This window comes from Streptomyces sp. NPDC015032, from assembly GCF_043080425.1.
Taxonomy (GTDB): Bacteria; Actinomycetota; Actinomycetes; order Streptomycetales; family Streptomycetaceae; genus Streptomyces.
Map to the genome: position 1 here is coordinate 56,799 of NZ_JBIBVN010000024.1, position 57,671 is coordinate 114,469.

49 protein-coding genes (2 of these 49 cut by a window edge) are annotated in these 57,671 nt (G+C 70.7%); 11 read left to right on the plus strand and 38 right to left on the minus strand.

The window, feature by feature from the left end; genetic code table 11:
• On the minus strand, nt 1-809 hold the 5' portion of the coding sequence (locus ACF08M_RS28040) for a proline dehydrogenase family protein (RefSeq protein WP_392188042.1). Its footprint begins 172 nt before the window's first position; 809 of the gene's 981 nt are visible here — the first part of the coding sequence; it begins with the start codon at nt 807-809; the stop codon falls past the left edge of the window.
• Between the two features lie 179 nt (nt 810-988).
• Here ACF08M_RS28040 and ACF08M_RS28045 point away from each other — a divergent pair, with 179 nt between their 5' ends.
• Nucleotides 989-2,137, plus strand: coding sequence for a PucR family transcriptional regulator (locus ACF08M_RS28045; protein WP_392188043.1), 1,149 nt, complete (start codon nt 989-991; stop codon nt 2,135-2,137).
• A 75-nt stretch (nt 2,138-2,212) separates the two neighbouring features.
• Here ACF08M_RS28045 and ACF08M_RS28050 read toward each other — a convergent pair whose 3' ends face one another.
• From ACF08M_RS28050 to ACF08M_RS28095, 10 genes are all read right to left on the minus strand, one after another.
• Nucleotides 2,213-2,731, minus strand: a complete 519-nt coding sequence (locus tag ACF08M_RS28050; RefSeq protein ID WP_392188044.1) for a hypothetical protein — start codon at nt 2,729-2,731, stop codon at nt 2,213-2,215.
• On the minus strand, nt 2,728-3,444 hold the full coding sequence (locus tag ACF08M_RS28055) for a hypothetical protein (RefSeq protein ID WP_392188045.1): 717 nt from the start codon (nt 3,442-3,444) through the stop codon (nt 2,728-2,730). The genes ACF08M_RS28050 and ACF08M_RS28055 overlap by 4 nt, the downstream gene beginning before the upstream one ends.
• Nucleotides 3,445-3,516: 72 nt before the next feature.
• Complete coding sequence (locus ACF08M_RS28060) at nt 3,517-5,982, minus strand: Tox-REase-5 domain-containing protein (protein ID WP_392188046.1); 2,466 nt, start codon at nt 5,980-5,982, stop codon at nt 3,517-3,519.
• A gap of 169 nt (nt 5,983-6,151) precedes the next feature.
• A complete protein-coding gene (locus tag ACF08M_RS28065; protein WP_392188047.1) occupies nt 6,152-6,739 on the minus strand; it encodes a TetR/AcrR family transcriptional regulator in 588 nt (195 codons plus the stop codon).
• Nucleotides 6,740-6,816: 77 nt separating this feature from the next.
• The gene (serA, locus tag ACF08M_RS28070) at nt 6,817-8,409 is read right to left on the minus strand and encodes a phosphoglycerate dehydrogenase (RefSeq protein WP_392188048.1); all 1,593 of its coding nucleotides are present in this window, start codon (nt 8,407-8,409) and stop codon (nt 6,817-6,819) included.
• A gap of 273 nt (nt 8,410-8,682) precedes the next feature.
• The gene (gene ilvC / locus ACF08M_RS28075) at nt 8,683-9,684 is read right to left on the minus strand and encodes a ketol-acid reductoisomerase (RefSeq protein WP_392188049.1); all 1,002 of its coding nucleotides are present in this window, start codon (nt 9,682-9,684) and stop codon (nt 8,683-8,685) included.
• A 100-nt stretch (nt 9,685-9,784) separates the two neighbouring features.
• Nucleotides 9,785-10,312 (minus strand): acetolactate synthase small subunit, encoded by a 528-nt coding sequence (gene ilvN / locus ACF08M_RS28080; RefSeq protein ID WP_072486863.1) that lies wholly within the window; start codon nt 10,310-10,312, stop codon nt 9,785-9,787.
• Nucleotides 10,313-10,334: 22 nt separating this feature from the next.
• A complete protein-coding gene (locus ACF08M_RS28085) occupies nt 10,335-12,191 on the minus strand; it encodes an acetolactate synthase large subunit (RefSeq protein WP_392188050.1) in 1,857 nt (618 codons plus the stop codon).
• Between the two features lie 227 nt (nt 12,192-12,418).
• Nucleotides 12,419-15,256: a putative bifunctional diguanylate cyclase/phosphodiesterase gene (locus ACF08M_RS28090; protein ID WP_392188096.1), complete on the minus strand. Its 2,838-nt coding sequence runs from the start codon at nt 15,254-15,256 to the stop codon at nt 12,419-12,421.
• A 399-nt stretch (nt 15,257-15,655) separates the two neighbouring features.
• Complete coding sequence (locus ACF08M_RS28095) at nt 15,656-16,606, minus strand: 2-hydroxyacid dehydrogenase (RefSeq protein WP_392188051.1); 951 nt, start codon at nt 16,604-16,606, stop codon at nt 15,656-15,658.
• Nucleotides 16,607-16,888: 282 nt separating this feature from the next.
• Here ACF08M_RS28095 and ACF08M_RS28100 point away from each other — a divergent pair, with 282 nt between their 5' ends.
• The 3 genes from ACF08M_RS28100 (at nt 16,889) to ACF08M_RS28110 (ending at nt 19,658) form a co-directional block, all read left to right on the plus strand.
• Nucleotides 16,889-17,881 (plus strand): aldo/keto reductase, encoded by a 993-nt coding sequence (locus ACF08M_RS28100; protein ID WP_392188052.1) that lies wholly within the window; start codon nt 16,889-16,891, stop codon nt 17,879-17,881.
• Nucleotides 17,882-18,001: 120 nt separating this feature from the next.
• Complete coding sequence (locus tag ACF08M_RS28105) at nt 18,002-19,246, plus strand: PQQ-dependent sugar dehydrogenase (protein ID WP_392188097.1); 1,245 nt, start codon at nt 18,002-18,004, stop codon at nt 19,244-19,246.
• A 22-nt stretch (nt 19,247-19,268) separates the two neighbouring features.
• On the plus strand, nt 19,269-19,658 hold the full coding sequence (locus ACF08M_RS28110) for a DUF6191 domain-containing protein (RefSeq protein ID WP_392188053.1): 390 nt from the start codon (nt 19,269-19,271) through the stop codon (nt 19,656-19,658).
• Between the two features lie 76 nt (nt 19,659-19,734).
• Here ACF08M_RS28110 and ACF08M_RS28115 read toward each other — a convergent pair whose 3' ends face one another.
• The 16 genes from ACF08M_RS28115 to ACF08M_RS28190 form a co-directional block, all read right to left on the minus strand.
• Nucleotides 19,735-22,893 carry an AAA family ATPase gene (locus ACF08M_RS28115; RefSeq protein WP_392188054.1) on the minus strand — a complete coding sequence of 1,053 codons (3,159 nt, stop codon included), beginning with the start codon at nt 22,891-22,893 and terminating at the stop codon, nt 19,735-19,737.
• 68 nt (nt 22,894-22,961) lie between these two features.
• Entirely contained in the window at nt 22,962-23,147 is a 186-nt protein-coding gene (locus tag ACF08M_RS28120) for a hypothetical protein (protein WP_392188055.1), read from the minus strand.
• 211 nt (nt 23,148-23,358) lie between these two features.
• Nucleotides 23,359-24,090 carry a hypothetical protein gene (locus ACF08M_RS28125; protein ID WP_392188056.1) on the minus strand — a complete coding sequence of 244 codons (732 nt, stop codon included), beginning with the start codon at nt 24,088-24,090 and terminating at the stop codon, nt 23,359-23,361.
• A gap of 86 nt (nt 24,091-24,176) precedes the next feature.
• A complete protein-coding gene (locus tag ACF08M_RS28130; RefSeq protein ID WP_392188057.1) occupies nt 24,177-24,731 on the minus strand; it encodes a GNAT family N-acetyltransferase in 555 nt (184 codons plus the stop codon).
• Complete coding sequence (locus tag ACF08M_RS28135; RefSeq protein ID WP_392188058.1) at nt 24,731-26,968, minus strand: MMPL family transporter; 2,238 nt, start codon at nt 26,966-26,968, stop codon at nt 24,731-24,733. Before ACF08M_RS28135 ends, ACF08M_RS28130 begins: the two co-directional genes overlap by 1 nt.
• 273 nt (nt 26,969-27,241) lie before the next feature.
• Complete coding sequence (locus tag ACF08M_RS28140) at nt 27,242-29,368, minus strand: phosphocholine-specific phospholipase C (protein WP_392188059.1); 2,127 nt, start codon at nt 29,366-29,368, stop codon at nt 27,242-27,244.
• Nucleotides 29,369-29,403: 35 nt separating this feature from the next.
• Nucleotides 29,404-29,673 (minus strand): hypothetical protein, encoded by a 270-nt coding sequence (locus ACF08M_RS28145; RefSeq protein ID WP_392188060.1) that lies wholly within the window; start codon nt 29,671-29,673, stop codon nt 29,404-29,406.
• Between the two features lie 127 nt (nt 29,674-29,800).
• Nucleotides 29,801-31,309: an Asp-tRNA(Asn)/Glu-tRNA(Gln) amidotransferase subunit GatB gene (gene gatB, locus ACF08M_RS28150; protein WP_392188061.1), complete on the minus strand. Its 1,509-nt coding sequence runs from the start codon at nt 31,307-31,309 to the stop codon at nt 29,801-29,803.
• A gap of 15 nt (nt 31,310-31,324) precedes the next feature.
• Nucleotides 31,325-31,564 (minus strand): hypothetical protein, encoded by a 240-nt coding sequence (locus ACF08M_RS28155; protein WP_392188062.1) that lies wholly within the window; start codon nt 31,562-31,564, stop codon nt 31,325-31,327.
• Nucleotides 31,561-33,072 (minus strand): Asp-tRNA(Asn)/Glu-tRNA(Gln) amidotransferase subunit GatA, encoded by a 1,512-nt coding sequence (gene gatA, locus ACF08M_RS28160; protein WP_392188063.1) that lies wholly within the window; start codon nt 33,070-33,072, stop codon nt 31,561-31,563. The genes ACF08M_RS28155 and gatA overlap by 4 nt, the downstream gene beginning before the upstream one ends.
• Nucleotides 33,073-33,078: 6 nt before the next feature.
• A complete protein-coding gene (gene gatC / locus ACF08M_RS28165) occupies nt 33,079-33,375 on the minus strand; it encodes an Asp-tRNA(Asn)/Glu-tRNA(Gln) amidotransferase subunit GatC (protein WP_015036350.1) in 297 nt (98 codons plus the stop codon).
• 279 nt (nt 33,376-33,654) lie between these two features.
• Nucleotides 33,655-35,817 (minus strand): putative bifunctional diguanylate cyclase/phosphodiesterase, encoded by a 2,163-nt coding sequence (locus ACF08M_RS28170; protein WP_392188064.1) that lies wholly within the window; start codon nt 35,815-35,817, stop codon nt 33,655-33,657.
• A 366-nt stretch (nt 35,818-36,183) separates the two neighbouring features.
• Entirely contained in the window at nt 36,184-38,376 is a 2,193-nt protein-coding gene (gene ligA, locus ACF08M_RS28175) for an NAD-dependent DNA ligase LigA (protein ID WP_392188065.1), read from the minus strand.
• A 30-nt stretch (nt 38,377-38,406) separates the two neighbouring features.
• Nucleotides 38,407-39,432 (minus strand): methionine synthase, encoded by a 1,026-nt coding sequence (locus ACF08M_RS28180; RefSeq protein ID WP_392188066.1) that lies wholly within the window; start codon nt 39,430-39,432, stop codon nt 38,407-38,409.
• 211 nt (nt 39,433-39,643) lie between these two features.
• Nucleotides 39,644-40,333 carry an SDR family oxidoreductase gene (locus ACF08M_RS28185; RefSeq protein WP_392188067.1) on the minus strand — a complete coding sequence of 230 codons (690 nt, stop codon included), beginning with the start codon at nt 40,331-40,333 and terminating at the stop codon, nt 39,644-39,646.
• Between the two features lie 43 nt (nt 40,334-40,376).
• Nucleotides 40,377-40,916 carry a TIGR00730 family Rossman fold protein gene (locus ACF08M_RS28190; protein ID WP_392188068.1) on the minus strand — a complete coding sequence of 180 codons (540 nt, stop codon included), beginning with the start codon at nt 40,914-40,916 and terminating at the stop codon, nt 40,377-40,379.
• Between the two features lie 110 nt (nt 40,917-41,026).
• Between ACF08M_RS28190 and ACF08M_RS28195 the strand changes: the two genes are divergently transcribed.
• The 3 genes from ACF08M_RS28195 to ACF08M_RS28205 all read left to right on the plus strand — a co-directional run bounded on the left by ACF08M_RS28195 (nt 41,027) and on the right by ACF08M_RS28205 (nt 44,136).
• Nucleotides 41,027-41,362, plus strand: coding sequence for a DUF427 domain-containing protein (locus ACF08M_RS28195; RefSeq protein WP_392188069.1), 336 nt, complete (start codon nt 41,027-41,029; stop codon nt 41,360-41,362).
• A 95-nt stretch (nt 41,363-41,457) separates the two neighbouring features.
• Nucleotides 41,458-42,258, plus strand: coding sequence for an alpha/beta fold hydrolase (locus ACF08M_RS28200; protein ID WP_392188070.1), 801 nt, complete (start codon nt 41,458-41,460; stop codon nt 42,256-42,258).
• A 141-nt stretch (nt 42,259-42,399) separates the two neighbouring features.
• Nucleotides 42,400-44,136: an RICIN domain-containing protein gene (locus ACF08M_RS28205; protein WP_392188071.1), complete on the plus strand. Its 1,737-nt coding sequence runs from the start codon at nt 42,400-42,402 to the stop codon at nt 44,134-44,136.
• 51 nt (nt 44,137-44,187) lie between these two features.
• Here the strand turns inward: ACF08M_RS28205 and ACF08M_RS28210 are convergent, their stop codons facing one another.
• Genes ACF08M_RS28210 through ACF08M_RS28220 form a run of 3 tightly spaced genes read right to left on the minus strand, consistent with a single transcriptional unit; the run spans nt 44,188 to nt 46,092 of the window.
• Nucleotides 44,188-44,688 (minus strand): YgjP-like metallopeptidase domain-containing protein, encoded by a 501-nt coding sequence (locus tag ACF08M_RS28210; RefSeq protein ID WP_392188072.1) that lies wholly within the window; start codon nt 44,686-44,688, stop codon nt 44,188-44,190.
• The gene (locus ACF08M_RS28215; protein WP_392188073.1) at nt 44,685-45,668 is read right to left on the minus strand and encodes a hypothetical protein; all 984 of its coding nucleotides are present in this window, start codon (nt 45,666-45,668) and stop codon (nt 44,685-44,687) included. Before ACF08M_RS28215 ends, ACF08M_RS28210 begins: the two co-directional genes overlap by 4 nt.
• Entirely contained in the window at nt 45,628-46,092 is a 465-nt protein-coding gene (locus ACF08M_RS28220; protein WP_392188074.1) for an ATP-binding protein, read from the minus strand. Before ACF08M_RS28220 ends, ACF08M_RS28215 begins: the two co-directional genes overlap by 41 nt.
• 283 nt (nt 46,093-46,375) lie before the next feature.
• On the opposite strand from ACF08M_RS28220, the gene ACF08M_RS28225 reads away from it, so the two are divergent.
• The 3 genes from ACF08M_RS28225 (at nt 46,376) to ACF08M_RS28235 (ending at nt 48,208) form a co-directional block, all read left to right on the plus strand.
• Nucleotides 46,376-47,230: a helix-turn-helix transcriptional regulator gene (locus ACF08M_RS28225; protein WP_392188075.1), complete on the plus strand. Its 855-nt coding sequence runs from the start codon at nt 46,376-46,378 to the stop codon at nt 47,228-47,230.
• A gap of 11 nt (nt 47,231-47,241) precedes the next feature.
• Entirely contained in the window at nt 47,242-47,436 is a 195-nt protein-coding gene (locus ACF08M_RS28230; protein ID WP_392188076.1) for a DUF397 domain-containing protein, read from the plus strand.
• 583 nt (nt 47,437-48,019) lie between these two features.
• Nucleotides 48,020-48,208, plus strand: coding sequence for a hypothetical protein (locus ACF08M_RS28235; protein WP_392188077.1), 189 nt, complete (start codon nt 48,020-48,022; stop codon nt 48,206-48,208).
• Between the two features lie 111 nt (nt 48,209-48,319).
• Here ACF08M_RS28235 and ACF08M_RS28240 read toward each other — a convergent pair whose 3' ends face one another.
• Both ACF08M_RS28240 and mnmA read right to left on the minus strand, forming a co-directional pair.
• A complete protein-coding gene (locus tag ACF08M_RS28240) occupies nt 48,320-49,048 on the minus strand; it encodes a hypothetical protein (protein WP_392188078.1) in 729 nt (242 codons plus the stop codon).
• A 343-nt stretch (nt 49,049-49,391) separates the two neighbouring features.
• Complete coding sequence (gene mnmA / locus ACF08M_RS28245; RefSeq protein ID WP_392188079.1) at nt 49,392-50,522, minus strand: tRNA 2-thiouridine(34) synthase MnmA; 1,131 nt, start codon at nt 50,520-50,522, stop codon at nt 49,392-49,394.
• Between the two features lie 61 nt (nt 50,523-50,583).
• Between mnmA and ACF08M_RS28250 the strand changes: the two genes are divergently transcribed.
• Entirely contained in the window at nt 50,584-51,249 is a 666-nt protein-coding gene (locus ACF08M_RS28250) for an N-acetylmuramoyl-L-alanine amidase (protein ID WP_392188080.1), read from the plus strand.
• Between the two features lie 141 nt (nt 51,250-51,390).
• Here ACF08M_RS28250 and ACF08M_RS28255 read toward each other — a convergent pair whose 3' ends face one another.
• The 6 genes from ACF08M_RS28255 to ACF08M_RS28280 all read right to left on the minus strand — a co-directional run.
• The gene (locus tag ACF08M_RS28255) at nt 51,391-52,560 is read right to left on the minus strand and encodes a cysteine desulfurase family protein (protein ID WP_392188081.1); all 1,170 of its coding nucleotides are present in this window, start codon (nt 52,558-52,560) and stop codon (nt 51,391-51,393) included.
• Between the two features lie 130 nt (nt 52,561-52,690).
• Nucleotides 52,691-53,557: a thioesterase family protein gene (locus tag ACF08M_RS28260; RefSeq protein ID WP_392188082.1), complete on the minus strand. Its 867-nt coding sequence runs from the start codon at nt 53,555-53,557 to the stop codon at nt 52,691-52,693.
• A gap of 109 nt (nt 53,558-53,666) precedes the next feature.
• A complete protein-coding gene (locus ACF08M_RS28265) occupies nt 53,667-54,323 on the minus strand; it encodes a trimeric intracellular cation channel family protein (RefSeq protein ID WP_392188083.1) in 657 nt (218 codons plus the stop codon).
• An 18-nt stretch (nt 54,324-54,341) separates the two neighbouring features.
• Nucleotides 54,342-55,640, minus strand: coding sequence for an ABC transporter ATP-binding protein (locus ACF08M_RS28270; RefSeq protein WP_392188098.1), 1,299 nt, complete (start codon nt 55,638-55,640; stop codon nt 54,342-54,344).
• A 35-nt stretch (nt 55,641-55,675) separates the two neighbouring features.
• A complete protein-coding gene (locus ACF08M_RS28275; protein ID WP_392188084.1) occupies nt 55,676-56,776 on the minus strand; it encodes an ABC transporter ATP-binding protein in 1,101 nt (366 codons plus the stop codon).
• Nucleotides 56,773-57,671, minus strand: partial view of an ABC transporter permease gene (locus ACF08M_RS28280; RefSeq protein ID WP_392188085.1) — the 3' portion only. The gene runs 103 nt beyond the window's last position; only the last 899 of its 1,002 coding nucleotides appear in the window; its start codon lies off the right edge, out of view; the stop codon is at nt 56,773-56,775. Before ACF08M_RS28280 ends, ACF08M_RS28275 begins: the two co-directional genes overlap by 4 nt.

Below are 57,671 nucleotides of genomic sequence, written 5' to 3' on the forward strand. Positions count from 1 at the left end.
TGGAACTCGTACTCGTCCAGTTTGCGCCCGGCCTTGCGGGCCAGCTCCTGGGCGATGGCGATCAGGCGCGGGTCGTGCGACCCGATCATCGGGTAGCCCTCGCCCTCCATCAGGGTCTTCAGGATGCGGACGTACGCCTTGTCGATCTCGGCCTTGTCCTGGTACGCGACGGAGGCGGGCTCCTTGTAGGCGCCCTTCACGATGCGGACGCGGCTGCCGGCGGCGGCCAGGCGGCGGGCGTCCTCCTCGGTGCGGAACAGGTACGCCTGGATCACACAGCCGGTCTGCGGGAAGTCCTTCCGCAGCTCCTCGTGGATGGCGAACATCGAGTCGAGGGTGGTGTGGTCCTCGGCGTCCAGCGTGACCGTGGTGCCGATCGCGGCGGCGGCCTCGACGACCGGGCGGACATTGGCGAGCGCCAGCTCGTGTCCCGCCCGCCACCCGCCACCGCCCTTGGCCGAGAGCCCTTCGGGCTCGCCTCCTTCGATGTCCAGCGACTGGCCGAACATGGAGAGCTTGACGGACATCTCGGCCTTGGTGCCCAGGCCGAGCTCCTTGAGGCGGTCGACCAGTTCCAGGTAGGCGTCGCGGGCGGCGGCGGCCTGCTCGGGGGTGGTGATGTCCTCGCCCACCACGTCGAGGGTGACTTCCAGGCCCTTCCCGGCGGCGTCCTCGATGACCGGGACGACCTGGTCGACGGTCTCACCGGCGATGAACCGGTCGACGACCTGCTTGGTGCCAGGCGCGGCCGATATGAAACGACGCATCCGGTCGCTGCGGGACGCGGCGAGAATCACGGGACCCAGCACGGGGCACCTCCACGGAAAGTACGGACGAGAGCCGTACCGGCAGCGGGGTAACAGAGCGGTACAGCACGGAGAACCACCGTGAAATCTAAGGATCCCTCCGATCGTGTGCCATCGACAGCTGTCACGCATCCGTTCCCGGGATCTCAGACATATGTCTGAAGGGGTGCGAGAATGGCCGGGTGAAGGGCGATTACCAGGAGCTGGTCGACGAGATCTCGGGGCTGCTCGGCGCCCCCGCGACGCTGGAGAACCGGGATTTCGGCCTGGTCGCCTTCGGCGCCCACGACAGCGACGACGACACGGCGATGGACCCGGTCCGCACCCGCTCGATCCTGACGAGGCGCTCCACGCCCGCCGTCCGCGCCTGGTTCGAGGGCTTCGGCATCGCCCGTGCGACCGGCCCGGTCCGCATTCCGGCCGCCCCGGAGGCCGGGGTGTTCCGGGGCCGGATCTGTCTGCCGGTACGCCATCGGGGTGTCGTGCTCGGTTACGTGTGGCTGCTCGACGCGGACCCCGGGCCGACCGGGGAACAGCTGGACGCGGCGATGGAGGTGGCGGCCCGGATCGGCGGGCTGCTCTCCGACGAGGCGCGGGCCGGGACGGATCTGTCCCGGGAGTTCGGTGCGGTCCTCACCGCCGGGCAGGGCTGGCAGCGCGACATGGCGGTGGCCGCGCTGCACGAGGCGCTGGGCCGGGACGCGGAGGGGCTGCACACGCTGGTGTGCGTGACGCCGTGGACCGACGATCCGCCATCGGTCCGTACGGTGTCGTCGGCGGCGGCACTGACCTCGGCCCCGGCACCGGCACCGGGCGCCGCCGGGGCCGCGTCGCTGGCCGCACTGGTCCGGCTGCGCTCCACCGATGTCCTCGACCCGGCGCTGGCCGCCGCGGACCGGCTGCGTTCCGCGGCGGGCCCGGGTGCCACGGCCGGCGTCGCGGCGCCCCGCCGGGGTCTGGCGGACCTGGCCGCGGCCTGGCACGAGGCATCGGCCGCCGCCCGTGCGGCGTCGGCCGAGTCCCGCTTCGGTCCGGTCGCCGAGTGGTCGGCGATCGGCCCGTACCGGCTGCTGACGGCACTTCCCGCGGAAGCGGCCGCGGACCGCGCGGTGCGCGCTCTGCTCACCCCGCCGCACAAGGATCTGGCCCGCACCGCCGAGGTGTTCCTCGACTGCGCGGGCCAGGCGTCCCGGACGGCCGCCGCGCTCGGCATCCACCGCCAGACGCTCTACTACCGGCTCTCCCGGGTCCAGCAGCTCACCGGCCTCGATCTGAACGACGGCGAGGACCGGCTGCTGCTGCACATGGCGCTCAAGGCCGCGCGGCTCTGACCTGGCGCCGCCGCTGTGCCGACGCCGGGGCCGTTCCGGGGCGGGCCGGACGCGGCCACGCCGACGGGGCGGCCTTCAGCGCTCGTCCGGAGCGGTGACCGGCCGGTCGCTGACGAGGGCCGCCAGCACCAGCGGCGCGTCGCCGTCGCTGTGTCCCACACTCACCCCGACCCAGCGTCCGGTGGCGCCCACCGGACCCCAGACGGACAGCTCGCCAGGAAGGTCCTGGTCGAACAGTGCGCCGAACAGCGGCTCGACGGGAGCACCCTCCTGCCGCCGCAGCAGCGGAAGGTGCAGCGGCACCGCACGGTGCGGGCCCCATCTGTGGTCCAGTTCGCCGACGAGGGCGGCAAGATGGGCCCCGGCCGCCTCCTCCGCGTCGTTCCACTCGGGGGCGTACACCCCGGTCAGCGGGTCGCCCTCCCAGAGCGGGATCACGCGGAAGCCCTCGCCGCCGGTCGCGGTCCACTCCCCCGTCTCCGGATCTCCCTCGGCCGCGGTGGGCCCGGTCGCCGGTACGGGCCCCGCCAGCAGTTCCTCGATGTCGGCCAGTGCGCGGGCCGTGGTGAAGGGCTCCCCGGCACGGGAGCTCACAGCACCGCCCGGTCCATCGGGCGGGGCAGCGGATCGAGCGCGCCGGCCTCGCGGAGCCGCTCGTACGCCGTCACCACCTCTTCGCTCGCCCCGGGAGCCGCGACGCGCAGGAGCACCCCGCCGCCGGGCAGTTCCTCACGGGCCGCCTTCAGACTGTCCGGGACGAGGGCCGCACGGCGCGGGGAGAGGTATCCGACCCGGCCCACCACGGGATCCCCGATGGAGAATCCGGCGTCGTCCTCCAGCGCGTCGAGCACGTCGTCGTCGCTCACATCGCCGAAGTCCGGCTCCCACACCCGGGCGAGGACGGCGAGGAGCCCGGCCTCCGGGACCTCGGCCCCGTCCGGCGCGCGAAGCGTGACCACGAGCGACTGGAGCAGGAACTCCGGGGCGCCCCCGGCCAGTCCGCTGATCTCGGTCTGCCAGCCGGGCCCACCCGTGTGGACCAGCCGCAGCGCCGTGCCGGTGAGATCGGACCAGTCCTCGGCCGCCTGCGCCTCCCGCAGGGCGCCGAGCAGCGCCCCCTCGTCCGCCGCCAGGCCGGTCGCCGGGCCGGAGCCGTGGACCTGCTGCCAGGTGGCGGCCGCGCCGCCCGTCGGCGTCGCTCCGGGGAGCAGTTCCGTGAGCCCGTCCAGCATCCGCTTCCAGCGTCCGGCGAGCGCTTCGGCCGACTCCGGCCGGGGCCCCCAGAAGCCCCGCACTACACGTCGCATGCACTTTCCTCCGTCGAGCTTCGTCCGTCGGGCGTGGCGCCCGGGAGCGGGCCGGGCGCCACCGCGTGCAGGCTACTCGTCGACGGCACCCGGTTTCCTGGTGCTGTCGTTCACGTTCGGCTTGCTGTGGACGACCTTGATCGGCAGCTGCTCGTCCCGGAACGCCTGGCGGGCCGCCTTGGCCACCTCGGGGTCGGAGAAGTGCCACTCCACCGCCCGGCCGCCGGACGCCTCCACCTGGGCCCGCGCCTCGGCGACGAACTTGTCCTTGCCGGACTTGGTGAGAGCGCCCTGCTCGGTCTGGGATAGATAGCTGCGGTAGCCGTTCTTGGCCTCCAGGAAGGTCTGCCTGCCCGAGTCCCAGCCGTCGTACTCCACGGCCGGCTTGCCCTCCTTGGGGTGCGGTACGACGTACTCCTGCCCCCGGTTGGTGCCGGTGATCTGCTCCTGGTACCGCAGCCAGGACTCGTTCTTCCAGTTGGGTGCGGGGTTGCGGTCGCGGCTCGCCCAGTAGCCGTCGCCCAGGTCCGCGTCGCCGAGGGTGCGGTCCTTGAGGTCCTCGGCCCAGGACGGCGGGTTGTAGTTGCGCGGGTCGGAGGTGTCGTTGCGCGTCGGCTCCGGGTACTTCTTCTTCTCCAGTTCGGCCTTGCGGGCGCGCTCCGGCTCCTCCAGGCGCTTCTGCTCCAGGTGGGCCGCCCGTTCCTGAGCGCGTGCCTCCGCGGCCTTGGCCTTGGCCGCCTCATCGCACCCGCCGTCCGCGAGGACCACCCGGCCGACCGAGCCCAAGGCCAGTACTCCGGTGCCGGAGCCGCCGACTCCCGCGACGGTTCCGCCGCCGGTCCGCACCAGGAGCGGCCCGGCGGCGATGACGCAGCCGGTCCGGCGCGCCGCGTCCTCCGCCGCGTCCGCGGCGTCGTCGGCCTCCTTGGCGGCCTTGCGGACTCCGTCGAGGTCGCCGAGTTCGGCGGCCTTGCGGGCGCGGCGGGCCGCGGCACCGGCGTCCCCGGCGGCCTCCGCCACCTTCTCGGCGACCTTGCCCAGCTTGCCGAGTCTGCCGACCTTGCCGACGACCTTCGCCACGTCGTAGCCGGGGATGAGGAAGGAACCGATGTTCCAGACGACATCGGTGACGGCACGGGTCTTCTCGCCGTTGTTCCAGCGCTCGCGGACGTCGTCGCCGACGAAGACGGTGTCGCCGACCTCCACCACGGTGTTGAACGACGCCTTGCTCCAGTCCCAGACCGCGCCGAGGTAGTCGCCGTCGTTCCACTTGTCACCGGCGCCCTTGGAGTCCTGCATCCACTGCTCGCCGAGCTGCTTGCCGTAGTCCGCGAGGCCGGACCACGTCTCGGGCTTGACCAGGTCGATGATCCCGGTGATGTCGCCCCAGAGACCGTCGACGACGAGCCCCTTGCCGACCTGGGCCGTGCGGTCCCAGGCACAGCCGAAGAAACCCCAGCCGCTGCAGTCCTCTTCCTCGGTCCCGTTGCCGCCGTCGCCGTTCCCGGCGTCGTCCTTGTCGGACCCGGGGACGTCATAGTCGGCCTCGGGCTCCTCGCCGTTCTCGGGATAGGTGTCCACCCCGCTGCCCGGACGGCCGTCGTCGGGGCCTCCGGTGCCGCCGCTCGCGCCCGCACCGCCGGAGGGACCCCCGGCCGCATCGCCACCGCTCGCGTTCCCGCCGGCCGCGTTCCCGTTCCCGCCGCTCGCGTTCCCGCCGCTCGCGTCGCCGCCGGCCGGGCCGCCGTTCGTACCGTCCTTCGAGCCGGTACCGCCCGTGACCGTCGCGCCGCCGTCCGCACCCGCGGCGCTGCCCGCGGCCGCTCCGCCGTCGGCTCCCCCGCTCGTGGCGCCGCCGTCCTGGCCGTGGCCCGCCTCGACCCGGCCCGGACCGTCGCCGGACGCGGGGCACGAATAGCCGCTCAGCGAGCAGATCGCCGACTGGAGCTCCGCGGTGATCCGGCCGCCGGCACCGCTCAGCGCCATGGCCGCGATCAGCGCGACCACGATCAGCACCAGGCCCAGGTACTCCAGCGCCGTCTGCCCCCGGTCCCGGCGCCAGGTGATCATGTGCGGAAGCGAGAATTTCGGCCGCTCGCCCCGTTCCCCCGGCGGCAGCAGGAACCACGCCCGGCTCTGCGACCGGGTGAGGAACACCAGGATCAGGACCGGCAGCAGCAGCTGCGTGAAGCCATGTGCCGACCCGTCCCCGATGTTGGCGACCCCGCCGAGGACCAGCCACACCTGGACGGCGACCAGTCCCCACCAGACCCGCTTGCCGCCGGTCCGTACGTGCCGCGCCAGCCACAGGCCGAGGACTCCCGGCGCGGAGGCGTACAGCAGGATGCCGATGACTTCGGCACCCATGGCGTCCACCGAGAGTGCCGAGCCGAAGAGGCCGAGCGCACCCAGGACCGTCGCGCCGAACAGCACGAGGAGCAGCACCCGCACCGTGTTGAGCGGACGCGGCAGCTCCCGCCGCCGCGCGCCCGCCGGCGCCGGACCCCCCGGAACCGGTATGCCACCGATAGCAGACATACGTGCCCCGACCCCCGGTGTCAGTGAGTGACATGACAGTCACTCACCCTAGGGTCGGGGCTTGTCCGCGTCATGGGTCTCCGGGCCCAACATCAACCCCGTGTGGGCCCCATGATGTGCCGTCATCGGGGCCGGCCCACGGAGTCCGCCAGGCCGCGGTCGCCGCCTGCTATCCCACCCGCCCCTCCAGCACCACCTTCAGACCATCCGTCAGATCCTGTGCGGACGGAGCCGATTCGCTGTCCATCAGCCACTGCACCATCACGCCCGCGAGCAGCGCCTGGCAGAACAGCCCGGCCACCCGCGCCTTCTCCGGGTCCGTCTCCGGATCGATGCCGAGCATGTTCTCGGCGAGCCCGTCACGGCCCTCGCGCTGCGGGCCCGCGAGAGCCTTCCGCAGCTCCGGGTCCTGGTCGATCCGGGAGATGATCTCCATCTGGAGCTGCCAGACGGGCCGGGTCCGCTCATAGCTGCCGATCACCCGCTCCCAGGTGTCGTGGAACTGCTCCAGCGGCGGCCGGGGACCGTCGCCGCCGGCCGCGGTCTCCTCCGGCTGCTCGGTGAGCACATCGCCCCACTCCTCCGTCACCTTGAGGAAGGCGAGGTTGAGCAGGGCCTCCTTGGAGCCGTAGTGGTAGCCGATGGAGGCGAGGTTCGTACCGGAGGCGGCGACGATGTCGCGTGCCGTCGTCCGGGCGTACCCCTTCTCCAGGAGGCAGCGCTTGGCGCCTTCGAGCAGATCCTCACGATGTCCCATGAAAGCAGCGTACCCGGCATGCAGACGTTCGTGTAAGACGCACGTCTAGACACCGGGTACACGGGGCCGTCGGGCCGTCAGTCGGTCAGGTTCACCGTACGGGCCGAAGTGGCGCCGATCTCCACGGACATCTCGCTGAGCACCGACGCCGGGACGTCGTCGTCGACGGTGAGGACGACCAGCGCCTCGCCGCCCGCGCCCGAGCGCGAGACCTGCATGCCCGCGATGTTCAGTCCGGCCTCGCCGAGGATCCGGCCGACCGTGCCGACGACACCGGGACGGTCCTCGTACCGCAGCACCACCATGTGGTCGGCCAGCGCCAGGTCCACGTCGTACTCACCGACGGCCACGATCTTCTGGAGGTTCTTGGGCCCGGCCAGCGTGCCGGAGACCGAGATCTCCTCGCCGCCCGAGAGCGTGCCGCGGACGGTGACCACATTGCGGTGGTCCGGCGACTCGGAGCTGGTGGTGAGGCGGACCTCGACGCCACGCTCCTGCGCGAAGAGCGGGGCGTTCACATACGACACGGTCTCGTCGACGACGTCCTCGAAGACGCCCTTGAGCGCGGAGAGTTCGAGCACCTTGACGTCGTGCTGGGTGATCTCGCCGTAGACCTCGACATCGAGGCGGACCGCGACCTCGCCCGCGAGCGCGGTGAAGATCCGGCCGAGCTTCTCGGCGAGCGGCAGGCCCGGACGCACGTCCTCGGCGATCACGCCGCCCTGGACGTTGACCGCATCCGGCACGAGCTCACCGGCGAGGGCCAGCCGGACGGACCTGGCGACCGCGATGCCGGCCTTCTCCTGGGCCTCGTCGGTGGAGGCGCCGAGGTGCGGGGTGCAGACGACCTGGTCGAACTCGAACAGCGGGGAGTCCGTGCAGGGCTCCTTCGCGTACACGTCGAGACCGGCACCGGCGACCCGGCCCTCCTTGAGGGCGGAGGCGAGCGCCACCTCGTCGACGATGCCACCGCGCGCGGCGTTGACGATGCGCACGGAGGGCTTCACCTTGTGCAGCGCCTCGTCGCCGATCAGACCGAGCGTCTCGGGGGTCTTGGGCAGGTGCACGGTGATGAAGTCGGCGACCTCCAGCAGCTCGTCCAGCGTGAGGAGCTTGACGCCCATCTGGGCCGCGCGCGCGGGCTGCACATAGGGGTCGTACGCGACGATCTTCATGCCGAAGGCCGACATGCGCTGCGCGACCAGGACGCCGATCCGGCCGAGGCCGACGACGCCGAGAATCTTCTCGCTCAGCTCGACGCCGGTGTACTTCGAGCGCTTCCACTCGCCGTTCTTGAGGGCGGTGTTGGCCTGCGGGATGTTGCGCGCGGTGGCGATCAGCAGACCGCAGGCCAGCTCGGCGGCGGTCACGATGTTGGAGGTCGGCGCGTTGACGACCATCACGCCGGCCTTGGTGGCGACGGAGACGTCGACGTTGTCCAGGCCGACGCCCGCGCGGGCGACGACCTTCAGCTTCTTCGCGGCGGCGACGGCCTCGGCGTCGATCTTGGTGGCGGAGCGCACCAGGATGGCGTCGACATCGGCGATCGCGGGGAGGAGCTCGGCGCGGTCCGCGCCGTTGCAGTGCCGGATGTCGAAATCCGGGCCCAGCGCGTCAACCGTGGCGGGCGACAGCTCTTCAGCGATGAGTACGACAGGTTTCGAGCTCACGTGAGTCCTCACAGGTCCAGTGCGGACGGCCGTCCCGACGGCCGCAGGCGGTGGAGGGGCTTGCCGCGTGGAAGACGCACGACACTGTGGGCCTGACGCGTGTATGTGTGGAGAAGTGTAGTCATGCGCCAGGAGGCTTTCTGCGCCCCGATGGAAGGATCACTCACACGGGGGTGGACGACTTGTACACACGTACGACGCCGCCTCTTCCGGCGGTGAAGCAGGGAAACGCCCCGGGTGCGGGTCCGTGGACCCGCCCCCGGGGCGCCGGTGTTACGCGTCCTCGTCGTTGACCCAGCTCATGAGCTTGCGCAGCTCACGGCCGGTGGTCTCCAGGAGGTGGTCGCTGTCCGCCTTCTTGTACTCGTTGTACTTGGGCAGACCGTTGTGGTACTCGGCCATCCAGGTCTTGGCGAAGGTGCCGTCCTGGATCTCCGCGAGGATCTTCTTCATCTCGGCCTTGGTGGCGTCCGTGATGATCCGCGGGCCGGTGACGTAGTCGCCCCACTCGGCGGTCTCCGAGATGGACCAGCGCATCTTCTCCAGGCCGCCCTCGTACATGAGGTCCACGATGAGCTTCAGCTCGTGCAGGCACTCGAAGTACGCGATCTCCGGCTGGTAGCCGGCCTCGGTGAGGGTCTCGAAACCGGCCTTGACCAGGGCGGCGGTGCCACCGCAGAGAACGGCCTGCTCACCGAACAGGTCGGTCTCGGTCTCCTCGGTGAAGGTCGTCTTGATGACGCCGGCCCGGGTGCCGCCGATGCCCTTCGCGTACGACAGGGCGAGCGCCAGGCCGTTGCCCGAGGCGTCCTGCTCGACGGCCACGATGCACGGAACGCCGCGGCCCTCCTCGTACTGACGGCGGACCAGGTGGCCCGGGCCCTTCGGGGCGACCATGCAGACGTCGACGCCGGCCGGCGGCTTGATGAAGCCGAAGCGGATGTTCAGGCCGTGACCGAAGAACAGTGCGTCGCCGTCCTTGAGGTTGTCCTTGATGGACTCCTCGTAGACCTGGGCCTGGATCGGGTCCGGAACCAGGATCATGATGACGTCGGCCTCGGCGGCGGCCTCGGACGGGGTCACCACGCGCAGGCCCTGCTCCTCGGCCTTGGCCTTGGACTTGGAGCCCTCGTGCAGACCGACCCGGACGTCGACACCCGAGTCACGCAGCGACAGCGCGTGGGCGTGGCCCTGGCTGCCGTAGCCGATGACCGCGACCTTGCGGCCCTGGATGATGGACAGGTCGGCATCGTCGTCGTAGAACAGCTCGGCCACTGGGTCTCTCCTTGGTGTGCAGGTGTTGCGTCCCACCGTACGGCGGGGTGCGTCAGATACGTTTTCGGGTCTCGCCATGCGAGCGGCGAGGCGACGGTGCCTAGGCGGTACGGTCGAGGGCGCGCAGCGAACGGTCGGTGATCGAGCGCGCGCCGCGCCCTATGGCGATCGTGCCGGACTGGACCAGTTCCTTGATGCCGTACTGCTCCAGCATCTTGAGCATGGCCTCCAGCTTGTCGGCGCCACCGGTCGCCTCGATCGTGACGGCCTCCGGGGAGACGTCCACGGTCTTGGCGCGGAACAGCTGGACGATCTCGACGATCTGGGAGCGGGTCTCGTTGTCGGCGCGGACCTTCACCAGGACGAGCTCGCGCTGGATCGCAGCGGACGGCTCGAGTTCGACGATCTTCAGGACGTTGACCAGTTTATTGAGCTGCTTGGTCACCTGCTCCAGGGGCAGGTCCTCGACACTCACGACGATGGTGATGCGGGAGATGTCGGGGTGTTCGGTGGTACCGACCGCGAGCGAGTCGATATTGAAGCCGCGGCGGGAGAACAGCGCGGTGATCCGGGCGAGGACACCGGGCTTGTTCTCGACCAGGACGGAGAGCGTGTGCTTGGTGGACATGGAGTCGGTCTCTCTCTGTCTCTCAGTCGTCTTCGTTGTCGCCGAAATCGGGGCGGACCCCGCGGGCGGCCATGACCTCGTCGTTGGAGGTGCCGGCGGCGACCATGGGCCACACCATGGCGTCCTCGTGGACGATGAAGTCGATCACGACGGGGCGGTCGTTGATGGAGTTGGCCTCTTCGATGACCTTGTCCAGATCGGCCGGGTCCTCGCAGCGGATCGCGTAGCAGCCCATGGCCTCGGACAGCTTGACGAAGTCCGGGACGCGGGTGCCCTTCGCCGGGACGCCCTCGGTGTCGGCACCGGAGTGCAGCACGGTGTTGGAGTACCGCTGGTTGTAGAACAGGGTCTGCCACTGGCGGACCATCCCGAGCGCGCCGTTATTGATGATGGCGACCTTGATCGGGATGTTGTTGAGCGCGCAGGTGGTGAGTTCCTGATTCGTCATCTGGAAGCAGCCGTCGCCGTCGATCGCCCAGACCGTACGGTCCGGCATACCGGCCTTGGCACCCATCGCGGCCGGGACCGCGTATCCCATCGTTCCGGCGCCGCCGGAGTTCAGCCAGGTGGCGGGCTGCTCGTACTGGATGAAGTGCGAGGCCCACATCTGGTGCTGGCCGACGCCCGCCGCGAAGATCGTGCCCTCGGGGGCGAGCTCGCCGATGCGCTGGATGACCTGCTGCGGCGAGAGGCTGCCGTCCTCGGGCAGGTCGTAGCCGAGCGGATAGGTCTCGCGCCAGCGGTCGAGGTCCTTCCACCAGGCGGCATAGTCACCGACGTGACCGTCGTTGTGCTCGGCCTGGACGGCCTGGACCAGATCGGCCAGGACCTCGCGGGCGTCGCCCACGATCGGCACGTCGGCTTCACGGTTCTTGCCGATCTCGGCCGGGTCGATGTCGGCGTGGACGATCTTGGCGTACGGGGCGAAGCTGTCCAGCCTGCCGGTGACGCGGTCGTCGAAACGGGCTCCGAGGGCGACGATCAGGTCGGCCTTCTGCAGCGCGGTGACAGCGGTGACCGCACCGTGCATGCCCGGCATCCCGACGTGCTGCGGGTGGCTGTCGGGGAATGCGCCGAGCGCCATCAGCGTGGTGGTGACGGGCGCTCCGGTGAGCTCTGCGAGGACCTTCAGTTCGGCGGTGGCCCCCGCCTTGATGACGCCGCCGCCGACGTACAGCACCGGGCGGCTGGCCTGGGTGATCAGCCTGGCGGCTTCGCGGATCTGCTTGGCGTGCGGCTTGGTGACCGGGCGGTAGCCGGGCAGGTCCAGGGCGGGCGGCCAGCTGAACGTGGTCTGCGCCTGGAGGGCGTCCTTGGCGATGTCGACGAGGACGGGACCCGGACGGCCGGTGGAGGCGATGTGGAAGGCCTCGGCGATCGTGTGCGGGATGTCCTCGGCCTTGGTGACCAGGAAGTTGTGCTTGGTGACCGGCATGGTGATACCGCAGATGTCGGCTTCCTGGAAGGCGTCCGTCCCGATCGCCTTGGAGGCGACCTGCCCGGTGATCGCGACCAGCGGGACCGAGTCCATGTGGGCGTCGGCGATCGGCGTCACCAGGTTGGTGGCGCCGGGGCCCGAGGTGGCCATGCAGACGCCGACCTTGCCGGTCGCCTGTGCGTACCCGGTGGCGGCGTGTCCGGCGCCCTGCTCGTGGCGGACCAGCACATGGCGGACCCGGGTGGAGTCCATCATCGGGTCGTATGCCGGCAGGATCGCACCGCCGGGAATGCCGAATACCGTGTCGGCCCCCACCTCCTCAAGAGACCGGATGAGGGACTGCGCGCCCGTGACGTGCTCAACGGTGGCGGCGGGCGATCCGCCGTTACGGGCCCGCGGCTGGGGATGGTGGGCCCCGGTGGCCTGCTCGGTCATCGGCATTCTCTTCTCGAAGCTGAGGGTTTTTGCGGGTTTCTTGCGGGTACTTTGCGACGTTTTGCCTGGTGCCGGTGCAACAAAAAACCCCTCGTGCCATGAGGCAAGCGAGGGGAGCGCGTCGGTGTGGTCTGCAGGGTCTCAACGAGGACCCGGCTTCAGCCGACGCGCTTTCCAAGTACGAGAATTCGGGTGCGCATGGCAATGACCCTCTCTCCGACGCACACGCGGTGTCAAGTGGGTGGGACGGGAGTCTCAGCATGTGAGCCACTGAGGAGCGGGATCGAGCCGCCTGCCAGGACCGGCTGGGCGGTGGCGCTGCCGGGCACCGGAAACTCGCCGCGGGCCAGGGCCCTGCGCAGCCGGTACTCGTCGAGCGGCCCGGAGAAAGCCATCCCCTGGCCGTGCGTACAGCCCATCGCGCGCAGCGCGAGGACCTGCTCCGGCACGTCGACCCCATCGGCTACGGACTGCATGCCGAGGTCGCAGGCGATGCGCAGGAGGCCGCTGGTGATCTTGTGCAGCCGGGCGGATTCCACGACCCCCTCGACGAGACCACGGTCCAGTTTCAGTACGTCAATGGGGAGCCGGCGCAGGGCGTTGATCGCGGCATAGCCACTGCCGAAGCCGTCGAGCGCGATGCGGACGCCGAGGCGGCGCAGCGCGACGAGACGCTGTTCGAGTTCGTCGAAGGAGATGCGGGGGTCGCTTTCCGAGACCTCGATCATCAGGGCTCCGGAGGGCAGGCTGTGGCGGGTGAGCAGCGCCTCGACGGAGCCGAAGGGCATGCCCTTGTCGAGGAGCCTGCGGGCGGGGAGCCGGACGGTGACGGAGACCGGATGCCCGGCCCTGGCCCGGTCGGCGGCCTGCTCGACGGCCTCTTCGAGGAGCCAGCGGCCGAGCTCGGCGGTGCGGTCGCTGTCATCGGCGACGCGGAGAAATTCGGCCGGGGTGAACAGGATGCCCTGGGCGGAGCGCCAGCGGGCCTGGGCGGCGACGGCGACGACGGCGCCGCTGGAGAGATGCACGACGGGCTGGTGGAGCAGGGCGAACTCGCCGTCGCGCAGCGCGCTGCGCAGCCGGGCCGCCAACTCGGAGCGGCGTACGACCTCGGCCTGCATCTGCGGGGCGTACAGCTCGACACGGTCCTTGCCGCCCGCCTTGGCGCGGTACATGGCGAGGTCGGCGTTGCGCATGAGGTCGCTGGGGCTGATGCCGGGCTCGGCGAAGGCGACCCCGATGGACGCGGCGACCCGGACCTCGCCGACGCCGACGCGGTAGGGCTGGGAGAGGGTGAGGCGCAGCCGGTCGGCGATCTCGTGGACCTGGCATTCCCGGGCGGACTGGTCGCGGGTGCCGTCGCCGAGGATGATGGCCGCGAATTCGTCCCCGCCGAGGCGGGCGGCGGTGTCCCCGGCGCGTACGGATTCGTGGAGGCGACGGGCGGCCTGGATGAGGAGCTCGTCGCCCGCCTGGTGGCCGAGGCGGTCGTTCACGGCCTTGAAGCCGTCGAGGTCGATGAAGAGCACGGCGGTGCCGGGGTCGCCGGAGCGGCGGCCGCCGAGGGCCTGGCGGACCCGCTGGGTGAACAGGGCCCGGTTGGGCAGGTCGGTGAGCGGGTCGTGCTCGGCGTTGTGCTGCAACTGGGCCTGCAGCCGCACCCGCTCGGTCACATCGCGGCTGTTGAGGATCAGCCCGCCCTGGTGGCGGTTGACCGTGGATTCGACGTTGAGCCAGTCGCCCGTACCGGATCGGAACCGGCACTCGATCCGGGTGGTGGGCTCCTCGGCCGGCGGGGCGGCCAGGAACCGGCGCACCTCGTGGACCACCTGCCCCAGGTCGTCGGGGTGGATGATCGAGGAGAGCTCGGCGCCGACGAGGTCTTCGGCGTCGCACCCGTACACGCCTGCGGCGGCGGGGCTGACGTAGCGCAGAACACCGGTGGGGGCGGCGATCATGATGACGTCGCTGGAGCCCTGCACCAGGGAGCGGAAGTGGTTCTCCTTCTGCGCCAGTTCCTGGGTGAGGGCGATGTTGTCGACGAGCATGATGGCCTGGCGGACGACCAGGGCGAGCACCACCGTGCAGCCGGTGAAGACCACCACGCGGTCCACTCGGCGGCCGTCGATGACGTTGTAGAGGATGCCGAGAGTGCAGACGGCGCCGGCGAGATACGGCGTCAGTGCGGCCAGCGACCCCGCGATGGGACGGCTGGCCGGCCGCGGTGTCCCCCGGGGCGGGAAGGCGGGGTCCGGTCCGGCGTTCGCACCCCAGGGCGCGTACGCGAGGAGCAGGGAACCGGCGAACCAGCCCGCGTCCAGCAACTGGCCGGAGTGATAGGTCTGGCGCAGCAGCGGGGAGGTGAACAGGGCGTCGCACAGGACCGTCAGGGCGAGGGCCGCGATGGCGGTGTTCACCGCGGAGCGGTTGACGTGGGCCCGCCGGAAGTGCAGGGCCAGCACCATGGAGACCAGCACGATGTCGAGCAGCGGGTAGGCGAGCGAGAGCGCCGCGCGGGCCACACTCTCCCCCTCGGCGTCCGCGAGGTGGGCGGTGTGGGCGAGGGCGAGGCTCCAGGAGAGCGTGAGGAGAGATCCGCCGATCAGCCAGGAGTCCAGCGCGAGACAGACCCAGCCGGCCCGCGTGACCGGACGTTTGGCGAGGACGAGCAGCCCGACGATGGCGGGCGGCGCGAAGCAGAGGAAGAAGACGTCGGCGAGGGAGGGGCTGGGTACCTCGATCCTCAGCAGGACCTCGTACCAGCCCCAGACGGCATTGCCCGCGGCGGCCATGAGCGAGGAGAGCGAGAACAGCAGCCAGGCGGGCCGGCACCGGTCACCGCGGGCCCGTGCGTAGAGGAAGCAGGAGACGGCCGCGACCATCGCGGCGGCGCTGAGGCCGAAATCCCCTATGAACAGCGCCAGTTCCTTCGAACCCCAGCCGAGGGCGGCCCCGACCGCGTACCCGCCGCAGATGAGGCCGAGCAGGACCTGCGACACCAGCGAGGAGGCGCCACCGAGGGGCGACCGCCGGGAGAGGAGCGCACCGAGGACTCCGGCCGACGCGCTCACCGTGGCGCACCCGGCGCCGGGTGCGCCCGCGCCCGGCGCCCCGCCGGTGCCCGGTCCGGGGCCACCGCCCGCGCCGCGATGCCGGGCGCGCACCTCCCCGGGTCCCCGGCCCCGCCGGAACAGGGGGGACCCCCTTGCCGTGCGGGGGACGGGAATTCCCGGGCGGGCCCGATTCGCCGTCGACTGCCCCGCGGTGTCGGATCGTTCACCCATAGGCCGTGCATCACCCGTCGCCCCCTCGCGCGTTGCGTCCTCCCCGGCGCCGTCCCTTCCTCCGGCGCAGCGCCCCTTTCGGGACGATACACCAGACCAGTCACGGAGGGACATAGCTTATCTACTCTGCGTGACGATCAAGGTAATTGTCGGTACGGTGCGCAACCGGACGGACCCGTAGCGTGGTCAGCCGGTGGTGCGTACGACGTTGTGCAGCGGCTCCCCCGCGGCGAACCGGCCCAGCTGCCCGGCCATCAGGCGCTTGGCGCGCGGCAGGAACGCCGAGGTACTGCCGCCCACATGAGGAGTGATCAGGACGTTCGGAGCATGCCAGAGGGGATGGCCGGCGGGCAGCGGTTCCGGGTCGGTGACGTCGAGAGCGGCGCGCAGCCGGCCGGACCCGAGTTCGAGCAGCAGCGACCCGGTGTCGACGACACCGCCCCGTGCGACGTTCACGAGCAGCGCTCCGTCCGGCATCGCGGCGAGGAACTCCGCCCCCACCAGCCCTTGTGTGGACGGGTTCAGCGGGGTGGACAGCACGACGACGTCGGCGTCGGGCAGGAGTGCGGGCAGGTCGTCGAGTGCGTGTACGGGGCCGCGTGCCGTTGTCCGCGCGGAGCGGGCGACGCGCGCCACCCGCGCGCACTCGAAGGGCGCGAGCCGGTCCTCGATGGCGGCACCGATCGATCCGTACCCCACGATCAGCACGGACTTGTCGGCGAGCGCGGGGTAGAAACCGGCCCGCCATTCCTCCTTGTCCTGGCCGCGGACGAAGCCGGGGAAACCACGCAGCGAGGCGAGGATCAGGGCGAGGGCGAGCTCGGCGGTCGACGCCTCGTGGACCCCCTTGGCATTGCACAGCCGTACCCCGTCGGGCAACAGGCCGAGGCCCGGCTCGACATGATCGATGCCCGCGGTGAGCGTCTGCACGACCTGGACCCGTGCCATGCCGGCGAGCGGACGGACCGAGACCTCGGAACCCTTCATGTACGGCACCACGTAGAACGCGCAGTCGGCCGGGTCGGCGGGGAAGTCCGGCCCCCCGTCCCAGAAGCGGTAGACGAGCCCCTCGGGGAGTCCTTCGATCTCGTCGGCGGGAATCGGCAGCCATACGTCGGGAGTCTTCGTCGAAGTCATGGTCAGGAGGCTAACGACCTCGCCGGGAGGCTGCGCGCGGGACGATGATCGGCAGAGGTTACTTTGGGTGCGTTGCGGTCCCGCGACGGGGGCCGGGTCCCGTCGTCGACTGCCGCCGTCGCCCGCCGGGCGGCCGTGCGGCGTCCGGCGCGTGCGATCGCAAGGCGCCGGAGAGGTGCAGCGGAGCTACGTGGGTTCTTTCGGTATCGCCGCGAGCGAACGTGCCGGACGCCGCACGGCAGACGGCGGTTCGGCGGCGGGGCCCAGGAAGGGTTGGGGGAGTTGGAGCGCAGGAGTCTCGGTGCGGCGGCGCTCGCCGTGGGGGCGGTCGGTCTCGGCTGCATGCCGATGAACTGGGCGTACAGCGCGTCGCAGCAGCGCGGTGACCGTGCGTTGCGTACGGTGCACGCCGCGCTCGACGCGGGCGTCCAACTGCTCGACACGGCCGACATGTACGGCCCCTTCACCAATGAGCTGCTGGTGGGCCGGGCGCTGAAGGGCCGCCGGTCCGATGCCTTCCTCTCCACCAAGTGCGGGCTGCTGGTGGGCGATCAGCACATCGTCGCCAATGGCCGCCCCGGATATGTACGGCGGGCCTGTGACGCCTCGCTCCGGCGGCTGCAGACCGATGTGATCGATCTGTACCAGCTCCACCGGGCCGATCCCGAAGTGCCGGTCGAGGAGACCTGGGGCGCGATGGCGGAGCTGGTGACCGCCGGAAAGGTGCGAGCGCTCGGGCTCTGTGCGATCGGGGCACGGGCCTCGCGCCGCACGGGTGCCCGAATGTATGACGAAACGATCCGTCAGCTGGATCGGGTGCAGCAGGTCTTCCCGGTGAGCGCGGTACAGGCCGAACTGTCGGTCTGGTCGCCGCAGGCGCTGGAGTCGTTGCTCCCGTGGTGCTCGGCGCGGGGGGTGGGTCTGCTGGCGGCGATGCCCCTGGGGAACGGCTATCTGACGGGCACGCTGACACCGGGGCAGGGCTTCGAGCCGGAGGACCTGCGGGCCAGGCATCCGCGGTTCACGGCCGAGATGATGGCGGCGAACCAGCCCGTGGTGGTCGGGTTGCGGCGGATCGCCGAGCGGCACGGGGCGACCGCGGCGCAGGTGGCGCTGGCCTGGGTGCTGCGGCAGGGACCGCATGTGGTGCCGGTGCCGGGAACCAAGCGGGAGCGGTGGGCGGTGGAGAACGCCGGAGCGGCCGGGCTGACACTGACCGCGCAGGATCTGCTGGAGATCGCCCGGCTCCCCGCGGCGCAGGGGTCATGGAACTGATCCCCCGGCCGCGTCCCGCCTTCGTGGTCACCGGCCGGGGAAATCGGCGGGTACGGGAACTCGGGGCGGCCGCCCGGTGTAAGAGACAGTAGTCGGATGGCCGTCGAAGGGATCGGTGCTGTGCGCGGTGTTCTGTTCGGATCGGTACGAGGCCCCGCGGGGCCTCGGGAGCGCCGGGGGCGGCGTCGGGGTGGAGGCGTGCACCGGGGGACGGTGGCCGCGCTGGCGGCGGGCGCGTTGCTGCTGACCGCGGGCTGTTCCCCGGGAAGCGGTTCCGGCGGCACGGCGGGCGTCGGCGGCCTGCCGCCGTCCCGCCCCTCCCCCACCGCCCCGTCCCCGTCGGTCACCCCGCCACCCGCGAAGGGCTCGGCCGAGGTGGTCTCCACGCTCACCGAGGGTCTCGACTCGCCGTGGGGGCTGGCGGAGCTGCCCGGCGGCGACCTGCTGGTCTCCTCGCGCGACAAGGGCACGATCACAAGAATCGACGGGAAGAGCGGGAAGAAGACCCTGCTGGGCACCGTGCCCGGGGTGTCGCCCGGCGGGGAGGGCGGGCTGCTGGGCATCGCGGTCTCGCCCACGTACGGCTCGGACCATCTGGTGTACGCGTACTTCACGACCGCGTCCGACAATCGCATCGCGCGCATGCAGTACGACGAGAACGGCACGACGCCCGGCCGGCTGCTGGGTGCACCGGACACGATTCTGCGGGGCATCCCGAAGGGCTCGATCCACAACGGCGGGCGGATCGCCTTCGGCCCGGACCACATGCTGTACGCGGGCACCGGGGAGACGGGGGACCGCGGGCTCGCGCAGGACAAGAAGTCGCTGGCCGGAAAGATCCTGCGGATGACCCCGGACGGACGGCCGCTGCACGGCAACCCGGAGGCCGACTCCGTCGTGTATTCGTACGGGCACCGCAATGTCGAGGGGCTGGCCTGGGACGCGCAGAAGCAGCTGTGGGCGTCCGAATTCGGGCAGGACACCTGGGACGAGCTGAACCGGATCGTGCCGGGTGGGAACTACGGCTGGCCGGAGGTCGAGGGCAAGGCGGGAAGGAAGGGTTTCATCGATCCCGTGGCACAGTGGAAGCCGTCCGAGGCGTCCCCGAGCGGGATCGCCTTCGCCGAGGGTTCGATCTGGATGGCGGGCCTGCGCGGAAAGCGGCTCTGGCGGATTCCGCTGTCCGGCAAGGCAGATGGGGAACTGGTGGCGGCCCCGCAAGCGTTCCTGGAAGGAAAGTACGGCCGTCTGCGTACCGTGCTCGCCGCAGGCGGCAACAGGCTCTGGCTCGTCACGAGCAATACGGACACCCGTGGCACCCCGAAGCCGGGAGACGACAGGATCCTGGTGCTCCAGGTGCGGTAGCGGCTACAGCAGGTGAAAGGGCGTGCGGCCGGTGTTCAACTTCTTCGAGGAACTCTTCGCGCCGGGCCGTAAGCATGCCGCCGAGGAGCAGAAGCGGCTGGAGCTGACCCGGGTGGATCTCGGCATCGGCGACCCGGGGCGCGGGCCGATAGACCTCGCCTCCGGAAAGGTGACCGTCAGGGCGCCCGGTGCCGGCGACGACGTCGCCGGCACCGGCAGCGCGCCCGGCTCCGTCGGCGGCCGGGCGGCGGAGCCGGGCGCGATAGCCGGCCGGGGCGAGGTCACCGGCGCCCCCGGGGAGGCATCCGGGCCGGGTTCGCCGGACGGGCCGGAGGGCGTTGGGGAGCACGGTGCGCGGTCCGGCCGGAAGGGCGGGCCGCAAACCGCCCCGGAGGACGGACCACAGAACTGACCGCGGGACGGGCCGCGTGCCACCGCCGGACCGGCGGCCTTGAGGGGCCGGGGGCGGCCGGTCGCCGGCTGCCCTGTCAGGGAGTGTTCCGGGCCGGGTAGAGGCGGAGCCGGTGGGCCAGCGCGGCCGCCTCGCCGCGGCTGGAGACGCCGAGCTTGGCGAGGATGTTGGAGACGTGCACACTCGCGGTCTTGGGCGAGATGTAGAGCTCCTCGGCGATCCTGCGGTTGGTGTGACCGGCGGCGACCAGCCGGTGCACATCCTGTTCACGTCGGGTCAGCCCGAAGGACTCCACGGCCGCCGCGGCGGCCTCGCTCGGATGGTCCCCGGTCCGCTCCCGGTCCGCGGCCCCGTCGGTGGTGCCGTCCTCGGCGGGAACGGTGACGGCGTCCGGTGTCTCGTGGGCGGGGCCGTGGGCCGGGGCCCGGTCCGGCGCGAGAAGGACGATGCGGGCACGGCCGGCCAGCAGCTCGATGGTCTCGGTCAGCGGATGCGCGCCGAGCCGCCCGGCGGTGCGATGGGCGTCGCGCAGCAGGGTGGTGGCCGCGGACCGGTCGCCCGTCGCGATGAGGAGTGCCTCGGCCCAACGGTGCCGGATCTGTGCGAGCTCGTACGGGCGGTGCAGGGCAGCGAAGGCGGTGGCGGCGCGGGACCAGTGGCCGGGGGTGTCGAGCCCCTCGGCCCGGGACAGTTCGGCGTCGACCAGGAGACCGTAGGCGGCCCAGATGGGGATGAGCGTCGGCAGCCGCTTGAGGTGGGTGCGGATGGCGGCGAGGATCGCGGGGCGGCCGCGGTCGGCGGCGGGCAGCCCCCGGGCGTCGGCCTCGACAGTGGCGGCGGCATGGAGCAGCGGCAGGGCGTACCGCTGGGTGCCGGGCGGGAAGCCCTGTTCCGACTGGCCCTCGAACGCGGCCCGCGCCTCGGCGAGCCTGCCCTGCTGCGCGGCGAGGACAAGGGCATGGCGTACCGGGTTGATGAGATGTTGGGGCTGCGGATCGCGCGAGCCGAAATACCGGACGGTCAGGGCGAGTTGGAGCTCGGCCTCGGCCAGGTCACCCTGGGCGAGGGCCAGTTCGGTGCGGCGTGAGGCGACGAGCCCCTGCGCCTTGCCGGACCGGGCGGCACGCGCCGCCGCGTCGATGGTGGCCCGGCTCTCGTCCCAGTGACCGAGGGAGAAGAGCGAGGTCGCCTGGTTGCAGCGGACCCATGCCTCCATGTCGACGATGCTGTGGCTGCGGCTGATCTCGAGGGCATGGTCCGCGGCGGCCACGGCCTCCAGCGAGCGGCCCATGGTTTCGAGCGTGGAGGGGAGGTTGATGCCGGCCCGGCTCATGACGCCGACCAGATGGAGTTCATCGGCCCGGTCGCGGACCGCGTACATCTCGGCGATGCCTTCGTCCACGCCGCCCGCGTCGGCGGTGAGCCAGCCACGGGTGAGCCTGGCGTGCAGCTCGATGGACTCGTCACCGACGAGCCTGGCGTACTCCACGGCCCGGTCGACCGCTTGCAGCGTCTCGGCGCCCGGACGGTGCAGGGCGCCCCATCCCGCCACGCTCATCAGGACATCGGCGTGCACGGCGGACGGGGGCAGCCCGCGGACCAGCTCCTGGGCGTTGGCCAGTTCCGGCCGGCCGTCGCCCCGGGCGAGGTCCTGCATCAGCCGGGAGCGCTGCACCCAGAACCAGGCGGCGCGCAGCGGGTCGTCCTCGCCGTCCAGGATGCGCAGGGCCTTCTTGGCGATGGCCAGGGCCCGTTCGCGTTCGCCGCCGGACCGGGCGGCGACGGCGGCTTCGGCCATCAGGTCGAGATAGCGCAGCGCAGTGGTGTCGGGATCGCGGCCGCAGGCGGGGTAGCTTTCGGCGTAGTCGATGGGGCGCAGGGTGCGGCGTACGTCGTCGGGGGCGTCGTCCCACAGCTCCATCGCCCGTTCCAGCAGGCGGAGTTGTTCGGTGAACGCGTAACGGCGGCGGGCCTCGACCGACGCCTTCAGCACGGCGGGCAGGGCCTTGGCCGCATTGCGTGCGCCGTACCAGTAACTGGCGAGCCGGGTGGCGCGCTCACCGGCGCGGACCAGCGTGGGATCGATCTCCAGGGCTTCCGCGTAGCGGCGGTTGAGGCGGGAGCGCTCGCCCGGCAGCAGATCGTCGCTGACCGCCTCGCGGACCAGGGAGTGCCGGAAGCGGTAGCCGTTGCCCTCCGGGGTGGTGAGCAGCAGGTTGGCGCCGACGGCCGCCCGCAGGGCCTCGATGAGTTCGTCCTCGGCGAGCCGGGCCACCGCGGCCAGCAGTTCGTACTCGACGGCGGAGCCGCCCTCGGCGACGATCCGGGCGATCTTCTGGGCGTCCTCGGGCAGCGCTTCGACACGGACGAGCAGGAGGTCACGCAGCGAGTCGGAAAGCCGGGAATGGTCGCCGCTCTCCAGGCTGCGGGCGAGTTCCTCGACGAAGAAGGCGTTGCCGTCGGACCGGTCGAAGATCTCGTCCACGAGGGCGGCCTCGGGGGTGGCGGCGAGGATGCCGGTGAGCTGGCGGCGGACCTCGGCGCGGGTGAAGCGGGCGAGTTCGATCCGGCGTACGGTGCGGAGCCGGTCCAGTTCCGCGAGGAGGGGGCGCAGGGGGTGGCGGCGGTGGATGTCGTCGGAGCGGTAGGTGCCGATCACGACGAGGCGGCCGCTGCGCACGGTACGGAAGAGGTAGGCGAGGAGATGGCGGGTGGAGGCGTCGGCCCAGTGCAGGTCCTCCAGGACGAGGACGACCGCCCGCTGTGCGGAGATGCGCTCCAGGAGCCTGGCGGTGAGTTCGAAGAGACGGGCGGTGCTGTGCTCGTCGGCCGCGTCCCGGTCGGCCTCGCCGAGTTCGGGGAGCAGCCGGGCCAGCTCGCCCTCCTGCCCGGCGCAGGCGGTGGCCATCTCGTCGGGCAGGGTGCGGCGCAGGGCGCGCAGGGCGGTGGAGAAGGGGGCGTAGGGCAGGCCGTCGGCGCCGACCTCGACGCAGCCGCCGACGGCGACGACGGCCTCGCGCCGAACCGCCGCCGCGAGGAACTCCTCGACCAGCCGGGTCTTGCCGACGCCCGCCTCGCCACCGATGAGCAGCGCCTGTGGCTCGCCGCTGGAACCGTCGGCCCGGCTCGTGCCCTCGCCGGCGGCGCGGGCGAGCGCGTCGACGAGCGAGGCGAATTCATCTACGCGGCCGACGAACACGGGACTGACGGACCTGGTCTCCACGCCGCCGAGCATCGCACACGGGTCCGGCGGTGCCGGCCCCGGAATCGGGCCGTCCGGCATCGCGCGGCCTCGCATGGCCTCTACGCGGCGTGGACGAACCGGTTCCGGTCCGTACCCACCGGCCCCTCGGCCTCCTTGCTCGCGGCATCGCGGGCGGCCCTGCGCGCACCCCGGCGAGCGCGGCGGGCCTCCGCGGCAAGCCGCTCCTGCTCGGCCCAGCGCCGCAGTTCGGCCTCGTGCAGCTTGTGGAGTTCGAACGTGTACATGTGATTCTCCCGGAGGACGACGGCCCGTCGGGGCCTTGGGGGCGGCAGTGCTTCTGCCGTGCCCCCACTGTCGTCCCCCAGGGGGTGCCGTCACATCGGGCGAGTTCCGCATCTTTGCGGGGCGGGGGGCCTTAGCCGGGCGCGGGCCCCGCCGCATACGGGCCGGGATCGCGCCGGAGGATGCCTTAGACGGTGGTGGGGCGGCGCGTACTCACTGGGGGGCGGCCATGGTCGGCAGGGGCACGATGAGGTCGAAGTACATGCCGATGGAGATCACCATGCCGAGGACGCCGAGCGCGATGCCGGCGGTCGCGACGGCACGCACCCAGCCGGGCTGCGGGTCCGGGGTGGGTGTACCGAAGGCCGGGCGGACCAGGGCGAAGATGCCGACCAGCAGGGCGAGCAGCGCGAAGAGGCCGTTGACCACTGCCGTGGAGTGCCAGGCATTCCCGTAGATCTCGGAGATCTGCTGGGCCGCGGTGCCGCCGCCGGACGAGGTCTTGATCTGTCCGATCAGGGCCTGCCGCTCGGCGACGATCTTGCCGGTCCAGGATCCGCTGAGCGCGACGACACCGAGACCGGCGGCGGCGACGGCCGCGGCGGCCGCGCCGAGACCGGAGGGCTTCTTGCCGGAGTCCTCGACGTCGAGGTCGTCGGCATCGGCGTCGGCATCGGCGTCGGCGTCGGCGTCGGCGTCGGCGTCATCGGAGCCGGAGTCCTCGGAACGGGCCTCACCGGAACCGGAGTCCGCGGAACCGGCTGTTGCGAGTACGCCGTCCGGAGCGGAGCCCGCTCCGTCGGCGTCAGCCGGTGCGAACTCCTTCTCCGCTTCGGTAGCCCCCTTGTCGAGGCCGACGGCCGCGCCCTCGGCCGCGGCCTCCTCGGCGCCGGAAGCGGCGGGGCCGGTGGGAGAGGTGGGGTTTGTAGGGGTCTTGGAGTTCATGTCCCGCACGCTAGGCGGGGCAGATGAGAACCCTCTTAACGCGCCCGGCCGACCGGTGTCCACGACCGGGCACGTCAAGAGGGTCCTCAGGCGTTCCGTGCCCGCCACTCCGGGGCCAGCACGGACCAGATCTCCGAGTCGTGCCGCTCGCCGCGGTACAGGTAGTTCTCGCGGAGCACCCCGTCGCGCGTCATGCCGAGCCGCTTGGCCACGGCGACGCTGCGGGTGTTCGCGGCGGAGGCGTCCCACTCCACGCGGTGCATGCCGCGCTCGTAGACCGCCCAGTCGATCAGCTTCCGTGCCGCCCGGATGATCAGGCCGCGCCCCTCCGCCGCGGGTTCCAGCCAGCAGCCGACCTCGCAGTTGCCCGACTCCGCGTCGAAGATCCGGAACAGGACTCCCCCGACGAGCGTGCCGTCCAGCCAGATACCGTAGAGCCGCCCCGTGTCGGCCGCCTGCTTCTCCGCGTAGCGCCGGAGCAGGGCGCGCGCCGAGTCCAGGTCGGTGGCGAAGGAGGCGAAGGGGATCCAGGGGTCGACGAGCTCACGGGCCCGGTCCATGTGGGCGAGGAACTCCTCCGCCTGCCAGATCTCCAGCGGCCGCAGTTCCGCTCCGTCGTCGCCCAGGGATATCGCGAACATCATGCTCCTTCTCGAACCTCTTCCGCCGCGTGCGCCGTCCGCGGAACTTCCACCGGTCGTGCTGTCTGCGGGATTTTCGCATGCGGCGCCGGGCGCTCGGGAGGCTCGATGCTGATCCGCGGCAGCCACCGCTCCAGCCAGCCCGGCAGCCACCAGTTCGCGCCGCCCAGCAGATGCATCAGGGCGGGGACCAGCAGCGTACGCAGGACGAACGCGTCGAGTGCCACGGCGGCCGCCAGCGCGATGCCGAACATGGCGATGACCCGGTCCCCGCTGAGGACGAACGCGAGGAAGACCGAAATCATGATCACGGCCGCGGAGTTGATCACACGGCCGGTCTCGGCGAGGCCGACCCGGACCGCCCGCCTGTTGTCACCGGTCTCCCGCCACTCCTCGTACATCCGCCCCACCAGGAACACCTGGTAGTCCATGGAGAGCCCGAAGAGCACGGACACCATGATCACCGGCAGGAACGGCTCGATGGGTCCGGAGCTGCCCAGCCCCAGGAGTTCGCTCCCCCATCCCCACTGGAAGATCGCGACGACGACGCCGAACGAGGCGGCGACGGCGGCCACATTCATCGCGGCCGCCTTCAGCGGGATGACGATCGACCGGAAGGCCAGCAGCAGAAGCAGACAGCCGAGCCCTATGACGACGCCGATGAAGAGCGGGAGCTTGCCGATGATGACCCGGCCGAAATCGTCGTAGCCGGCCGTCACCCCGCCCACATGGGCCTGGAGCGAGGTGTTCGCCTCGGCCCGCGGGAGGACGTCCGTACGCAGATGGTCGACGAGCGCGCTGGTCTCCTGCGACTGCGGCGACGATGTCGGTACGACGGTGACGAAGGCCGCGCTGCCGCTGCTGTTGTAGGTGACCGGGCCGACCGAGGCCACGCCGTCGGTGGTCCGCAGCGTGGCCGGAAGGCCGTCCATCGCGAGTCGGTCGTCCGCGCCGTCGAGCTGTGCGGCAATCGTCAGCGGGCCGTTGACGCCCGGCCCGAAACCGTCGGCCAGCAGGTCGTACGCCTGCCGGGTGGTCGACGAGGAGGGGTTGTTGCCCTGGTCGGCGGTGCCCAGGTGCAGGGAGAACGTGGGCAGCGCGAGCACCAGCATCACCACGGCGGCGAGCGATCCGAGCAGCTTGGGGTGGCGCTCGACGAAGGCGGACCAGCGGGCGGCGAAGCCGGTGGGCAGTTCGGGGCGCGGCCCGTGCTCGGCGAGGCTTCTGCGCTCGCGTCGGCTCAGCGCCCGCATACCGATGAAGGACAGCAGGGCGGGCAGCAGGGTCACGGACGCGGCCACGGTCAGGACGACCGTGAGCGAGGCGGCGATCGCCACGCCGTTGAGGAAGCCGAGCCGCAGGATCAGCATGCCGAGCAGCGCGATACAGACGGTGGCTCCGGCGAAGACGACGGACCGCCCGGTCGTCACGACGGCGTTCTGCGCCGCCTCGGTGACCGTCATGCCTCTGCGCAGTCCGCTGCGGTGCCGGGTGACGATGAACAGTGCGTAGTCGATGCCGACGCCGAGCCCTATCAGCATGCCCAGCATGGGGGCGAAGTCGGCCACGGTCATGGCATGGCCCAGCAGGGCGATGCCCGCGTAGGCCGTGCCGACGGAGACCAGGGCGGTGGCGATGGGCAGCATGCTGGCGGCGAGCGAGCCGAAGGCGAGGAACAGGACGACCGCTGCCACGACGACCCCGATGACCTCGCTGAAGTGGGCGGACGGCGCTTCGGTGAGGGCGATGGCCGAGCCGCCCAGTTCCACCTGGAGGTGGTCGCCGGCGGCCGCCTTCGCGGTGTCGACGACGGCCTGGGCCTGCTGCGCCGGGATGTCCTCGGTCTGCCGGTCGAAGGTGATCGTGGCGTAGGCGGTGTGTCCGTCCTCGCTGATCTGCCCGGCGCCGGACGCCCCGTACGGGCCGGTGACGGCGCCGACACCGGGGAGCTCCTCCACCGCGTGCAGCGTGCGGGTCATCGTCTGGCGGACATCGGCGGCCCGCACGGTGGAGTCGTCGGTGTGCCAGACGATGGTGTCGGCGTCACCGCCCAGGTTCGTGAAATTGCTCTTGAGGAGCTCGGCGGCCCGGCCGGCCTCCGTACCGGGCACGTCGTAGTTGTTGGAGTACGCGGAGCCCGCGAAGCCCGCCGCGGTGGCTGTGCCGCCGAGGGCGAGGAGCCAGATGAGAACGGCGGCGAGACGGTGCGTGATGCACCAGCGGGCAATGGCAGCCAACGGAAATGCTCCCTGCTGGTTCGTGGTTCCTTAGCGGGACAAAACATGAATTACCCGCAAAGAGCGCATGACCTGAGAACTGCCACTGTGGCAAAGGTTGGTGATCCTTTGCCCCTTTCGTGGCCATACTCACAGAGGCTTCCGGACTCGTGGTGGCTTCCTCCCGGACTCGCGACGACCGCCCGCACCCGCAGGGGCTTGCGGACTCTCCACGGCTTCCGGCAGGGCGCCGCTCCACGGCGTACGGCCGCCCCGCCACCCGGACCCGCGCGGTCAGCCGGAGACGCTCGCCCGGCCGTTCTCGATGTGCCCCATCAGCCGGCGCCGGAAGACATCGTCCCCGTCGACGGTGACGGCCAGGTCGTACCAGCCGTGCGCGTCGGCCGCCGAGTGCACGACCGTGCGGCTGCGTCCCGGCTTGACCTTGACCGTACGGGTCCAGTCCCGCAGGTCCGCGTCGTCGACGTATCCCAGTGGCCGCACGGTGAAGGTGAGCGTCGTCCGTCCCGTGTTACGCAGGGTGAGGTGCAGGTCCCGCTCGTGCGCGTCGATCCGCGAGGCGACCTCCGCCCCGGCCGAGGCGCCGCCCTTCGCGGGCCCGGCGAACTCGCGCCGGAAGCCGTTCGGACCCGTCACCGTGAACCGGTACGCCGCACCGGCAACGGGCACCGTCCATTGCGCCGTGCCCCTGACGTCCCGGTGCTGCGGAACGGGGAACTCCCCCGCGTACGGATAGAGCGCGAAGTGCGCGGACGAGCGTCCCGTATTGCTGAGAGCCACCTTGACCGCCCCGTCCACCAGCGTCGCCCGGGCGTCCGGCTGGTACGGCAGCGCGCGGGCCGGGCGAGCCCCGGGCTCCTGTACGGGCATGTGCTGCACGAGCGGCGGTTTGGGCGCCCAGCGCCCGCTGAACGGCGGGATGGCGCCGGGCTGCTCCACCTCGGGCCGGCGCCGTCCGCGCGTGAAGTCGAAGGCGGAGGTCAGATCGCCGGTGACGGTGCGCCGCCAGTCGCTGATGTTCGGCTCCTTCACCCCGGTCCAGCGTTCCAGGAAGCGGATCACGGAGGTGTGGTCGAAGACCTCGGAACAGACATAGCCGCCGACGGTCCACGGCGACACGACGAGCAGCGGCACCCGCATCCCGAGACCGGTGGGCTTGCCCTCCCACTGCTCCTCGGTGACCTCGGGCGGCGCGACCGGCGGCGGCACGTGGTCGAAGAAGCCGTCGTTCTCGTCGTAGTTGATGAGGACGGCGGTGTGCCGCCACACGTCGGGGTGCTTGCCCAGCGCGTCGAGGATCTTGTAGACGATCGTCGCGCTGTGGATCGGCGAGGATTCACTCGGGTGCTCGGAGTCGACGGCCGACGGCACCAGGTAGGAGACCTCGGGCAGCGTCCCCGCCGCCACGTCCTTCGCGAACTCGTCGGCCAGCGTTCCGGTCTCCACCCGGCGCAACGCACGTTCGAAGAGGCTGCGTTCGGCCTTGTCCAGGGTGGCGACCCCCTCTTCGAGCAGACCGAACAGCCGCTCCCGCTCGGTGGCGTCCGCGTCCCGCACCGCCGAGTAGAACGACTCCATGAACGTATGGCCGCCGGTCCTGGCCAGTGCCTTGCGGGCGATCGCCTTGAAGGTGGCGAAGAACTCGATCTGGTTGTCGGTGAAGTTCTCCCACTCGGTGTACGTACGCCAGCTGCGCCCGGCCTTCTCCAGCCGCTCCGCGTACGTGCCCCAGTCGTAGCCGGGGTGCGTGCCCTCGTCGTACGCGTCGTTCCCGACGGCCCGCTTGCCGTTCGGCTCGTTGCCCGTTTTCCCGCTCCACAGGTGGTTGCGGTTGGGGCTGGTCGAGGTGTGGATGGAGGAGTGGTAGGCGTCGCAGACCGTGAAGGTGTCGGCCAGTTCGTAGTGCAGCGGGATGTCACGGCGGTCGTAGTACGCCATCGTGGCCGCCGTCTTCGCGGTCACCCAGCCGTTCATCCACCCCCCGGCCCACGCCTTGCCGCCACCGCTCCAGGAGTGGTCGAGGTCGCCGATGTACTGGAGGTCCTTCTGCTGCGTCTCGGCGGCGCCGCGCACCGGGAACGGCAGCACGGAAGTGCCCGCCGCGGCAGGCTGCTCGAAGACCGGCTTGCCGGAGGGGAGCTCGACGGCGTTGCGGTCGCCGAAGCCGCGTACGCCCCGGAGCATCCCGAAGTAATGATCGAAGGAACGATTCTCCTGCATCAGGATCACCACGTGCTTGATGGCCCCGAGCCCGTCGCCGCCACCGGACCCCGCCGAGTGCGCCGGCTGCGCGGCCATCGCGGCCTGCAGCGAGGGCGGCAGCAGCGACCCCGCCGCCGCGGCGCCGAGCGCACCGCCGCCGAGCGCGAAGAGTCGCCGCCGTGAAATGTCCGTGGTCAAGTGAGCCTCCCGAGTCCGGTCGTACAGCCGGGAAACTAATCAAGCCAGGTGGCGCCGGGAAGGATTTCGTACGGCTCGCCGGTGAACGTCCAGCAGGTCGGCCGGGAAAGTCCAACCGCGCTCCCGGGACCGGGACGCGCCCCGGTCAGCCGCAGCGCACCCCGCAGCGCCAGGCTCGCCACGTCCGGTATCGCCGGTCCGGTCGGCAGCCCGTCCGCACGGAGCCGGGCCGGCACCAGGATCGCCGCGAGGAAGCCGACGACCGGCAGCAGGCCGCGCCTCGCCGTGCTGTCGTCGGCCGGCACGTCTCCGAAGTCCCTGCGGCTCTCCAGTCCCTGCGGCTCTCCGGACGGGCGAAGGGGCGGTACACCCGGTTCACGGATGCACCGCCCCTTCGGCGACGTACAGAGACCGCCCGCGCAGGGGGCGGGATCAGCCCTCGACGCCGAGCTTCTCCAGGATCAGCTCACGCACCCGGGCCGCGTCTGCCTGGCCGCGGGTGGCCTTCATGACCGCGCCGACGAGCGCGCCCGCGGCCGCGACCTTGCCGCCGCGGATCTTGTCCGCGATGGCCGCGTTGGCGGCGATGGCCTCATCCACGGCCGCGCCCAGCGCGCCCTCGTCGGAGACGACCTTCAGGCCGCGCTTCTCGACGACGGTGTCCGGGTCGCCCTCGCCCGCGAGGACGCCCTCGATCACCTGGCGCGCCAGCTTGTCGTTGAGATCGCCCGAGGCGACGAGCTCGGCCACCCTGGCGACCTGCGCCGGGGTGATCGGCAGCTCGTCGAGGCCGCGGCCGGTCTCGTTGGCGTTACGGGCCAGCTCGCCCATCCACCACTTGCGGGCCTGGTCCGAGGGGGCGCCCGCGTCGGTCGTGGCGACGATCAGGTCGACCGCGCCCGCGTTGAGGATGGACTGCATGTCGTGCTCGGAGACACCCCACTCCTCCTTCAGCCGCTTACGACGCAGCCGCGGCAGCTCGGGGAGGCCGCCCCGGAGTTCCTCGACCCACGCACGGGCCGGGGCGACCGGCACCAGGTCGGGCTCGGGGAAGTAGCGGTAGTCCTCGGCGTTGTCCTTGATGCGGCCGGCCGTGGTCGAGCCGTCCTCCTCGTGGAAGTGCCGGGTCTCCTGCACGATCGTGCCGCCCGAGCTCAGCACCGCGGCGTGGCGCTGGATCTCGAAGCGGGCGGCGCGCTCGACGGAACGCAGCGAGTTCACGTTCTTCGTCTCGGAGCGCGTACCGAACGTCTCGGTGCCGTTGGGGCGCAGCGACAGGTTGACGTCGCAGCGCATCTGGCCCATCTCCATCCGGGCCTCCGAGACACCGAGCGCCTTGATCAGCTCGCGGAGCTCGGCGACGTACGCCTTGGCGACCTCGGGGGCGCGGGCGCCCGCGCCCTCGATCGGCTTGGTGACGATCTCGATGAGCGGGATGCCCGCGCGGTTGTAGTCGAGCAGGGAGTGGGACGCGCCCTGGATACGGCCGGTGGCACCGCCGACGTGGGTCGACTTGCCGGTGTCCTCCTCCATGTGGGCGCGCTCGATCTGCACCCGGAAGATCTCCCCGTCCTCCAGCTGGACGTCCAGATAGCCGTTGTAGGCGATCGGCTCGTCGTACTGGGAGGTCTGGAAGTTCTTCGGCATGTCCGGATAGAAGTAGTTCTTCCGGGCGAAGCGGCACCACTCGGCGATCTCGCAGTTCAGCGCGAGACCGATCTTGACGGCGGACTCGACGCCGATCTCGTTCACGACCGGCAGCGCGCCGGGCAGGCCGAGGCAGACCGGGCAGGTCTGGGAGTTGGCGTGCTGCTTGAGCTCGGTCGAGCAGCCGCAGAACATCTTGGTCTTGGTGCCGAGCTCGACATGGACCTCCAGGCCCATGACGGGGTCGTAGGACGCGAGCGCGTCCTCGTACGACACCAGGTCGGTGACAGTCACGGTGAAACTTCCCTCTCAGCCCAGCAGTACGTCGTCATCGCCGATGCGCTTGAGCTCGCGCACCAGCAGGGCGACACCGGTGGCGATGGCGGCGGCGGAGACGACGGCGTCGATCAGTCGGAGCGTGTCGTGTTCAAAGCGGGCCTTCCTGGCCTGCTTGATGACGCCGAGCGCCCCGAAGGCGGTGGTGCCGATGGACAGGTACGTACCGGCCTTGGACTTCTTGAAGCCCTTGGCCTTGGTCAGTGCGCTCACAGTGACGGAGCCTCCTCCAGCAGCGGGTGTCCCCACTTTTCCACGAAGGCGGCCTCGACGGCTGCTCCGACCTTGTACAGCCGGTCGTCCTTCATGGCGGGGGCGATGATCTGCAGTCCGACCGGCAGGCCGTCCTCCGGGGCCAGGCCGCAGGGCAGCGACATGGCGGCATTGCCGGCGAGGTTGGCCGGAATGGTGCACAGGTCCGCGAGGTACATCGCCATCGGGTCGTCGGCGCGCTCGCCGATCGGGAAGGCGGTGGTGGGCGTCGTCGGGGAGACGATCACATCGACACCGCCGTCCTGCCCGAAGGCCTTCTCGAAGTCCCGGGTGATGAGGGTGCGGACCTTCTGCGCCGAGCCGTAGTACGCGTCGTAGTAGCCGGAGCTGAGGGCGTACGTACCGAGTATGACGCGGCGCTTGACCTCGTCGCCGAAGCCTGCCTCGCGGGTGAGCGCGGTGACGTCCTCGGCGGACCTCGTGCCGTCGTCGCCGACGCGCAGGCCGTAACGCATGGCGTCGAAGCGGGCCAGGTTGGAGGAGCACTCGGACGGCGCGATCAGGTAGTACGCCGACAGGGCCAGGTCGAAGGACGGGCAGTCCAGCTCGACGATCGTGGCGCCGAGCGACTTCAGCAGCTCGACCGACTCGTTGAAGCGCTGGACGACACCGGCCTGGTAGCCCTCACCGGCGAACTGCTTGACGACTCCGATGCGCATGCCCTCGACGCTGCCGCTCCGGGCGGCCTCGACGACCGGCGGGACCGGGGCGTCGATGGACGTCGAGTCCATCGGGTCGTGCCCGGCGATCACCTCGTGCAGCAGGGCCGCGTCCAGGACGGTACGGGCGCAGGGACCGCCCTGGTCCAGGGAGCTGGAGAACGCCACCATGCCGTACCGGGAGACGCCGCCGTAGGTGGGCTTGACGCCGACGGTGCCGGTGACGGCCGCGGGCTGGCGGATGGAACCGCCCGTGTCGGTGCCGATGGCGAGCGGGGCCTCGTACGACGCGAGGGCGGCCGAGGAGCCACCGCCGGAGCCGCCCGGGATGCGGGTGAGGTCCCACGGGTTGCCGGTCGGGCCGTAGGCGCTGTTCTCGGTGGAGGACCCCATGGCGAACTCGTCCATGTTGGTCTTGCCGAGGATGACGACGTCGGCGGCCTTCAGCTTCCTGGTCAGGGTCGCGTCGTACGGCGGAACCCAGCCCTCCAGGATCTTCGAACCGACGGTGGTCGGCATGTCCTGCGTGGTGAAGATGTCCTTCAGCGCGAGCGGGACGCCGGCCAGCGGGCCGAGCTTCTCGCCCGCCGCCTTCTTCGCGTCGACGGCACGGGCCTGCGCGAGCGCGCCCTCGCGGTCGACGTGCAGGAAGGCGTGGACCTTCTCGTCGACCGCGTCGATCCGGGCCAGGTGCGCCTCGGTGACCTCGACGGCCGTGAGCTCGCCGGAAGCGATCTTCGCGGCGATCTCGGCGGCGGTGAGCTTGATGATGGTGCTGTTGTCCGTCATGACTTCTTAGTCCTCCCCCAGGATCTGCGGCACCTTGAAACGCTGCTGCTCCTGGGCCGGGGCGCCGGAGAGCGCCTGCTCGGGGGTGAGCGACGGACGGACCTCGTCCGCGCGCATGACGTTGGTCAGCGGCAGCGGGTGGGAGGTCGGCGGTACGTCTTGGTCGGCGACCTCGGAGACGCGGGCGACCGCGCCGATGATGTCGTCGAGCTGTCCGGCGAAGTGATCGAGCTCTTCGCCCTTCAGCTCCAGACGCGCCAGCCGGGCGAGGTGGGCGACCTCCTCGCGCGTGATGCCAGGCATGCAGCGATCCTCAGGGGTTGGTGTGTGGTTTTGGCCCAATCCTATGGTGTCGGCCGCGGCCGCTCCCGCCACCGGGGCGAACACCCTGGTCAGCCCCGCCTCATTCGCACCCGGGCGGGGCCGGGGGCCTCGCGTTCGGATCACGCCGGGCTCGCGGGGGCCGGCCCGATCCGGACGGAAGTCCCTGGCGGTGCCGTCCGGCCGGAGCGTTTTGCGGCCCGGCCGGCTCCTGAGGAACGAGGCGGCCGCCGGGCGCCTCCGGCCGTCCCGCCCGGCCGCTCAGCCCGTCGCCGGGCCCGGCTTCACCGCGCGGCCCGTGGGCCCGTGCTCCAGCTCGGCGGTCCCGTTCGCGCCGGCTGCGGCCGCGGCGGCCGCCGCGGCCGCCAGCTCCGCGGGCCGCCGCCACCCGTGCTCGCCCCGCGCCCGCAGCCAGGCCGTCGTCTCCTGCGGCGGCATCGCCGCGGCCACCAGCCAGCCCTGCACCGCGTCGCAGCGCAGATCCCGCAGCCGCTCCCAGGTCTCGTCGTCCTCGACGCCTTCCGCCACGACCAGGAGTCCGAGCGAGTGGGCCAGGTCGATGGTGCAGCGGACGATCTCGGCGTCCTCGTTGTCGACGGCCAGCCGGGCCACGAACGAGCGGTCGATCTTCAGCTCGCTGACCGGCAGCCGGCGCAGATGGACCAGCGAGGAGTACCCCGTGCCGAAGTCGTCGAGGGACATCTTCACGCCGTGCCCGGTGAGCCCGGCGAGGGTGTCGGCGGCGCGCTGCGGATCCTCCAGCAGCACGTGCTCGGTTATCTCCAGTTGCAGGGCCCCGGCCGGGACGCCGTGCCGGGCCAGCCGGGCCGCGACGCCGCCCGCGAATCCGGGGGTGTGGACGTCGCGCGGCGAGACGTTGACGGCGACCGGTACGAACAGACCTTGCGCCCGCCACCGGGCGACCTGGGCCAGCGCCGTCTCCAGGACGTATTCCGTGAGGTGCGGCATCAGGCCGGACGACTCGGCGATGGCGATGAACTCGTCCGGGGGGACCCGCCCGCGCTCCGGATGCACCCAGCGCACCAGTGCTTCGAGGCCGGCCACCTGACCGTCGAAGCGGACCTTCGGCTGGTAGTGGAGCTCCACCTCACCGGCGTCCAGCGCGCGCCGCAGGTCTCCGAGGAGCCCGAGCCGGTCCGGGGTGTTGCTGTCCCGCTTCGACTCGTACACCTCCACGCCCGTACGGTCGCGCTTGGCCTGGTACATCGCCACATCCGCGCGCCTGAGCAGCCCTTCGGCGTCCAGTGCGTGGTCCGGGTAGACGGCGACTCCGGCGCTCGCCTCCAGGACCAGGGTCAGGCCGTCCAGGTCCAGCGGGGAGGAGAGCTCGGCGACCAGATGGCGGGCGACGCGCTGGGCGCTGGTGGTGGAGTCCGCGGTCGGCAGGAGCACGGCGAACTCGTCACCGCCGAGCCGCGCGGCCTCTGCTCCCCGGGGGAGGGCGAGTCTGAGGCGTTCCGCTATCTGCAGCAGCAGCCGGTCCCCCGCCAGATGGCCGAGGGTGTCATTGACCGCCCGGAAACGGTCGAGGTCGATCAGGACGAGAGCGGATCTGACGCCGCTGGACTCGGCGTCCTCCAGGGCCGTCCAGGTGCGTTCCAGCAGCCACTGCCGGTTGGGCAGCCCGGTCAGCGGGTCGCGCAGCTGCTCCTCGGCCCGGGCGCGGGCGATCCAGATGGTGGAGTCCAGGGTGATCAGCGGGACCGCGAAGAGCGGCAGGAGCACGGGCATGGTCGTCGCGACGACGCAGATCAGCGGTGCGATGCCGAGCAGGGCGACCGCGACGAGGCCCTGGCGCAGCAGGGCGGTACGGGCGACGGTCGGCAGGCCGCCGCCCTGGGGTGTCCGTACGTACCACAGCAGGCCCCGGGTGACCAGGAGATAGGTGGAGGCGGCCAGGAGGACTTCGGGTACGGCTGCGATGCCCCAACCGAGTGGCTGCCAGGGCGATTCGACGGTCTGCACCTCGCCGAACGCGGCGAGCACCAGGGCCGCCGCACCTATCCCCAGGATGTCCACCGCGCCGTGCAGCAGCCCCTGCCACCAGCGGTGCCTGCGGGCCACACCGACGAGAACGACCACGACCAGGCTGACCAGACCGGCGGGCACCCAGCCGTAGAGGAGCAGCACGGCGAGGGTGAGTGCGGCCCCGGAACCGGTGCCGCCCCACCAGCGGTCGCGGCCGAGCGCGACCAGATGACCGACGACGATTCCGGTGAGAACGGCGAGGGACCAGCCGGCTTCGCCGTCGGGGAAGAGTGCGTGACCTTCGCTCACGGTCCGGTAGAAACCGGTCGCGAGCTGAACAACGGCGATCACCACGACGACGACACCCACCCCGGGCGCGAGGCCGACGAAACCCTGCAGCCGCGACACCGGTGCGGCGCTCTCGGTCGGTTTCATTCCGTCCCTCTCACAGCCGGCGGTGCCGATGTCACCCGAATGCTCAGTTCCATGCCACCACGCCCCGTTTCCCACCCCGTGGCCGGCACGGCGGGTGCACATCTCAACAGTAGGCCGCAGAAGGCCTCTACGGGCAGCGCTCTGCGGCTCTTGCCTGAATGCGAACCAACCGTCCGTCAGCGTCTGGTAGGCGCCGACCAGGTGAATCCGACCACCTGACGGAACGTCTTGCCCCGTCCGTCCCGCTACGCCCTTTCTACACTTTCTCGTTCGCTATTTACCAACCAGCCGGTCTTTTTCGACCATCCTCGATCGGCCATACGCTCCGTTCCGACCGGTTTGCCCGCCAGTTGACGAGAATTCGCCCTATCCCGCCGCTTCTTCGACGGGGACGGCCGTCTCGCGTGCGGCGTCCGGCCCCTGTTCGAGCAGCACGGCGAAACCGTCCTCGTCCAGCACGGGCACCTTCAGCTGCATCGCCTTGTCGTACTTCGAGCCGGGGTTGTCGCCGACGACCACGAAGGAGGTCTTCTTCGAGACGGATCCCGTCACCTTGGCCCCCCGGCTCTGGAGCGCCTCTTTCGCGCCGTCCCTGGTGTGGCCGGCCAGTGTGCCGGTGACGACGACGATGAGCCCTTCGAGCGGGCGCGGCCCCGTGTCCTCCCCCGCCTCCTCGTCGGCCATCCGGACCCCGGCCTCCCGCCACTTGCGCAGGATCTCCCGGTGCCAGTCCTCGGCGAGCCACTGCTTCACCGATGCGGCAATGATGTCCCCGACCCCGTCGGCCTCGACCAGCTCCTGCTCGGTCGCCTCGTCGATCCGGTCCATGGAGCGGAACTGACGGGCCAGCTCGGCGGCCGCGATCGGTCCCACGTGCCGGATGGACAGCCCGGTCAGGATCCGGGCGAGCGGCGCCTCCTTGGCCGCGGCGATGGCGTCGAGCATGGCGAGTGCGTTCTTCTTCGGCTCGCCCTGCTGGTTGGCGAAGACCCAGGCGGTCTTCTCCTCGCCGGTCTTCGGGTCCCGCTTGGGCAGCCCGCTGTCCTGGTCCCGGACATAGGCGCGGATCGGCAGAAGCTGCTCGACGGTCAGCCCGAAGAGATCGCCCTCATCGCGCAGCGGCGGCTCGGCGGGCTCCAGCGGCTTGGTCAGGGCCGCGGCGGCGACGAAGCCGAAGTGGTCGATGTCCAGGCACTTTCGGCCCGCGAGATAGGCGAGGCGCTCCCGCAACTGGGCAGGGCAGGAGCGGGCATTGGGACAGCGGACATCGACATCCGCCTCTTTCATGGGCTTCAGCTCCGTACCGCACTCGGGGCAGTGCGTCGGCATCACGAATGCCCGCTCGGTGCCATCGCGCAGATCGACGACCGGGCCGAGAATCTCCGGGATCACGTCGCCCGCCTTGCGGAGTACCACCGTGTCCCCGATGAGGACGCCCTTGGCCTTCACCACGTTCTGGTTGTGCAGCGTGGCGAACTCGACCTCGGAGCCCGCCACCTCGACCGGCTCGACCTGGGCGTACGGGGTGACCCGGCCGGTGCGTCCGACGCCGACGCGGATGTTCACCAGTTTGGTGTTGACCTCCTCCGGCGGGTACTTCCAGGCGATCGCCCAGCGCGGGGCGCGCGAGGTGGAGCCCAGCCGGCCCTGGAGCGGGACCTCGTCGAGCTTGACGACGACGCCGTCGATCTCGTGCTCGACGGAGTGCCGGTTCTCGCCGTAGTACGCGATGAACTCCCGTACCCCGTCGAGGGAGTCCACCACCTTGTTGTGCCTGGCGGTGGGCAGACCCCAGGCATGCAGCAGCTCGTAGGCGTGCGAGAGGCCGTCGATGTCGAAACCCTCGCGGGCGCCGATGCCGTGCACCACCATGTGCAGCGGGCGCGTGGCGGTGACCTTCGGGTCCTTCTGGCGCAGTGAACCCGCCGCCGCGTTGCGCGGATTGGCGAACGGCTTGTCCCCCGCCTCGATGAGGCGGGCGTTGAGCCCGTCGAAGGCTTCCATCGGGAAGAAGACCTCGCCGCGGATCTCGACCAGCGCCGGAATCCGGTCCCCCTTCAGCCGGTGCGGGATCTCGGCGATCGTACGGACATTGGGGGTGATGTCCTCGCCGGTGCGGCCGTCACCGCGGGTCGCGGCCCGGGTCAGCCGCCCGTGCTCATAGGTGAGGTTGACCGCGAGACCGTCGACCTTCAGCTCGCACAGGAAGTGGTAGCCGGTCGTGCCGACGTCCTTGGCGATCCGCTCGCCCCAGGCCGCCAGCTCCAGGTCGTCGAAGGCGTTGTCCAGCGAGAGCATCCGCTCGCGGTGCTCGACGGAGGTGAATTCCGTCTGGTAAGGCCCCGCGACCTTCTGCGTCGGCGAATCCGGCGTGCGCAGCTGCGGATACGTCTTCTCCAGGGCCTCCAGCTCGCGCATCAGCCGGTCGAACTCGGCGTCGCTCACGACCGGCTGGTCGTTCACGTAATACCGGAAGCGGTGCTCCTCGATCTGCTCGGCGAGGAGCGCGTGCTGCTCCTGCGCCTGTACGGGCACTGCCGTCTGCTGTTCGCCGGCCATCGTCTCGTCCTCCCGTTACCCAATACCCCGTTACTCAGGGTTGTCTGCGAGCGATCTCGCGGCCCGGGCGCAGTGGGCGAGCGCGGCGCGCGCATACGCGGGCGAGGCACCCGCGAGCCCGCACGACGGGGTGATCACCACGGACTCCGTCAGAGTCCCCGGATTCAGCCCCAGCCTGCGCCACAGCGTCCTGACACCCATGACGCTACCGCCCGGGTCCGACAATCCGCCCGAGGCCGGGTCGGTGCCCGGCACCACCCCGAGGAAGAGCTGGGTGCCGCCCTCGACCGCTTCCCCGATCGCCTCCTCCTCACGCTCGGTGAGCAACGAGAAATCGAACGAGATACCGTCGACCCCGGCCCGGCGCAGCAGCGCGAACGGCACCTCGGGCGCGCAGGTGTGCACGACGGTCGCCCCGTCCCCGGCCGCGGCCAGCACGTCCCGCAGGATGCCCTCGACGGTCTGCCGGTCCACGGCCCGGTAGGTGCGGTAGCCGCTCGCCGTCCTGATCCGCCCGCGCAGCACGCCGGTCAGCGACGGTTCGTCGAGCTGGAGGATCACGTCGGCACCGGGCACCCTGTGCCGTACCTCCGCGAGGTGGGCCCGGAGCCCCTCCGCCAGCGAGGCCGCCAGATCGCGGCAGGCCCCCGGGTCGCCGAGCGCGGCCTCGCCGCCCCGCCGTTCCAGAGCGGCGGCCAGCGTCCAGGGGCCCACGGCCTGGACCTTGAGCGGCCCCCCGTACCCCTGGGTGAACTCCTCCAGCGCATCCAGGTCCTCACCGAGCCAGGACCGGGCCCGGCGGGTGTCCCGTCCTGGCCGGTCGCTGATCCGCCAGCCGCTGGGCTCGACATGGCCGTACAGGTCGACGAGCAGCCCGACGGTCCGCCCGATCATGTCCGCACCGGGCCCGCGGGCCGGGAGTTCCGCCAGATACGGCAGGCCCTCGCCGCCCCCGAAGGACCCCGTGACGGTCTTCGCCGCCTCCCGTGCGTCTCCCCCGGGCATGGAACCGATCCCGGTGGCCGGGCAACCCCTGAACTTGTTCTTCTCGCTCACACGGGAAGCCTAAGGGCCGTCCCCGCGGGCCGGTGCCGGACAGTGCACCGCGGCCGGTGCGGTGCGCCGCACGGCACGGGACCGCCCGGAGGCGGGATCTTCCCCGCCCGGACGAGGCCGGATGCACGGGGGCACCGGACGGCCCGCGAGACCGGGCCCGGCGCGTGCGACCGTCGTCGTCCCGGCCGGGGACGGCCCACGCCCGTGGCGGTCAGCGCCCGGGACGCACCGTGAGGTCGTTGACCTCGGCGTCGCGCGGCAGGTCGATGGCCATCAGGATCGTGGTGGCCACCGACTCCGGGTCGATCAGGCGGGAGGCGTCGTACTCCTTGGCCTCCTGCTGGTGGACCTTGGCCTGCATGGGGCTGGCGGTGCGCCCCGGGTAGACGGAGGTCACGCGGACGCCGTTCTCGTGCTCCTCGTGACGCAGCGAGTCGGCCAGTGCCTTCAGGCCGTGCTTGCTTGCGGCGTACGCGCTCCACTCGGCGTGCGCCGCGAGGCCGGCGCCCGAGTTCACGAAGAGGACCTGCCCCTGGGCGACCCGCAGTTGCGGCAGGAGGAGCCGGGTCAGCTCGGCCGGCGCGATCAGGTTGGTGTTGAGCTGGAAGTGCCACGCCTTGGGCGTCAGGTCGCCGACCCTGCCGAGCTCGACGACGCCCGCGATGTGCAGCAACGTGTCGACCCGCTCGGGCATCGCCTGCTGGGCGAACGCCCAGGAGAGGCGGTCCGGGTTGGAGAGGTCGCCGACGAGCGTGCGGGCGCCGGGGTGGAGCTCGGCCAGTTCCTTCGCGCGGCCCGCGTCACGGGCCAGCAGCACGGTCTCGTCACCACGCTCCAGGAGACGACGGGTGACGACTGCGCCGATGCCGGAACCGGCGCCGGTGATGACATGAGTGGACATGCCGCCATGATCGCACCCTGCCCGATCACCGCCCGCCGCCGCGTCAGCGGAGGCCGGACCACTCCTCCAGGTAGGCCAGCGCCCCCACGCCGTCCTTGGCGAAGAACACCAGGTCAGTCAGCGGAACGGGCAGGAAGCCCTCGTCCTCCATGCGCTGGAACTGCTGGCGCAGCCCGTCGTAGAAGCCCGCGGTGTTGAGCAGGACCACCGGCTTGTCGTGCTTGCCGTGCTTCTTCAGCTCCAGGATCTCGGTCGCCTCGTCGAGCGTCCCGGTACCGCCCACCATGATCACGATCGCGTCGGCCTTCTCCAGGAGCAGCGCCTTGCGCTCGGCGAGATCGCGCGCGATCACCATCTCGTCCGCGTTGGTACGTGCCTTGGCGGCCAGGAAGTCGACCGACACCCCGACCAGTCGTCCACCCGATTCCTGCACGCCGTCGGCGACGACCTTCATCAGACCGCTCTCCGACCCTCCCCAGACCAGGGTGTGGCCGCCCCGGCCCAGCAGTTCGGCGAATTCGCGGGCGGGCCGGGTATAGCGGTCGTCGAGGTCGGCGGCGGAGAGGAAGACGCAGATGTTCATGCAGCCACCGTAGAGGCCACCACCGACACACGCGGACGGCCGGACGGAAATCCGGCCCATGCCGGCGAGGAAAGGGGAAGAAATCGACCCGTGGCATGGCTGAACCTGACATGACTTCCACACGAGGACACCGCATCACGGTCGAACCCGGAACCGAGCACGTACGTGTGGTGCGCGACGGACAGGTGCTCGCCGAGAGCCGGCGCCCGCTCGTCCTGCGCGAGACGGGTTGTCCGGTCCGTTACTACCTGCCGCCCGAGGACGTCCGTACGGAACTGCTGACACCTTCGGACACCCACACCCACTGCCCGTTCAAGGGCGATGCCTCCTACTGGTCGCTGCCGGACGCCGCCGATCTCGTCTGGGCGTATCCGGAGCCCAAGCCCGAAGTCGCGGCGATCAAGGATCACTTCTGCTTCTACGCCACCGAGGCCGTCGCCGACTGACCGTCACACACCCATCAGACCTGCGGAATTGAAGAATCTCAAAAAATTCTCGGCCGGAGCGATGACTTTTCGGCGCCGCCGCTGTCCACCCTCACATGGACAAGATTCTCTCGCGCGACGGCACCCTGATCGCGTACCGGCGCCAGGGCGACGGACCGCCGTTAATCCTGGTCGGCGGAGCACTGAGCACGGCGGCGGCCGCGGCTCCCCTGGCGAGCCTCCTCGCACCGGATTTCCACGTCGTCACCTACGACAGGCGCGGCCGCGGCTCCAGCGGCGACAGCGGGCCGTACGCGAGGGAACGCGAGATCGACGACCTGGCCACGCTGGTCGCCGCGGTGGACGGCAGAGCCTCGGTGTTCGGCCTGGAGACCGGTGGGGCACTGGCCCTGGAGGCCCAGGCAGCCGGGCTCCCCGTCGACCTGATCGCGGTATACGAGCCGCCGTACACCCCGGGGCCCTCCGGTCTGCAGTTCAAGGCGTGCTGCACGGCCCGGCTGCACCGGATGCTGTCCACCGGGGACCGCGCCGGGGCCGTGGAGCTGTTCCTGTCCGTGACCGGCGTCCCGGCCGACATGATCGCCCGGATGCGGCGCGCACCGCTGTGGCGCGATCTGGTGTCGATGGCGCACACCCTCACGTACGACGACGCGCTGCTCGGCGACGGCTCGATCCCGGCCGAGCGGTTCGCGTCCGTCACGGCGCGCACGCTGGTGGTCTGCGGCGGTTCCAGCCCCGCCCGCGCCCGGCTGTCGACCCGCGCCCTTGCGGACGCGCTCCCCCGCGCCCGCCACCGCACCCTGACCGGTCAGACACGCGAGCTGGCACCCCAGGCGATCGCCCCCGTCCTGACCGAGTTCTTCACCCGCGACATGTACGCGCGTCAGGCCTCCTGAGCCCACGGTCCACCCCGCCCGGTCACGTCCGTACAGGGGTCGGACGCGACCGGGCGGGGCGTCCCCGTTCCTGCGGGTCGCCGGCCGGGGACACGGATCGTCGCTGATCAGCCACGCTGCGCGGGCAGTAGGGTGAAGCTGGTGAGAACCAACAGGGGATCAAGGAAATTTCGTTCGGCGTGGGCCGCGCTCGTCGCACTGTCCACTGCGGCGGTCACTCTCCTCGGAGTGCAACCGGCCGCCGCGGCGGGGACGTTCGCGGAGGCCGACGCCCGCGGCTTCCGGATGCACATCGACGCCGAGACGACGACCGGCGGGAAAACCACCTTCGAGGAATACGGCGACATCATCCGCAATGTGGAGGCGTCCGGGGCCGTAAGCAAGGTGACGCCGTTGGACGTTGCCCAGTCCCGGCAGCACACGGGGCGCGCCCTGTGCCACTCGACCGGACTCAACGGCGTCTTCAAGTACAACGGCTTCTGCTGGGACGAGGGGGACGACAACACCAGCGCCTACGACCCGGCGGGCGGATGGCACCCGCAGGGGCTGACGGCCTCGCACGACGCCTACGCCGGTGGGACCGTGGACGGCCATCATCTCTACGTGGCCTCCTGGTACTACGGCCACGGTAAAAGCGCCGACCCGGACGTGGACCGCGACAAGCTCGCCCGGATCTCTGTCGTCGAGTCGACGGGGAGCTCACGGACCTACGGTCACGTCATGCTCGTGCAGCCGTCGCCCCACTACGGGAACGCGCAGTTCGAGCCGGTGACGAGGGTCCACGCGGACGGCGTGGTCTGGTACGGCAACAAGCTGTTCGTGGCCAACGGCGGCGAACTGCAGGTGTACGACTTCGAGCACATGTGGAAGATGGGCACCACCTCGGTCGACAGAACCGGCATCGTCGACGGGGTCTCCTCGGCCCGGCATCACCAGTGGGCCCTGCCCATGGTGGGCCGCTATCTCATCGGAACCTCCGCGGACCACCCGCGCGCCTGCCCCGGCGAACGGGCCTGCCTCAGTTCACTGAGCCTGGACCGCAGCGGCACCACCGACCATCTGGTCTCGGGCGAATACCTGGGGCTCGGTGACGGACGCACCGCGAACGTGATCCGCTGGCCCCTGGACGGGGCCACCGGCCTGCCCCGGAGCGACAGTTCGGGCACGGTCACCGCGGCAGCCGCCTACGCCGCACCGGTCGACCAGTTGCAGGGCGTCGCCACGGACGGCCGGCACTACTACCTGTCGGCCCAGTGCCCCACGGGATACATGGGCGACCCCGATACCCGTGACGGATACTCGTGCATCTACGAGGCTCTGCCGGGTCACGCCCCGACGGTCCTGACCCGCTCGCCCAGCCTCACGCAGAACCTGTCGTACTCACCGTCCTCCGGGCGCCTGTGGGGAACGAACGAACTCACCGGAAAGCGGGTCATCTTCTCACTGCTGCCGAGAAACGCCGACGGGACCGTCTATCTGAGCAACGAATACAGCAAGTTGTGCGCGGGCGGCGGAAACAAGATCGACAACGGCGATCCTGTCATCCAGTGGGGCTGCACGAATGCCCGGGACGAACGCTGGCTGTTCGAGGAGACGAAGGACTCGAACGGGAACCTCGCGTATTTCGTGCAGAACGAGTACTCGGGCAAGTGCATGGGAGTGGCTTCGAGCCTCGCCGACGGGGCGGGAGTGATCCAGTACACCTGCAGCGGGGCGGTCGACGAGAAGTGGTGGTACGACTCCGCCACCCACGAGTTGCGGAACGTCTATTCCGGTAAGTGCCTCGGACTCGGTTCAGCCGCCACGAAGGGCACTCAGCTGATCCAGTGGCCCTGCAACGGCGCGCAGGACGAGAAATGGACCAGGATCCCGCGCTGATCCGCCGACGGTCCCGGTCCCGGCAGTCGGCCGGGGCCGCGGCGGGGCCGGTCAGCCGGCGGCCGCGGTCTCCCGCCGCACCGTCGTCGCGAAGCGGGACGCGTACGAGGGCAGTCGCCCGGAGAGCCATCGGGTGCCGCAAGCCTCGTACCACTGGGCGATCTGGCGTGCGCCTTCGTCGACCGTGCGTGATCGTGGCAGCTCCAGCCACCCCCGGTGCAGTCGCACCCGGCCCGCTTCTGCCGACGACAGCAGCTTCAGCCGGTGACGTCGGCCCAGGTAGGCAAAGCCGGTACCGCCGACGAGTTCCTTGACCGGCTCGTCCGGTCTGGTCCGCCTGCGCCGGACCTCGCGCGCCAGCCGCGGCAGCCGTGTCCGCACGGCCTGCGCGACCGCGGCCGGGTCGGCGTCCGGCGGCACGGCAAACAGGATGTCCCCGCCGTCGGCGACCTCGATGCCGAGGGTGCGCCGCCGGGGCCGTACGACGACCTGCCACGTCCACTCCCCCGGCACGGGGAGCGCCGCGATCGCCTGGTGGACGGGAGTACTCACGGGGCGTTCCTACCATCCGACAACACGGTTTCCCTGGGGCGCCCCTCGCTCAGCGCCCGTTTTGCTCCCCGTACCGCAGGAAGTCCGTCACGGCGCTCGACGGCCAGTTCCACCAGGAGCCCGGCAAGCGGGCCGGTGTCCTCCCAGTCCAGAGAGACGTGTGTCTCCAGACTGACACGAAGTTGCTTGCGGACCCGGTCCCTGGTGTCCGTCAGGTGCACGATGTCCGGTGAGCGCACGTGGCCGGCGATCTCCACGGTGAGGGCACGAGCGGCTGCGATCAGGTCGGCGCCCGGCGGGGTCAGTGCATCTTCCTCCAGCTCCTGTACGAGCAGTCCGTGGACCGGCCGCTCGGTCAACGGGTCGAGTCCGCTGCCGGCACCGGCGCCCTCGGCCTCGTTCGTGTTCATGTCGCCGACGAGCTGGGTGAGCTCAGCAGCGGCCTGCTCGAAGTCGTCCCGCATCTCCTGGAGGATCTCGTCGAGACGCCGGCTGAAGCGGGTGTAGCGGGCCCGGTCGGAGCCGATCTCCGCGACGATGCGTACCTTGACCGAACCGGTCATGTAGGAGACGCGGGCACGCGGGTCGCTGTTGGCGTTGACTCGTTCCATGAAGTCCGCGGCGGTGAGGTCGACGGGCGGGATCCGCTGCTCGATCCCCGACACCTTCAGGTGCCGTGCCATCACCTGCCGGATCTTGGCACCGTAGCGGCGCGGGCTGAAGTCGTCACCCCCGTCGAGGTACCGGCGACGGGCCACGGACGTGTCGTAGCCGTACAGTTCGCGGAGGTGTGCCTTTTCGTACTCTCCGAGCGAGCGGGCGAGTTCCGGGCCGATCCCGATGAAGTCGACGACCTGCCCCCAACGCTTCCCCCGGTACGGGCGGTTGGTGCGGGCGACCGCCTGGAGGAGCCCCGCGCTGGACAGCGCGCGGTCGCGGTCAGGTGGTGAGCGCCAGCTCGAACCAGATGGTCTTGCCACCCGATCCCAATTCCCCTTCCCCTATGGCGCATCCGCCCCAGCGGTCGGCGACGAGTTCGAGGATGGCCATGCCCCGCCCGGCTTCGGCGTGAGGGTCGGCGGGCGGCGCATACGGCTTGGGCAGGTCCGGGCTCATGTCCCGGACGCTGATCCGGAGCACCGGGTGCCGCCACTGGAGCCGAACGGCGGCCGGGCCCTTGGTGTGCCGTACGGAGTTGGTGGTGAGCTCGGACGTCAACAGCTCGGCGCGGTAGCTGAGTTCGACCAGCTCATGTGCGCCGAGGATGGCGCGGAGGGTGGTGCGGGCGATGCGGGGGCTGCGCGGGTCGCAGGGGAAGGCGAGTTCGTAACTCCAGGGTTCGGCGAAGGGAATGGGGACGGGGTGGTGGGCGTACGGGGCGTAGGGGGTGGGTTCGTTCCTCACGGGCACCTCCTGGGTGCGTGCGAGTGGTCTCAAGTGGACGTGCGCCATGGATGGTTGGCTGCCGTGGTGTCGGTGGCAATGCCCGTCCGGGATCCGCCGTTCCCGGGTGGGCGGGGTAGATCGGTGCGCTTCCGCAACCTCCGGTGACATTGGCGGCGCAGGTCACAAGCTAAGGCACTTCGACTCACATGTGAGCATTTTTTCACGAACGAGTGAGTCGCCTCTGGGTCGCTGGACCGCTCCACGGACCCCTGCAAGACTGTGTGCGCCCGAGAGAGGACTCATGGCTCCACGAAATGCACCCACTGGCCGTCAACGTCGCCTGGCCGTTGAGGTCCGGCGCATGCGCGAACAGGCCGGCATCTCGATTCAGGAGGCGGCCGCAATGCTCGGCGCGGACCGCACAATGATCTCCAACATTGAGGCCGCCCGCACCGGACTCAGCGAGTTACGCGTCCGTCAGATCGCCTGTCACTACGGATGTCCGGACTCAGCGTTGGTCGACGCACTCGCCTTGATGGCAGGGCGCCGACGAGCGCGACACTGGTGGGACGAGTACCGGGGCAAGCTCCCCGACGGCCATCTCGACGTCTCCGAGATCGAGCACTTCGCTACGCGCATCCGGACAGCACAGACCGTCCACCTGCCGGGCCTCTTCCAGATCGAGGAGCACGCGCGGGCGATCTTCGACTTCGCGGTGCCGCAACTGCCCCGACTGGAAGTGGAACTCCGGGTAGCCCACCGCATGGATCGCCAGGCCGTCGTCAGCGGAGAGAACCCAACGCCGTACCTCGGCATCATCCACGAGGCCGCGTTGCGGCTTGAGTTCGGCGGCCGGGACGTGTCCCGCCGACAGCTCAACCATCTGGCGGACGTATCCGAGTTGGATCACGTGACGCTGCTGGTCATCCCGTTCAGCGCGGGCGCCTTCCACGGCGCCGGACAGTCGGTCCTCTACGCCGAGGGTTCCGTCCCACAACTTGACACGGTCCAACTCGACACCTCGTTCGGCGGCCAATTCCTTGATGCCCCGACGCCACTGGGGAACTATCGTTCCCTTTTGGACCTGATGGAAGGCTCCGCGCTCTCTCCCGAAGATTCGCGAGGACTCATCCGGTCAATCGCCCGCGAGCTGTGAGAGGTCAAGACATGCCCGAACGCTACTGGCAACGCTCTTCGTTCTGCGCAGGCGGCGGCAACAACTGCGTCGAGGTTGCCGCAGCAGAGGGCACAGACATCGCGATCCGCGAGAGCGAGAGCCCGGAACGCGTCGTCACGACGAACCGGGCCGCACTCCGTGCGCTGGTGCTCGGAGTGAAGGCCGACGGGATCGTTCTCAGCTGATCGAGAAACACCAAGGCGCCCGAGCTTCCGCTTCGGATTAACGAGGAGCTGCCGCCCCCGGCGGATGACGAGGAGCCGCCCATCGCCGCGTAGGTCGCCCCGGTCTCCGGCACCTGAGCCCCGTCCAGTCAATCCGACTGAGACGGGGCTCACTTGTGCCAGGTGGAGCTGCGCGACCGATGGCGCTTGACCTACCATCAGTTCTGCGTGTGGGAGGTTGCAAGCTCTCGCACGCAGTCGAAGCCCTTTGCTTCGCTTCTTGTGATCTGCATCCAGATGGTGCAGGGCGTTCCAGGAGGCGCGAGACCGGGATGAGACAGGCGGGTTGGATACCTGCCGGTCACATCCAATCGATGTCGGCTCGCAAAGTCGCTTGAGGAGCATTCGACTCGCCACGGACTTAGCGCACCAACCACTGTATTGCCGAGCGCACCCGCCTCGGCCACTGAGACACCCAGCGTTGCGTCGAGCGTGGGGCTTCTCGGTTCGAGCCACTTCACCGTGGCCGAGCTGACGAATGCCCTGCGCAAGAGACCCGGCTCGGTCACCTGTCTGAAAGGTACTGAGACTGTTGGACGCGGCCGTGACGCTCGGCATCCTCGCATTCTTTGGTGTGCTGTCGATCCTGCTCTTCGCCATCCGGGGGTTCCTCGACCAGCTGCCCGACGTTTTCGCTTCGGCACGTCGTGCTCGGATCGCCTGGCGTGACCTGAAGCATGAGCGCACTGAGGAAGAACAACCGGAGGGATCGCAGTCCCAGCCCTCCGCGTAGGTCGTCCCTGCCTCCGGTGGCACCACGGAGCGCACGAGACCCCGCCCCGGCCTCCCAGGCCCAGCGAGTACGCAAGAGACCCCCGGGGTATCTCCGGGGGCCTCGTGCTGTTCAGCGGGGGGAACCGCCCGGCTCGATATCACCGAGCTGCCGGGGCTCCTGCCCAGGCAGGAGGCGGTCGACCATAACCTCTGGACTCGACTGCATGTCGAGCGCCTTCATCGCTGCGGCCGAGTTGAGCCGGTCCTTGCGCTCCGGGTCGTCCACGCGGTCAATGAAGATCGTGGCCATTTCGAGCTTGTGATCAACATCGACCTTGCCTTCGTTGTGCTCCGCCTGCTTCGTGAGGTTGGCCATCGTGCGCTTCGAATGCAACGCCAACGCTCCGCCCCCAACTGTGATCAGCGCGCCCGTCAGGGCCGTAACGTATGGCAGGAAGCTGACATCTGGGTTCCCGGCATACACGAGCGCCAGGATCGCCCCCGCAAGGATCACAAGAGCACCGCCCGTCATAAACCAAACGCTGAGGCGGAACGTCCACTCGGCTTGCTTGAGCGAGTGGTTCAGAAACTCAAAGTGGAACTTCTGCCGCTGCTCCGCCAACGACTCCGGCCGTGCGGATGCAGCCGCAGCGGGTTCGGCCCCACCTGACAGATCCTGGTCGGATGCGTGCTGGTCACCCTCAATCCGACCAAGGTTGATGGCCATGTTGCCAGCGGCGATGTAGTGGTTAATAGGCGTGCCGCGTTCCTCAGCGACCTTCGCAACCTCCGTAGCCGCCCGGACTATGGAGTCCACGTCCATCCGGCCCTCGTCCTGCGCCGCGTCGTCCTGCGTCACGTGGTCCCCCGTCCACTCCACTGGCGCTGCGTCAACTCCTCACAGCGTAGCGCCAGTGAGTGACCCACGGGCTCAGGCGGCGATGGCCAGGCGGAAGCAGATCGGAGCCAGAGCGGCACCCCCAGAGAAAGGTGTGGGCGAGCCTCTGGTGTGCGCGTTCATCGGTGGCCGGGGCACGGCGGGACTACCTGGCGCTGTTCGTCGAGCCCAGGTTCGTGAGCACTCCCGGTGGACCGCCGATATCGTGAACCCGTCTACCAGGAGCTTCGCTTGGTGCCGTCCACCAACCGCCCGCCCACTCCGTCGGGTTGGAATGGGCTCTGTACCGGCCAGCCTCCGGCGGTCAGCCGGAAGCCGCCGCCGTCTCACTGCGCACCGTCGTCGCGATCGTCGCCGAGCCGACCACGCGGGTGCCGTCGTAGAGCACGACCGCCTGGCCGGGGGCCACGCCCCGCACCGGCTCGGTGAACGAGACGTTCAGGGTGCCGTCGACCAGTTCGGCCGTCACCTGGGTCTCGCCGCCATGGGCCCGGAGCTGGGCGGTGTACGTGCCGGATCCGACCGGGGCGGTGCCGCACCAGCGGGGCCTGATGGCGGTGAGCGCGGTGACGTCGAGGGACTCGACCGGGCCGACCGTCACCGTGTTGTTCACCGGGGAGATGTCCAGGACGTAGCGCGGCTTGCCGTCGGGGGCGGGGTGTCCGATGCGCAGGCCCTTGCGCTGGCCGATGGTGAAGCCGAAGGCGCCCTCGTGGGTGCCGACCTTCGTGCCCGACTCGTCGACGATGTCGCCCTCGGCCGCGCCGAGCCGGCTCGCCAGGAAGCCCTGGGTGTCGCCGTCGGCGATGAAGCAGATGTCGTGGCTGTCGGGCTTCTTGGCGACGGCCAGGCCCCGCCGCTCGGCCTCGGCGCGGATCTCGTCCTTGGTGGTGAGGGTGTCGCCGAGCGGGAACATCGCGTGGGCGAGCTGCTTCTCGTCCAGGACGCCGAGGACGTACGACTGGTCCTTGGCCATGTCGGAGGCGCGGTGCAGCTCACGGCTGCCGTCCTCGTTCAGCACGACAGTGGCGTAGTGGCCGGTGCACACGGCGTCGAAGCCGAGCGCGAGGGCCTTGTCGAGCAGCGCGGCGAACTTGATCTTCTCGTTGCAGCGCAGGCACGGGTTGGGGGTGCGCCCGGCCTCGTACTCGGCGATGAAGTCGTCCACGACGTCCTCGCGGAAGCGTTCCGCCAGGTCCCAGACGTAGAACGGGATGCCGATGACGTCCGCGGCGCGGCGCGCGTCGCGGGAGTCCTCGATCGTGCAGCAGCCGCGTGCTCCGGTACGGAAGGACTGCGGGTTCGCGGAGAGGGCGAGGTGCACACCGGTCACGTCGTGACCCGCCTCGGCGGCGCGGGCCGCGGCGACAGCGGAATCGACACCGCCGGACATGGCGGCGAGCACACGGAGGGGACGCTGGGAAGTCTGAGTCATAACTCCACCAGAGTACGGGGCGCCGGGAACCGAACGCTCGCGGCTATGCGTTGTGGATCACATGGGGAGCAAGGGGACGGCGGGCGCCGAGGGGTCCGGGCGTGGCATCAGTCGGCGCGCGCTGCTGATCGGCGCGGCCGTCACGGCCGCGGGTACCGCGGTGCTGGCGCGGGAGAAGCTGGAGCGCGCCTGGTGGCGGCTGCCGGGGGTGGACAAGCCCCGAAAGCCGGGCGAGGTGGATTACGCCCGTGCCGAGTGGATATCGGCATCCCCGGCGAACTGGCGGCGGGCCGACCGCCCCGCCGACTATCCGGTCGACCGGATAGTCATCCATGTCACCCAGGGCGGCTACCGGAGCGCAATAGAGGTCTTCCAGGACCCGGGACATGGCGCGGCGGCGCACTACGTGGTGCGCAAGGACGGCCATGTGACGCAGATGATCCGTGAGCTGGACGTGGCGTTCCACGCGGGGAACAGGTCGTACAACGAACGCAGTGTCGGCATCGAGCACGAGGGCTTCGTGGACCGTCCGCAGGACTTCACAGCGGCGATGTACGAGGCGTCGGCGCGGCTGACGGCAGCGATCTGCGGGCGGTACGGGATACCGGTGGACCGGGAGCACATCCTCGGGCACGCGGAGGTGCCGGGCACGGACCACACCGACCCGGGGAAGCACTGGGATTGGGACCGGTATCTGAAGCTGGTCCGGGCGGCGCGGACCTCCTGACCACAGAACCGCCGACGGCCGCGGTCGCCGGCGGGACGCGGCCGCTCGGCGCACGCCGTCACCCGGCAAGGCGTGATCACCCGGCCGGACACCGTCGCCCGGTGGGACGCGATGCCCGGTGGGACGCGATGCCCGCGCCGGTCAGCTGAGCCCGGCCGTCCGTGCCCGCTCCACCGCCGGTCCGATCGCGCGTGCCACCTCGTCGATGTCCTGCTCGGTGGTTGTGTGGCCGAGCGAGAAGCGCAGGGTGCCGCGGGCCAGGTCCGGGTCGGTGCCGGTGGCGAGCAGGACGTGGCTCGGCTGGGCGATGCCCGCGGTGCACGCGGAGCCGGTGGAGCATTCGATGCCCTGGGCGTCCAGCAGCAGGAGCAGGGAGTCGCCCTCGCAGCCGGGGAAGGTGAAGTGGGCGTTGGCGGGGAGCCGGCCGCCCGGGGCCGGGTCCCCGCCGAGGACGGCGTCCGGCACGGCCGCCAGCACCCGCGCGACGAGGTCGTCGCGGAGGCTTCCGATCTCGCGGGCGAATTCCTCGCGCCCGTCCGCGGCCAGCCGTCCCGCGACGGCGAAGGCGGTGATGGCGGGCACGTCGAGGGTGCCCGAGCGGACGTGCCGCTCCTGGCCGCCACCGTGGAGCACGGGCACGGGGGCGTACTCGCGGCCGAGCAGCAGCGCGCCGACGCCGAACGGTCCGCCGATCTTGTGCGCGCTGACCGTCATCGCGGCCAGCCCGGACCGGGCGAAGTCGACTTCGAGCTGCCCGAACGCCTGCACCGCGTCGGCATGCATCGGAACATCGAACTCGCGGGCGACGGAGGCCAGTTCGCGCACCGGCGCGATCGTGCCGATTTCGTTGTTGGCCCACATCACGGTGACCAGCGCGACGTCGTCGGGGTTTTTGAGAATCGCTTCGCGCAGTACGTCCGGGTGGACGCGCCCGTACTGATCGACGGGGAGGTATTCGACGTTCGCGCCCTCGTGTCCGGCGAGCCAGTCGACCGCGTCCAGCACCGCGTGGTGCTCGACCGGACTGGCCAGCACCCGGGTGCGACGGGGGTCGGCGGCGCGCCGGGCCCAGTACAGGCCCTTCACCGCGAGGTTGTCCGCCTCGGTGCCCCCGGCGGTGAAGACCACCTCGCTGGGGCGTGCGCCAAGGGCGTCGGCGAGGGTCTCTCTCGACTCCTCGACGGTACGGCGGGCCCGGCGCCCGGCGGCGTGCAGTGAGGACGCGTTACCGGTGACGGCGAGCTGGGCGGTCATCGCCTCGATCGCTTCCGGAAGCATCGGCGTGGTCGCGGCGTGGTCGAGGTAAGCCATGGTGAGCTCGATTCTACGAGCCCGGGGTGGGGCGTATGCCGGGCGCATCGCTGCCCGGCCCCGCGCATCGCGCGTGCGCCCGCCCCTCCAGCTTCCCCCCGAGCGCCTGCCGGGGACCACGGGACGGTCCTCAGGAGCGCGGAGCCCGCGCCAGCTGACGGGACTGGGCCACCAGCCGGTCCGCGCTGTCCCAGACGTCCGCGTCCTCCTCCAGGAAACCGCCCGCGAGGTTGCGGGTGGTGATCGAGACACGCAGGGGGCCGGGGGCGGGACGGCAGCGGATGTGGGTGGTGAGTTCGATGGTCGGCGTCCAGCCCTTGAGTCCCAGCTCGAACGAGGTGGGCGGCAGCGCGTCGACGGTGAGCAGCAGCGAGAGCGGGTCGGCGTCGCGGCCGTCCGCGAGGCCGAACCAGCCGCGCATCTCACCCTTGCCGGAGGGGGCGCCGACGGCCCAGCCGACCGTCGCGGGGTCGAGCTTGATGTCGAGCCGCTCGGTGATCGCGGAACTGCCCGGGATCGGGGCCGGGCCGTCGGCCGGACCGAGGCAGTGCGCCGACGGCGGGATGGCCGGCGGCTTCGCCGAGGTGCGGACGTCGTCGGACAGCGCGTCCAGATCGCCGTAGGTGGCGAGGACCCGGATGCGTTCGACCTCGGTGCCGTCCTGCGCGTACTGGAAGAGGGAGGCCTGGCCGGTGGAGAGGGTGCGGCCGGTACGGACCGTCTGGGTGCGGATCACCGCGGGCCCCGGGACGGACGCGGTGAGGTAGTGCGCGGAGACCGAGAACGGGTCCGGGTGCGGCAGGGCCTCGCCGAGCGCTCGGCCGAGCATGGCCAGCAGATAGCCGCCATTGACCGCGTGGATGATCGTCCATCCGGCGGAGAGCTCGGCGTCGTAGACGCCTTCTTCGCGAAGGGTGACGGCGGTGTCGCGGTCGAACTCGCTGTCCCCGATGGTTGCCTGCGCGGTCCGCGCCACCTGCTCTGCTGCCTGTGCCATGCGAAGCACCGTACACCGATTTTATTACTGAGCGGTAGCTTTTTTTATGGCCGGAAAGTGTCGGGGTACGCAGTCCGCAGGGCTGCGAAGCCGTATCCGGTGGCCCGGTTCACTCCTCGGCCGTCGCCGACCGCCGGTTGTAGGCGCGCGGGGCCCGCCAGTGGTAACGCATCGAGAGCAGCCGCAGCACAAAGGCCATGATCACCGCGGTGCCGCTGGTGAACGCGTTGAGCGCGTCGAAGCGGATGCAGAGCACGATCATCGTGGCGCCGACGATCGCGGGCACGGCGTACAGATCGCGGTCCCAGCGCAGCAGTGAGGGCACCTCGTTGGCCAGTACGTCGCGCAGCACACCGCCGCCGACCGCGGTGGCCAGGCCCAGGGCCGCCGACGCGGTGAGGCCGAGGCCGTAGTCGTACGCCTTGACCGTGCCCGTGACGCAGAACAGCCCGAGGCCGGCCGCGTCGAAGACGTTGACGCCCACCTGGATCCGCTCGACCTGCGGATGCAGGAAGAACACCAGACCGGCGGCGAGCAGCGGGGTCGTGAAGTAGCCGAGGTCCGTGAACGCCGCCGGCGGGACCGCCCCGATGACGATGTCACGGAACAGCCCCCCGCCCAGCGCGGTCACCTCGGCGAGTACCGCGATGCCGAAGACATCGAAGTTCTTGCGTACGGCGAGCAGTGCGCCGGAGATCGCGAAGACGAAGATTCCGACGATGTCGAGCGCATGCTGGACGGAGGGCGTGAACAGTTCGTTGAGCACCGGGCAATTGTGCCGGTACTACTCCTTCGAGCTGTCCTCCGGCGTATCGGACGGTGCGGGGCCGTCATCGGCCGCGTTCTCACCGGCCGCGTTCTCACTGGCCACGGTCGCAGCGACCGCGGTCCCGGCGGCCGCGGCCTCGTCGGTCGCGGTCCTGTCGGCTTCGGGCTCGGCGGCTTCGGGCTTGTCGGCTTCGGACTTCCGCACCGTGACGATCTCGACCGCCTGGCGCGCCTGTGCCGTCACCGTCTCGCCGGGCGCCTGGTCCGGCGCGTTCTCCGGATGGTGGCAGGCCACCCGGTGCCCGGTCTTCAGCGCGACCATCGGCGGTTCCTGCGTCGTGCAGACCTCCGTCGCCTTCCAGCACCGGGTGTGGAAGCGGCAGCCGCTGGGCGGCGAGATCGGCGACGGGACGTCGCCCTTCAGCAGGATGCGCTCGCTCTTGGCCGAACGGCGCTTCGGGTCCGGGATCGGCACCGCCGAGAGCAGCGCCTTGGTGTACGGATGCATCGGCGCCTTGTAGAGCGACTCGCGGTCGGCCAGCTCCACGATCTTGCCGAGGTACATCACCGCGATCCGGTCCGAGACGTGCCGGACGACCGAGAGGTCATGGGCGATGATCACGTACGTCAGACCCAGCTCGGCCTGGAGGTCGTCGAGCAGGTTGACCACCTGCGCCTGGATGGAGACGTCCAGCGCCGACACCGGCTCGTCCGCCACGACCAGCTTGGGGTTGAGCGCGAGCGCGCGGGCGATCCCGATGCGCTGGCGCTGGCCGCCGGAGAACTCGTGCGGATAGCGGTTGTAGTGCTCGGGATTGAGTCCCACCACCTCCAGCAGCCGCTGCACCTCCTTCTTGACGCCGCCCTCGGGCGTGACGCCCTGCAGCTTGAAGGGGGCGCCCACGATCGTGCCGATCGTGTGCCGGGGGTTCAGCGAGGAGTACGGGTCCTGGAAGATCATCTGCATGTCGCGGCGCATCGGGCGCATGGCGCCGACGCCGAGGTGCGTGATGTCCCTCCCCTCGAACTCGACCTTCCCCGCGGTGGGTTCGAGGAGCCGGGTGATCAGCCGGCCCATCGTCGACTTTCCGCAGCCGGACTCCCCGACGACGCCCAGGGTCTCGCCCGCGCGCACCTCGAAGTCGATCCCGTCGACGGCCTTCACCGCACCGGCGCTGCGCTGCAGCATGCCCTTCTTGAGAGGGAAGTGCTTCTGCAGCCCGGTCACCTTGAGCAGCACCTCGCGGGAGGCGGCCTCCGCGGCCTCCGCGACCGCCACGCCGCCCCCGGCAGGCCTCTGCGCCGGAACGTCCACGCCCTTGTCCTCGCTCGTCACGGCCTTGTCCTCGCTCACAGCTTGGGCGCAATCTCTTCGGTCCAGATACGCTCCCGCTGCTCCTGCGACATGTGGCAGGCCGCCCAGTGCCGGCTGCCGACCTCCTGCAGCTCGGGCCGTACGGTGCGGGTCACGTCGTCCTTGGGCACGTCCGCGTACGGGCAGCGCGGGTTGAAGGCGCAGCCCGACGGGATGTTGATGAGCGACGGCGGGGAACCCTTGACCGGGATGAGCCGGTCGGTCTGGTCGCGGTCGAGACGTGGCATCGAGCCCAGCAGACCCCAGGTGTAGGGGTGCCGGGGCTCGTAGAACACCTTCTCGGCCGGTCCGCGCTCGACGCAGCGCCCGCCGTACATCACCAGGATGTCGTCGGCGAGCTCGGCCACGACGCCCAGGTCGTGGGTGATGATGATGACCGCGGAGCCGAACTCCTTCTGCAGATCCCGGATCAGGTCGAGGATCTGCGCCTGGACGGTCACGTCCAGCGCGGTCGTCGGCTCGTCGGCGATCAGCAGCTCGGGGTTGTTGACCAGCGACATGGCGATCATCGCGCGCTGGCGCATCCCGCCGGAGAACTCGTGCGGGTAGCTGTCGACGCGCTTGTCGGGCTGCGGGATGCCGACCCGGTCGAGCATCTCGACCGCGCGCTTGCGGGCGGTCTTCTTGTCCACGTCGTGATGGACCCGGTACGCCTCCACGATCTGCTTGCCGATCGTGTAGTACGGGTGCAGCGCGGACAGCGGGTCCTGGAAGATCATGGCCATGTCGCGGCCACGCAGCCTGCGCACCTCGTCGGGGTCCGCGGACAGCAGTTCCTTGCCGTCCAGCCAGATCTCGCCGGAGACCTGCGCCTTGCGCTTGCCGTACTGGCCCGCGGTGTGCAGGCCCATGATGCCCAGCGACGTGACCGACTTGCCGGAGCCGGACTCGCCGACGATGCCGAGGGTCTTGCCCTTCTCCAGCTGGAAGTTGAGCCCGTCGACGGACTTGACCAGCCCGTCGTCGGTCGGGAAGTGCACCTTGAGGTCGCGCACTTCGAGGAAGGCGGTGGGAGCGGGCGAGCCCGCCGGGGCGGGCTCGCCCAGCGCGGCACCGCTCTTGTGCAGTTCGGTCATCCCAGCCTCACTCGCGGGTCGATGACGGCGTACAGAATGTCGACGACGAGGTTGGCGACGGCGATCGCGAGAGCCGCGAACAGGGTGACGCCGAGGATCACCGGCAGGTCCTTGTTGCTGATGGCCTGGACCGCCGCGAGCCCGAGCCCCGGCAGGTTGAACGTGGATTCGGTGAGCACGGCGCCGCCGAGGAGCACACCGATGTCGAGGCCGAAGACGGTGAGGATCGGCGTCATCGCGGACCGCAGGGCGTGCCGGGTGATGACGGTGCCCTCGCCCAGCCCCTTGGCGCGGGCGGTGCGGATGTAGTCCTCGCCGAGCACTTCGAGCATGGTGGCTCTGGTGAGCCGGGCGTACATCGCGGCGTTCAGGAAGGCGAGCACGATCCACGGCAGGATCAGTGTCTGGAACCAGGTGCCGATGCCGTCGTCGGTGGAGAGGTTGTCGGCGATGTGCACCCAGCCGAGGGTGTGTACGAACAGGCCCATCGCGACCATGCCGGTGAAGAAGATCGGCAGCGAGACACCGCCGAGGGCGGTGGTCATCGCGGCGCGGTCCCAGATGCTGCCGCGCCGGAGCGCGGACACCACACCGGTGGCGACACCACCGAGGAGCCACAGGACGCAGGCTCCGGCGGCGAGTGCGCCGGTGACGGGCAGGGCGTCCTTGAGGGTGGTCCAGACCGGCACCTCGGTGCGGAAGGAATAGCCGAAACAGGGTGCGGCGCAGTGGGTGACGTCGTCACCGTTCGCGTAGTCGCGCCCCATCGGGATGCCCTTGACGAAGTCCCAGAACTGGACGAGAAGGGGGTCGTCGAGACCCAGTTTGATCCGGATGCCCGCGAGCTGCTCGGCACCCGTGGCCTTGCCGGCGAAGAGGACGGCGACGTCCTGAC

What these genes read in the sequence shown, in the direction of transcription:
- ACF08M_RS28055 (WP_392188045.1), bottom strand. Translation starts at nt 3,444, where the DNA reads ATGCGACGTGTAGTGCGGGGCTTCTGGGGGCCCCGGCCGGAGTCGGCC.
- ACF08M_RS28060 (WP_392188046.1), bottom strand. Translation starts at nt 5,982, where the DNA reads ATGTCTGCTATCGGTGGCATACCGGTTCCGGGGGGTCCGGCGCCGGCG.
- ACF08M_RS28065 (WP_392188047.1), bottom strand. Translation starts at nt 6,739, where the DNA reads ATGGGACATCGTGAGGATCTGCTCGAAGGCGCCAAGCGCTGCCTCCTG.
- ilvN (WP_072486863.1), bottom strand. Translation starts at nt 10,312, where the DNA reads ATGTCCACCAAGCACACGCTCTCCGTCCTGGTCGAGAACAAGCCCGGT.
- ACF08M_RS28085 (WP_392188050.1), bottom strand. Translation starts at nt 12,191, where the DNA reads ATGCCGATGACCGAGCAGGCCACCGGGGCCCACCATCCCCAGCCGCGG.
- ACF08M_RS28095 (WP_392188051.1), bottom strand. Translation starts at nt 16,606, where the DNA reads ATGACTTCGACGAAGACTCCCGACGTATGGCTGCCGATTCCCGCCGAC.
- ACF08M_RS28115 (WP_392188054.1), bottom strand. Translation starts at nt 22,893, where the DNA reads ATGCTCGGCGGCGTGGAGACCAGGTCCGTCAGTCCCGTGTTCGTCGGC.
- ACF08M_RS28120 (WP_392188055.1), bottom strand. Translation starts at nt 23,147, where the DNA reads ATGTACACGTTCGAACTCCACAAGCTGCACGAGGCCGAACTGCGGCGC.
- ACF08M_RS28125 (WP_392188056.1), bottom strand. Translation starts at nt 24,090, where the DNA reads ATGAACTCCAAGACCCCTACAAACCCCACCTCTCCCACCGGCCCCGCC.
- ACF08M_RS28130 (WP_392188057.1), bottom strand. Translation starts at nt 24,731, where the DNA reads ATGTTCGCGATATCCCTGGGCGACGACGGAGCGGAACTGCGGCCGCTG.
- gatA (WP_392188063.1), bottom strand. Translation starts at nt 33,072, where the DNA reads ATGACGGACAACAGCACCATCATCAAGCTCACCGCCGCCGAGATCGCC.
- gatC (WP_015036350.1), bottom strand. Translation starts at nt 33,375, where the DNA reads ATGCCTGGCATCACGCGCGAGGAGGTCGCCCACCTCGCCCGGCTGGCG.
- ACF08M_RS28170 (WP_392188064.1), bottom strand. Translation starts at nt 35,817, where the DNA reads ATGAAACCGACCGAGAGCGCCGCACCGGTGTCGCGGCTGCAGGGTTTC.
- ligA (WP_392188065.1), bottom strand. Translation starts at nt 38,376, where the DNA reads ATGGCCGGCGAACAGCAGACGGCAGTGCCCGTACAGGCGCAGGAGCAG.
- ACF08M_RS28185 (WP_392188067.1), bottom strand. Translation starts at nt 40,333, where the DNA reads ATGTCCACTCATGTCATCACCGGCGCCGGTTCCGGCATCGGCGCAGTC.
- ACF08M_RS28190 (WP_392188068.1), bottom strand. Translation starts at nt 40,916, where the DNA reads ATGAACATCTGCGTCTTCCTCTCCGCCGCCGACCTCGACGACCGCTAT.
- ACF08M_RS28195 (WP_392188069.1), top strand. Translation starts at nt 41,027, where the DNA reads ATGACTTCCACACGAGGACACCGCATCACGGTCGAACCCGGAACCGAG.
- ACF08M_RS28200 (WP_392188070.1), top strand. Translation starts at nt 41,458, where the DNA reads ATGGACAAGATTCTCTCGCGCGACGGCACCCTGATCGCGTACCGGCGC.
- ACF08M_RS28225 (WP_392188075.1), top strand. Translation starts at nt 46,376, where the DNA reads ATGGCTCCACGAAATGCACCCACTGGCCGTCAACGTCGCCTGGCCGTT.
- ACF08M_RS28230 (WP_392188076.1), top strand. Translation starts at nt 47,242, where the DNA reads ATGCCCGAACGCTACTGGCAACGCTCTTCGTTCTGCGCAGGCGGCGGC.
- mnmA (WP_392188079.1), bottom strand. Translation starts at nt 50,522, where the DNA reads ATGACTCAGACTTCCCAGCGTCCCCTCCGTGTGCTCGCCGCCATGTCC.
- ACF08M_RS28250 (WP_392188080.1), top strand. Translation starts at nt 50,584, where the DNA reads ATGGGGAGCAAGGGGACGGCGGGCGCCGAGGGGTCCGGGCGTGGCATC.
- ACF08M_RS28255 (WP_392188081.1), bottom strand. Translation starts at nt 52,560, where the DNA reads ATGGCTTACCTCGACCACGCCGCGACCACGCCGATGCTTCCGGAAGCG.
- ACF08M_RS28260 (WP_392188082.1), bottom strand. Translation starts at nt 53,557, where the DNA reads ATGGCACAGGCAGCAGAGCAGGTGGCGCGGACCGCGCAGGCAACCATC.
- ACF08M_RS28275 (WP_392188084.1), bottom strand. Translation starts at nt 56,776, where the DNA reads ATGACCGAACTGCACAAGAGCGGTGCCGCGCTGGGCGAGCCCGCCCCG.